The sequence below is a fragment of the Streptomyces sp. RK9 genome, from assembly GCF_045070545.1.
GTDB lineage: Bacteria > Actinomycetota > Actinomycetes > Streptomycetales > Streptomycetaceae > Streptomyces > Streptomyces alboflavus.
In genome coordinates this window covers 172044-229714 of record NZ_CP173703.1, presented here as the reverse complement: position 1 = coordinate 229714, position 57671 = coordinate 172044, and the positions used below count along the sequence as shown (strand labels likewise).

Annotated in this window: 49 protein-coding genes and 1 pseudogene (2 of these 50 cut by a window edge); 29 read left to right on the top strand and 21 right to left on the bottom strand. The window is 73.0% G+C overall.

Annotation, left to right across the window (positions count from 1 at the left end):
- From AB6L24_RS01030 to AB6L24_RS01010, 5 genes are all read left to right on the top strand, one after another.
- On the top strand, positions 1–1113 hold the 3' portion of the coding sequence (locus AB6L24_RS01030) for an acetyl-CoA carboxylase biotin carboxylase subunit family protein (RefSeq protein ID WP_405650906.1). Its footprint begins 48 nt before the window's first position; only the last 1113 of its 1161 coding nucleotides appear in the window; its start codon lies beyond the left edge, outside the window; it ends in the stop codon at positions 1111–1113.
- Positions 1114–1365: 252 nt separating this feature from the next.
- Entirely contained in the window at positions 1366–4170 is a 2805-nt protein-coding gene (locus tag AB6L24_RS01025; RefSeq protein ID WP_405650904.1) for an AMP-binding protein, read from the top strand.
- A gap of 28 nt (positions 4171–4198) precedes the next feature.
- Positions 4199–5155, top strand: a complete 957-nt coding sequence (locus tag AB6L24_RS01020) for an NAD-dependent epimerase/dehydratase family protein (protein ID WP_405650902.1) — start codon at positions 4199–4201, stop codon at positions 5153–5155.
- 1 nt (position 5156) lies between these two features.
- Positions 5157–7223: an aminotransferase class I/II-fold pyridoxal phosphate-dependent enzyme gene (locus tag AB6L24_RS01015; RefSeq protein ID WP_405650900.1), complete on the top strand. Its 2067-nt coding sequence runs from the start codon at positions 5157–5159 to the stop codon at positions 7221–7223.
- A gap of 79 nt (positions 7224–7302) precedes the next feature.
- The gene (locus AB6L24_RS01010; protein WP_405650898.1) at positions 7303–7743 is read left to right on the top strand and encodes a hypothetical protein; all 441 of its coding nucleotides are present in this window, start codon (positions 7303–7305) and stop codon (positions 7741–7743) included.
- A gap of 72 nt (positions 7744–7815) precedes the next feature.
- Here the strand turns inward: AB6L24_RS01010 and AB6L24_RS01005 are convergent, their stop codons facing one another.
- Together AB6L24_RS01005 and AB6L24_RS01000 are read right to left on the bottom strand one after the other, a co-directional pair.
- Positions 7816–8289, bottom strand: coding sequence for an ATP-binding protein (locus AB6L24_RS01005; RefSeq protein WP_405650896.1), 474 nt, complete (start codon positions 8287–8289; stop codon positions 7816–7818).
- Between the two features lie 148 nt (positions 8290–8437).
- Positions 8438–9367, bottom strand: a complete 930-nt coding sequence (locus AB6L24_RS01000; protein ID WP_405650894.1) for a LysR family transcriptional regulator — start codon at positions 9365–9367, stop codon at positions 8438–8440.
- Positions 9368–9437: 70 nt separating this feature from the next.
- Here AB6L24_RS01000 and AB6L24_RS00995 point away from each other — a divergent pair, with 70 nt between their 5' ends.
- Positions 9438–10037: a short chain dehydrogenase gene (locus AB6L24_RS00995; RefSeq protein ID WP_405650892.1), complete on the top strand. Its 600-nt coding sequence runs from the start codon at positions 9438–9440 to the stop codon at positions 10035–10037.
- A gap of 6 nt (positions 10038–10043) precedes the next feature.
- Here the strand turns inward: AB6L24_RS00995 and AB6L24_RS00990 are convergent, their stop codons facing one another.
- The gene (locus tag AB6L24_RS00990) at positions 10044–10886 is read right to left on the bottom strand and encodes an aminoglycoside phosphotransferase (protein WP_405650890.1); all 843 of its coding nucleotides are present in this window, start codon (positions 10884–10886) and stop codon (positions 10044–10046) included.
- Positions 10887–11099: 213 nt separating this feature from the next.
- Between AB6L24_RS00990 and AB6L24_RS00985 the strand changes: the two genes are divergently transcribed.
- A complete protein-coding gene (locus tag AB6L24_RS00985) occupies positions 11100–12314 on the top strand; it encodes a cytochrome P450 (protein ID WP_405656990.1) in 1215 nt (404 codons plus the stop codon).
- A gap of 28 nt (positions 12315–12342) precedes the next feature.
- Here the strand turns inward: AB6L24_RS00985 and AB6L24_RS00980 are convergent, their stop codons facing one another.
- Positions 12343–13521 (bottom strand): sensor histidine kinase, encoded by a 1179-nt coding sequence (locus AB6L24_RS00980; protein ID WP_405650887.1) that lies wholly within the window; start codon positions 13519–13521, stop codon positions 12343–12345.
- A complete protein-coding gene (locus tag AB6L24_RS00975) occupies positions 13502–14155 on the bottom strand; it encodes a response regulator transcription factor (protein WP_405650884.1) in 654 nt (217 codons plus the stop codon). Before AB6L24_RS00975 ends, AB6L24_RS00980 begins: the two co-directional genes overlap by 20 nt.
- An 88-nt stretch (positions 14156–14243) precedes the next feature.
- On the opposite strand from AB6L24_RS00975, the gene AB6L24_RS00970 reads away from it, so the two are divergent.
- The 8 genes from AB6L24_RS00970 to AB6L24_RS00935 all read left to right on the top strand — a co-directional run bounded on the left by AB6L24_RS00970 (position 14244) and on the right by AB6L24_RS00935 (position 22352).
- Entirely contained in the window at positions 14244–14837 is a 594-nt protein-coding gene (locus AB6L24_RS00970) for a hypothetical protein (protein WP_405650882.1), read from the top strand.
- Entirely contained in the window at positions 14834–16126 is a 1293-nt protein-coding gene (locus AB6L24_RS00965; protein WP_405650880.1) for a peptidoglycan-binding protein, read from the top strand. Before AB6L24_RS00970 ends, AB6L24_RS00965 begins: the two co-directional genes overlap by 4 nt.
- 41 nt (positions 16127–16167) lie before the next feature.
- Entirely contained in the window at positions 16168–16977 is an 810-nt protein-coding gene (locus AB6L24_RS00960; protein ID WP_405656989.1) for an ABC transporter ATP-binding protein, read from the top strand.
- Complete coding sequence (locus tag AB6L24_RS00955; RefSeq protein WP_405650878.1) at positions 16974–18191, top strand: ABC transporter permease; 1218 nt, start codon at positions 16974–16976, stop codon at positions 18189–18191. Before AB6L24_RS00960 ends, AB6L24_RS00955 begins: the two co-directional genes overlap by 4 nt.
- Positions 18192–18324: 133 nt before the next feature.
- Positions 18325–18882, top strand: coding sequence for an HXXEE domain-containing protein (locus AB6L24_RS00950; RefSeq protein WP_405650876.1), 558 nt, complete (start codon positions 18325–18327; stop codon positions 18880–18882).
- 214 nt (positions 18883–19096) lie between these two features.
- Positions 19097–20665, top strand: a complete 1569-nt coding sequence (locus AB6L24_RS00945) for a glycerophosphodiester phosphodiesterase family protein (RefSeq protein WP_405650874.1) — start codon at positions 19097–19099, stop codon at positions 20663–20665.
- 190 nt (positions 20666–20855) lie between these two features.
- Positions 20856–21926: a hypothetical protein gene (locus tag AB6L24_RS00940; RefSeq protein WP_405650871.1), complete on the top strand. Its 1071-nt coding sequence runs from the start codon at positions 20856–20858 to the stop codon at positions 21924–21926.
- Positions 21927–22070: 144 nt separating this feature from the next.
- Positions 22071–22352 carry a peptidylprolyl isomerase gene (locus AB6L24_RS00935; protein WP_030363129.1) on the top strand — a complete coding sequence of 94 codons (282 nt, stop codon included), beginning with the start codon at positions 22071–22073 and terminating at the stop codon, positions 22350–22352.
- Between the two features lie 8 nt (positions 22353–22360).
- Here the strand turns inward: AB6L24_RS00935 and AB6L24_RS00930 are convergent, their stop codons facing one another.
- Positions 22361–24154 carry a carbamoyltransferase gene (locus tag AB6L24_RS00930; RefSeq protein WP_405650867.1) on the bottom strand — a complete coding sequence of 598 codons (1794 nt, stop codon included), beginning with the start codon at positions 24152–24154 and terminating at the stop codon, positions 22361–22363.
- A gap of 175 nt (positions 24155–24329) precedes the next feature.
- On the bottom strand, positions 24330–25280 hold the full coding sequence (locus AB6L24_RS00925) for a helix-turn-helix domain-containing protein (RefSeq protein WP_405656988.1): 951 nt from the start codon (positions 25278–25280) through the stop codon (positions 24330–24332).
- Between the two features lie 112 nt (positions 25281–25392).
- On the opposite strand from AB6L24_RS00925, the gene AB6L24_RS00920 reads away from it, so the two are divergent.
- Positions 25393–26358: an oxidoreductase gene (locus AB6L24_RS00920; protein ID WP_405650865.1), complete on the top strand. Its 966-nt coding sequence runs from the start codon at positions 25393–25395 to the stop codon at positions 26356–26358.
- A 31-nt stretch (positions 26359–26389) separates the two neighbouring features.
- Here the strand turns inward: AB6L24_RS00920 and AB6L24_RS00915 are convergent, their stop codons facing one another.
- The 12 genes from AB6L24_RS00915 to AB6L24_RS00860 all read right to left on the bottom strand — a co-directional run bounded on the left by AB6L24_RS00915 (position 26390) and on the right by AB6L24_RS00860 (position 40869).
- Positions 26390–26743: a hypothetical protein gene (locus tag AB6L24_RS00915; RefSeq protein ID WP_341949031.1), complete on the bottom strand. Its 354-nt coding sequence runs from the start codon at positions 26741–26743 to the stop codon at positions 26390–26392.
- Between the two features lie 41 nt (positions 26744–26784).
- Complete coding sequence (locus AB6L24_RS00910; RefSeq protein ID WP_405650863.1) at positions 26785–27945, bottom strand: serine hydrolase domain-containing protein; 1161 nt, start codon at positions 27943–27945, stop codon at positions 26785–26787.
- Between the two features lie 119 nt (positions 27946–28064).
- Entirely contained in the window at positions 28065–28535 is a 471-nt protein-coding gene (locus tag AB6L24_RS00905) for a GNAT family N-acetyltransferase (protein ID WP_405650861.1), read from the bottom strand.
- Positions 28532–29050 carry a hypothetical protein gene (locus AB6L24_RS00900; RefSeq protein WP_405650858.1) on the bottom strand — a complete coding sequence of 173 codons (519 nt, stop codon included), beginning with the start codon at positions 29048–29050 and terminating at the stop codon, positions 28532–28534. The genes AB6L24_RS00905 and AB6L24_RS00900 overlap by 4 nt, the downstream gene beginning before the upstream one ends.
- A 67-nt stretch (positions 29051–29117) precedes the next feature.
- Positions 29118–29729 carry a hypothetical protein gene (locus tag AB6L24_RS00895; protein ID WP_405650855.1) on the bottom strand — a complete coding sequence of 204 codons (612 nt, stop codon included), beginning with the start codon at positions 29727–29729 and terminating at the stop codon, positions 29118–29120.
- Positions 29730–29916: 187 nt separating this feature from the next.
- Positions 29917–30396 carry a carboxymuconolactone decarboxylase family protein gene (locus AB6L24_RS00890; RefSeq protein WP_380850476.1) on the bottom strand — a complete coding sequence of 160 codons (480 nt, stop codon included), beginning with the start codon at positions 30394–30396 and terminating at the stop codon, positions 29917–29919.
- Positions 30393–31472 carry a dihydrodipicolinate reductase gene (locus tag AB6L24_RS00885; RefSeq protein WP_405650853.1) on the bottom strand — a complete coding sequence of 360 codons (1080 nt, stop codon included), beginning with the start codon at positions 31470–31472 and terminating at the stop codon, positions 30393–30395. The genes AB6L24_RS00890 and AB6L24_RS00885 overlap by 4 nt, the downstream gene beginning before the upstream one ends.
- Before the next feature lie 89 nt (positions 31473–31561).
- Positions 31562–32509 (bottom strand): GDSL-type esterase/lipase family protein, encoded by a 948-nt coding sequence (locus AB6L24_RS00880; RefSeq protein ID WP_405650852.1) that lies wholly within the window; start codon positions 32507–32509, stop codon positions 31562–31564.
- Positions 32510–32535: 26 nt separating this feature from the next.
- Positions 32536–33879: an MFS transporter gene (locus tag AB6L24_RS00875; RefSeq protein ID WP_405650850.1), complete on the bottom strand. Its 1344-nt coding sequence runs from the start codon at positions 33877–33879 to the stop codon at positions 32536–32538.
- The gene (lanKC, locus tag AB6L24_RS00870; RefSeq protein ID WP_405650848.1) at positions 33876–36449 is read right to left on the bottom strand and encodes a class III lanthionine synthetase LanKC; all 2574 of its coding nucleotides are present in this window, start codon (positions 36447–36449) and stop codon (positions 33876–33878) included. Before lanKC (AB6L24_RS00870) ends, AB6L24_RS00875 begins: the two co-directional genes overlap by 4 nt.
- 451 nt (positions 36450–36900) lie before the next feature.
- Positions 36901–39513, bottom strand: coding sequence for a class III lanthionine synthetase LanKC (gene lanKC / locus AB6L24_RS00865; RefSeq protein WP_405650846.1), 2613 nt, complete (start codon positions 39511–39513; stop codon positions 36901–36903).
- Positions 39514–39771: 258 nt separating this feature from the next.
- Complete coding sequence (locus tag AB6L24_RS00860; protein ID WP_405650844.1) at positions 39772–40869, bottom strand: radical SAM protein; 1098 nt, start codon at positions 40867–40869, stop codon at positions 39772–39774.
- A gap of 353 nt (positions 40870–41222) precedes the next feature.
- Between AB6L24_RS00860 and AB6L24_RS00855 the strand changes: the two genes are divergently transcribed.
- The 9 genes and pseudogenes from AB6L24_RS00855 to AB6L24_RS00815 all read left to right on the top strand — a co-directional run bounded on the left by AB6L24_RS00855 (position 41223) and on the right by AB6L24_RS00815 (position 49960).
- Complete coding sequence (locus AB6L24_RS00855) at positions 41223–43094, top strand: sensor histidine kinase (protein WP_405650842.1); 1872 nt, start codon at positions 41223–41225, stop codon at positions 43092–43094.
- Positions 43087–43797, top strand: coding sequence for a response regulator (locus AB6L24_RS00850; protein WP_405650840.1), 711 nt, complete (start codon positions 43087–43089; stop codon positions 43795–43797). Before AB6L24_RS00855 ends, AB6L24_RS00850 begins: the two co-directional genes overlap by 8 nt.
- Before the next feature lie 556 nt (positions 43798–44353).
- Positions 44354–44758, top strand: a complete 405-nt coding sequence (locus AB6L24_RS00845) for a 6-pyruvoyl trahydropterin synthase family protein (RefSeq protein WP_405650837.1) — start codon at positions 44354–44356, stop codon at positions 44756–44758.
- Positions 44759–44951: 193 nt separating this feature from the next.
- Positions 44952–45563 (top strand): annotated as a pseudogene (locus tag AB6L24_RS00840) (radical SAM protein); the annotation flags it as partial.
- Positions 45563–46183, top strand: a complete 621-nt coding sequence (folE, locus tag AB6L24_RS00835; protein WP_405650835.1) for a GTP cyclohydrolase I — start codon at positions 45563–45565, stop codon at positions 46181–46183. The pseudogene AB6L24_RS00840 and the gene folE, both read left to right, overlap by 1 nt.
- A 157-nt stretch (positions 46184–46340) precedes the next feature.
- The gene (locus AB6L24_RS00830) at positions 46341–47498 is read left to right on the top strand and encodes an IMP dehydrogenase (RefSeq protein ID WP_405650833.1); all 1158 of its coding nucleotides are present in this window, start codon (positions 46341–46343) and stop codon (positions 47496–47498) included.
- Complete coding sequence (locus AB6L24_RS00825) at positions 47495–48079, top strand: phosphoribosyltransferase (RefSeq protein WP_405650830.1); 585 nt, start codon at positions 47495–47497, stop codon at positions 48077–48079. Before AB6L24_RS00830 ends, AB6L24_RS00825 begins: the two co-directional genes overlap by 4 nt.
- Entirely contained in the window at positions 48076–49383 is a 1308-nt protein-coding gene (locus AB6L24_RS00820) for a UbiD family decarboxylase (protein ID WP_405650828.1), read from the top strand. Before AB6L24_RS00825 ends, AB6L24_RS00820 begins: the two co-directional genes overlap by 4 nt.
- Positions 49384–49453: 70 nt before the next feature.
- Positions 49454–49960: an NUDIX domain-containing protein gene (locus AB6L24_RS00815; protein WP_030356706.1), complete on the top strand. Its 507-nt coding sequence runs from the start codon at positions 49454–49456 to the stop codon at positions 49958–49960.
- On the opposite strand, the gene AB6L24_RS00810 is transcribed toward AB6L24_RS00815, so the two are convergent.
- A complete protein-coding gene (locus tag AB6L24_RS00810) occupies positions 49947–50882 on the bottom strand; it encodes a carbohydrate kinase family protein (RefSeq protein WP_405650826.1) in 936 nt (311 codons plus the stop codon). The two genes, AB6L24_RS00815 and AB6L24_RS00810, sit on opposite strands and share 14 nt — an antisense overlap.
- A 91-nt stretch (positions 50883–50973) precedes the next feature.
- Between AB6L24_RS00810 and AB6L24_RS00805 the strand changes: the two genes are divergently transcribed.
- Positions 50974–52266, top strand: coding sequence for a CynX/NimT family MFS transporter (locus AB6L24_RS00805; protein WP_405650824.1), 1293 nt, complete (start codon positions 50974–50976; stop codon positions 52264–52266).
- Positions 52267–52372: 106 nt separating this feature from the next.
- Positions 52373–53473 (top strand): hypothetical protein, encoded by a 1101-nt coding sequence (locus AB6L24_RS00800; RefSeq protein WP_405650822.1) that lies wholly within the window; start codon positions 52373–52375, stop codon positions 53471–53473.
- A 7-nt stretch (positions 53474–53480) separates the two neighbouring features.
- Here the strand turns inward: AB6L24_RS00800 and AB6L24_RS00795 are convergent, their stop codons facing one another.
- Positions 53481–53888, bottom strand: a complete 408-nt coding sequence (locus AB6L24_RS00795) for a RidA family protein (protein ID WP_405650820.1) — start codon at positions 53886–53888, stop codon at positions 53481–53483.
- 319 nt (positions 53889–54207) lie between these two features.
- On the opposite strand from AB6L24_RS00795, the gene AB6L24_RS00790 reads away from it, so the two are divergent.
- Together AB6L24_RS00790 and AB6L24_RS00785 are read left to right on the top strand one after the other, a co-directional pair.
- Positions 54208–55458 (top strand): hypothetical protein, encoded by a 1251-nt coding sequence (locus AB6L24_RS00790; RefSeq protein WP_405650817.1) that lies wholly within the window; start codon positions 54208–54210, stop codon positions 55456–55458.
- Positions 55459–55637: 179 nt separating this feature from the next.
- A protein-coding gene (locus AB6L24_RS00785) for a WD40 repeat domain-containing protein (RefSeq protein WP_405650815.1) crosses the window boundary here: on the top strand, positions 55638–57671 show its beginning. 3639 nt of this gene lie beyond the right edge of the window; 2034 of the gene's 5673 nt are visible here — the first part of the coding sequence; the start codon lies at positions 55638–55640; the stop codon falls past the right edge of the window.

Here is a 57671-nt window from a genome sequence, read left to right as displayed (position 1 = left end):
CTGCGGCGCCGGGGCCTGGATCCCCACTACATCGTGCAGGCGCCGGCGAGCCCGCCACCGGGACGCAGGTACACGCGCGTCGCCGACATGGAGAACGTCCAGGAGGTGCTGCGGGCCGTGCTCGCCGCGCGCCTCGACGACGTGGCGGGTGCGCTGAGCGTGCACGAGATGGGTGTGTTCGGGGCTGCTTGTCTGCGGCAGCAGCTGGACCTTCCCGGGAACAAGGACTCCAGGACGGCCCTTTACTTCCGGGACAAATACCTGCAGAAGAGCAAACTGCCGGCGCAGATCAAGCGTGCCCGCTGCCGCTATGTCACCCAGGACACCTCCCACGCCGACCTCGTCGGCGAACTGGGAGACGTCTTCGTCGTCAAACCGGCGACCGGCGCCGGATCCGTGCGGACGAATGTCGTGCGTTCCCCCGAAGAATTCACGCGAGCCGTCGGCGTGCTTCCGGGCGAGTCGGACGTACAGATCGTCGCCGAGTCCTTCATCGACGCGCCGGAAGTCTATATGGACGGCATCTGGAGCGGCGGCGATCTCCTGTGGTCGTCGATGACCCGCTATCACCACTCACCGCTGAGCGCGGCACACGGCGCCGTGCTCGCCGCGCACATCCTCGACAAGAGACGGCACACGGCGCTCTTCCAGCAGACGGAGGACATCACCAGACAGACGCTCTCCCGCTTGGGCGCGCCCGACTGCGTCTTCCACCTGGAAGTGTTCGTGGAGGAATCCGGGCTGACCTTCGGTGAATGCGCGATCCGACTGCCCGGGGCACTGTCCCCGGACGTCAACAAATTGACGTTCGGCGTCGACCTCTTCGACGTCGAGATCAGCCTCGCGCTCGGAGAGCGGATACAACAGCCCTCGGGTGACAGCGCGCCGGAGCGTTTCCACGGCTACCTCCTGCTGCGCCGCCCCGACGGAAACACCTTGACCCAAGAGGACTTCGAGCGGCGATTCGTCTTCGACGAGATCCAGTACTCGTCGTCACCCGACACTCCACTCGGTCCCTACGGCCGCGTCGGACAGGCAATCGTGTCCGACCCGGACGAGCTGAAGCTGCGGCAGAAGATCGAGGACATCGTGCGATTCAACGAGCTCGGCTGACCCATGAGCTTCGCCATCCGCCCTCGATTACCCGAGTACGTCACGAAGCCATCCGGCCGTGACGGATAACAAGCCGTAATCCGGGCACCACACACGCCCTCCCGAAACACCGAAACACCGAAACACGGGGACGCCCGGGCGCGCATCAGCGGCCCCGCCTCTCCCCGTACGGCTTCGCCATCCCCAAAACACCCCATCGTGATGGAACTCAGGGCCGTTTTCCGACCCTTCTGATCGGAGGTCTTCGCCCCTATGCCGGACCACATATCCGCCTCGACGCTTCCGCACTTGCTGGAGAGCGCCGCACGGGACACCACCCGAGGCATCACCTTCATCGGCGGCTCGTTCCTGTCCTACGCCGAACTGCGGGACAGCGCCCGCCGGATCACCCGAGGACTGCGCGGCCGGGGCGCCGCCCCGGGAGACCGCGTACTGATCGCCGCGGGCGACCCCGAGTCCTTCTTCCGCGCCTTCTGGGGCTGTGTACTCGGCGGCCTCGTCCCGTGCCCCGTCGCGCCGCCCGCCGACCCCTCCCGGTGGCAGCCGCAACTGGAGCACCTGCGCGCCCTGTTGGACGACCCGCTGGTCGTCGCCTCCAAGGCCACCCACGGAGACCTGCCCGACATCGGCCTGCGCACCGTGACGGTGGAGGAACTGAGCCACGCCGAGCCCGACCCCGCCGACACCCACACCCCCGACCCCGGCGACCTCACCCTCCTCATGCTCACCTCCGGGTCCACCGGAGCCGGCAAGGCCGTCCGGCTCACCCACGCCAACCTGATCGCCGCCCAGGCGGGCAAGGCCGGGGCCCTCGAACTCGGCCCCACCGACACCTCGTTGAACTGGATCTCCACCGATCACATCGCCGCGATCGAGGCGCACCTGCTGCCCATGTTCAACGGCGCAGACCAGGTCATGGCCACCCCCGCGACGGTCCTCGCCGACCCGGTGGAGTTCCTCAGGCTGCTCACGGCGCACCGGGTGCGCGTGACCTTCACGCCGAACTTCCTCTTCGGGCAGATCAACCAGGCGCTCGCCGGGCGGCCCCCCGCCCGCGACGACGTGGACCTGTCGCACGTGCGGCACATCATCTCCGGCGGCGAGGCCACCGTCACCGCGACCGTGCGGGACTTCCTGGCCGCGCTGGCTCCGTACGGGCTGCGCCAGGACGTCGTCGTGCCCGCGTTCGGGATGACCGAGACGTGCGCGGGTAGCGTGTTCAACCGCGACTTCGCCGCGCGCGACCTGAAGACCGAGTTCCCTCCACTGGGGCAGCCGGTACGCGGCCTGCGCATCCGGATCACCGACGGTGAGGGACGGGTGGTCGCCGCCACCGACGAGCCGGGGCCTGCCGACGCGGGCGAGGTGCAGTTGCGCGGCCCGATGGTCACCGCCGGGTACTTCGGCAACGAGGAGGCCACGGCGGCGGCTTTCACGGCCGACGGCTGGTTCCGCACCGGCGACCTGGGGTCCCTCGACGCCGACGGCCGTCTGACGCTGGTCGGACGGACCAAGGACTCCATCATCGTCAACGGCGTCAACTACTACAGCCACGACCTGGAAGCGGCCCTCGACGAGCTGGACGACGTACGGCGGGGGCAGGTCGCGGCCTTCCCGACCCGGCCCGACGGCGCCGACTCCGAGCAGCTCGCCGTCGCGTTCGTCCCGGCGGGCGACCCCGCCGACGACACGGCGGTGTACCGGGCGATCGTCGCCGTCCGCAGCTCCACGGTGATGCACTGGGGATTCAGGCCCCAGCTGATCCTCCCCGTCACCGAGGAGCAGATACCCCGCAGCAACCTCGGGAAGATCCAACGCACCCGGCTGCGCACGGCCGTCGAAGCGGGCGGCCTGGACGCGGCGGCCCACCGGGCGAGCGAGGTGAGCACCCGCTTCCTCGGCGCCCACGTGCCGCCCGAGGGAGCCGCCGAGACCGCGCTCGCCGACATCTACGCCCGCGTCCTGAACGTCGAGGCGGTGCCGGTCACCGCGAGCTTCTTCGACCTGGGCGGCACCTCCCTGGACGTGCTGCGGCTCAAGCTGGAGATCCAGACCGGGTTCGGCATCGACGACGTACCGATGGCGACACTCCTGCAGGCCCCGACCGTACGGGCCCTCGCCGGGCGTCTCACCGGCGGGCGGAGCGCCCACGGCGACGCCGCCTACGACCCGCTGGTGCCCCTCCAGGTCACCGGCGACGGAACGCCGTTGTTCTGCGTGCACCCCGGCCTGGGGGAGGTGCTCGTGTTCGTGAACCTCGCCAAGTACTTCACCGGCGAGCGGCCGTTCTACGCGCTGCGGGCCCGGGGCTTCGGGCAGGGCGAGAGCCACTTCGCGTCGTTCGACGAGATGGTGTCCACGTACGTCGACGCGATGCGGCGGACCCAGCCCAGCGGGCCCTACGCCGTCGCGGGTTACTCGTACGGCGCGGCGGTCGCCTTCGAGATGGCCAAGCGACTCGAAGCGGACGGCGACGAGGTGAAGTTCGTCGGCGTCTTCAACCTGCCGCCGAGCATCTCCGGCCGCATGAACGAGATCACCTTCACCGACGGCGCCATCAACCTCGCCCTGTTCCTCGAACTCGTCGCCGCCGCCGACGTCGAAGGGCTCTCCACCAGGCTCCGCGGTCTGCCCGACGCCGACCAGCTCGCGTATCTGATCGACCAGGCACCACAGCGCCGTCTCACCGAACTCGACCTCACCGTCGAGCGGTTCACCGCCTGGGTGAACCTCGCCCAGAGCATGGTGCACCTGGGCCGCACCTACGAACCCTCCGGCTCTGTCGCGCGCACACAGGTCTTCTACTGCACCCCGCTGCGCGGCACCAAGGAGGAGTGGCTGAACGACCAGCTCCGCCACTGGGACGACTTCACCCGCGCCACCAACCGGTACATCGAGGTCGACGGCGAGCACTACACCCTCATGAGCCCGCAGCACGTACAGACCTTCCAGGCGACCCTGCGCCGCGAACTGGGCCGCGCACTCGCGGGACAGACCGCAGACAGCGCAGACAGCGGAGACACCGCTGCCAGCGCCGACACGGCCACGAGCCACTGACCACGCACACCACCAGGAGCCACTGACCATGCAAGGCAAGAAGATCCTGATCACCGGCGGCACCGGCCAGGTCGCGCGGCCCGTCGCCGAGGCGCTCGCCGCCGACAACGAAGTGTGGTGCCTGGGCCGCTTCGGCGACCTCACCGCCCGCAAGGCCCTGGAGGAACAGGGCGCCCGCACCTTCACCTGGGACATGGCGGACGGCGACCTGGAGGACCTGCCGCGCGACTTCACCCACGTCCTGCACTCGGCGGTGCACCGTGGTGACAAGACGGACTTCGACGCGACCGCGCGCGTCAACGCGGTCGGCACGGCGCGGCTCATGACGCACTGCGCCACCGCGGAGGCATTCCTGTACGTGTCGTCGGGCGTCGTCTACCACCGCGCCGACGGCACCCACCGCTACCGGGAGGGCGACCCCCTCGGCGGCACCGCGCCCTGGCTGCCGACCTACCCCGTCGCCAAGCTCTCCGCCGAAGGCGTCGTGCGGGGCCTGGCCGAGGCGCTCGGGCTGCCCTCGGTGATCGCCCGGCTCAACATCGCCTACGGCCCGTACGGCCACGGCGGTGTCCCCATGATCCTCTTCAACGAGATGCGCCGGGGCGAGCCGTGCGCGGTGCCGCGCGAGGGCCAGAACTACTGCAACCTCCTGCACACCGACGACGTCGTCCGGCAGGTGCCGCTGCTGTGGGAGGCGGCGCGCACGCCCGCGCAGGTCGTGAACTGGGGCGGTGACGAGGAGGTCGGCATCACCGACCTGCTGGAGTACATGTCCGCGCTCACCGGAGTGCCCGTCCTTCTGGAGCGGGGCGACTTCAGCCGCGAGACCGCGATCTTCGACCACAGCGTCCGCCGCGGCCTGATCGGCGACTGCTCGGTCGCCTGGAAGACCGGCATCGCCCGCACCCTGGCGGAGCTGTTCGAGGAGTACCAGGAACGCATCGGGGAGTACTTCGACACCCGGCTCGACAGCGGACGGAGCTAGCATGCGCAGGCCCTCAGATCTCGACGCGCTCCAGCAGATGCTGTGCGCCGCCCTCGGCTCCGCCGAACCCGTGGCCCCACTGGCCCGACTCGACCAGGACACCCCGGCGTTCGCCACGCTCGACCCCGCGGTCCTCCAACGCCCCACCCTCATCGGCGGCGGTTCCCTGTACAGCCCGACGAGCCCCGTCCCCGCCCCGCACGCCCTGGCGGAGCTGGCCCGCCGCGCCGACGCGTTGGACGTGCGCCAGATCCTCGTGCCCGGGGTGCGCCGCGGCGACGACACCGGCGCACTGCGGTCGGCGGGCCTCGCGCCGGTCCCCGCCGACCCCGAGTGCGTCGTGCGGCTGACCGGGGAGGTGGACGACGTGCTGCGGACCCGCGTCGGCGCCGACCGGCTCCGTGACGTCCGGCGCCGCCACCACGCCGTGTCCCAGGAAGCCACGTGGGAGCGGATACGGCTGCGCGACCTCGACGGGAAGCCGTGGGCGCGGGAGGCCTTCGCGGACCTCCACCGGCGCCAGGCGGAGCGGAGGCGTGCGGCGGAGCACGGGCGTGAGGCCGGGAGCGGGCGTGTGGCGGAGCACGGGCACGAGGCCGACGGCCGGTGTGAGCGCGACGGCAGGCGCGAGGGCGACGGCCGCCACCACCCGTACAGCGCCGACGCCCTCGACGCCCTCGCCCGCGGCGCGCTGGCCGACCGCAGCGAGATGTTCGTGCGCCGGCGCGGCGACACCGTCGTCCAGGCCGGGCTGACGATCACGTCCCACAACGGCCGGGGCGTCTACTGCCTCACGCAGGCCATCGACCACGAGGACGCCGCCGTGCGCGACGACCTGTACGTGGCCACCCTCCACCAGCTCTACGTCGACGCCCGGACGTCCGGCCTGGAGTGGGTGCACCTCGGCCGCGGTGACGCCGAGCGCATGCGGTGCCTCGGGGCCGACCTCTTCGTCCCCGTCGACCACTGGCTGCGCGCACCGGAGGCCACGGCCGCGGAGGACGGGCGGCGGGAACCGGAGCTGTCGCGGTTCACGGCCCCGCCCGTGACGACGGTGCCGGTGCCGGGCCCGGCCCGCTTCCGCCACCAGCCGCGGTTCGACACGGTCGACCTGACGAGCAACACCAACCCGTTCCTCGGACCCGAGAGCCAGTACCCCCACCTCGACACGGCCGAGCTCGCCCACACCTATCTGCGCACCATCTCGGCGCTGCCCGGCCACGCGGGCGTCGACGCCCTGACCACCGACCATGTGCTGTTCACCAGCGGGGCGGTGGACGGTGTCATGCTGCTCCTCGCGGCGCTGGCCTCGCCCGGCGAGAGCGTCTGCGTCACGCCCCCGACGTTCCCGCTGTACACCCACTTCGCGCGCGTCCTGCGGCTTCCGCTCGTGGAGGTGCCGCTGCGCGGGGAGGACCTCTCCGAGCTGGACACCGAGCGCATCCTGGCGGCGGACCCGCGGGTCACCATCCTGTGCGACCCGAACAACCCCGTCGGCACCAGGCTCGACCCGGAGGAGGTGCACGCCCTCGTCACGGGCACCAGTGGGGTCGTGGTCATCGACGAGGCGTACGTGGAGTTCAGCGAGAACCCCTCGTACGCGGCCCTGGTCGCCCGGCACGACAACCTCATCGTGCTCCGCACCCTCTCCAAGGCCTGGGGCCTCGCCGGGGCACGGTGCGGGGTCGCCCTCGCGCAGCCCGGCGTCATCGAGGCCCTGCGCCGCCTCCAGGTGCCCTTCGGGTTCACCGACGCCTCGCAGCGCGCCGTGCGGGCCCGGCTGACCGACGCGGGCCCGGCGCTCGCGAGCATCAAGCTCATCCGCGCCGAGCGGAAGCGGCTTGCCGCGGCACTGGCCGAACACCCCGCGGTGGACCGGGTGTTCCCCTCGCAGACCAACTTCCTGCTGGTCCGCCTCCACAAGCACGACCTGGTGATGGGGCGGCTCCGGGACGCGGGGATCGCCGTCGCCGACACGGGTCATGTCATCCCCGCCACGTGCCGTATCTCCGTCGGCAACCAGCGCGCGAACGACGCCCTCCTGGAGGCCCTGTCCTTCGCCCTGTGAGCCGACCGGCTCACGCGGCTTTCGACAGGCGCCGCCACCCCGCAGACCACCCCGACATCCCTCGGAAAGGACCCGTTTCGTGGGCACCGAGTCACACCCCGCCCCTGCGAGCCCGCCTCTGACCAGCACGGTCGTGGCCAAGGACTTCGACCGCTGGAGCCCGCCGCTGTTCAAGGACTTCGACGACAACGACCACAACGGCCGCGTCGGCCAGACCCTGCTCAAGGAGACCGAGACGCTGCGGGTCTGGGAGACCACGCTCCAGCCGGGCGAGCGCGTCCCGGTCCACCGCCACGTCCTCGACTACACGTGGATCGCTCTCACGGACGGCCGCGCCCGCCAGCACGCGGGCGACGGAGCCTCACGCGAGATCACGTACGTACGCGGGCAGACGCTCCACTTTCAGTTCGAGGCGGGGCAGCACCATCTGCACGACCTGAGGAACATCGGGGAGGAGGTCCTGTCCTTCCTGGTCGTGGAGACGAAGGACGGGGTGAACGAGCCCATCGAGCTTCGGTAGCCGGACAGGGGCGTGGGCGGCGGTTCGTGGCCGGTGGCCGGTGGCTGGTGGCGGGTGGAGGGTGGCCGGTGGTCACAGACCGCGGCCGGCCACGTCCCCGCCGGGGTCGTCGGCGAGCGCGATCGCCGTGGTGATCCGCTTGCCGACGGGCTCCCGGCGCACGTGCAGGCTCTGGCACACGGCCATGACGATCTCCAGGCCGTGCTGACCGATCCGGTCCGGATCGGCGGGCAGGACCGCGGGCAGCGCGGGTTCGCTGTCCCACACCGTGACGTTGACGGACCCGCCCTGCGCCTCCAGCGTCAGCAGGCACGGCCCCGGCGCGTACTTGCGGGCGTTGGTGACCAGCTCGCTGACCACCAGTTGCACGGTGCTCAGGACGCGCACGGAGACGGGCAGCCCGTGCACGGCTTGAATGTCGGTGAGGAACGACCGCGCCAGGTCCCGGGCGGCGCCGATCTCCTCGCTGCCCTCGAAGGCACGGGACACCGACAGGTCGACGCCGACCAGCGACGACACGTCGCTCTCCGTCGCAACCTGATCCATCCGGTCCGTCCCGCCCGCCATGAAGCCTTGTCTCACAGAAACGCCTCTACCCCGAAAACGTGCCGGAACGCGGCTGGATTTCGCCGCTCCTTCGCCGCCCGCCACGGCGTCCCCGTGACCGACGTCCGCGACGGCTGGGGCCCGCCGCTCAGGGTCGCCCCGCGCGTGTGGCCTCGGCGAGCAGCAGCCTGATGTGGTCCAGGAACTCCGCGGTCGCGGGGTGGCGCGGTACGCGCGGGTGGACGAGGTGGACGGTCACCGACGGCGCGTCCGTGAGCGGGACGTAGCGGACGGCGGGGTGCGGGTGGCTGTGGCCCGCGCTCTCCGCGGTGACGCCGACGGCCTCCCCGGTGGCGATGGTGGTGAGCCACTCGTCCACGCCCGGCACCTCGAAGGTGTGCGGGCGCCGCCCGGTCGGCCACAGATGCGCGGCCGTGGTCGCGGCCGTGGAGCAGATCACCACCGGCTCCTGCGACAGCTCCTCCAGGCGGACGGCCTCCCGGTCCGCGAGCACGTGGTCCACGGCCAGGGCGGCGACGCGGCGCTCGCGCAGCAGCGGTACGCACACCAGGTCGCTGTCGGGCACGGGCTCCGTGCGGACGAGCGCCACGTCGACCTCGCCGCGCCGCAGCGCCGCCTCCGGGTCGTCGCGGCGCAGGACCTGGGCCGCCGTGTCGGGCCGGTTCTCGCGCCAGGCGCGCAGCAGCGGCACCGTGTACCGGCCGAGGGCGGACCAGGCGAAGCCGATGCGCAGGGGGCGCCCGTCGGCGGCTGTCTCGGCCAGCGCGTCGTCGACCAGACGCAGGATGCGGTGGGCGTGGTCGACGAGGCGCCGTCCGGCGTCCGTGAGGGCCACGTGCCGGGTCGTGCGGTCGACGAGGCGGGTGCTCAGCCGGCTCTCCATCTGGCGCAGGGTGCGCGACAGGGCGGGCTGGCTGACACCGAGCGCGATCGCCGCATCGGTGAGGGTGCCTTCGGCGTCGATCGCCACGAGAGCGCGCAGATGCCGCAGTTCGACGTCGGCGGCGTCCCCGCGTCCGGCCCGGACGGCTGCCGCGGCCCCGCTCCCAGCATTCATAACCAGGAAGCATAAGCACTGCGTGTCGGACATTTCCCGGTGGACCCCGGGCGGCTCTAGGGTCCGCACCATGAAGATTCTTCTGATCGGTGCCGCCGGGAAGCTCGGCGCCGCCGTCCACCGGACGCTCACCGCACGCGGCCACAAGATCGTCACCGTCGGCCGCACCAGCGGCGACCTGCGCCACGACATCGCCGACCCGGCGGAGATCGCCGCCCTGTACGCGGCGGCCGGTCCCGTGGACGCGGTCGTCAGCGCCGCCGGGGACACCCCCTTCAAGCCCGTCGCCGAGATCGCGCCCGAGGACTACGAAGCGGCCTTCCGCGGCAAGGTGCTCAGCCAGATCGAACTCGTCCGCCAGGGCGTCGGACACGTCGCCGCCCGCGGGTCCTTCACGCTGATCTCCGGCGTACTCGCCGACGCGCCGATCCCCACCGGGAGCGCCGCGTCCATGGCGAACGGAGCGATCGAGGCCTTCGTCCGCGCGGCCGCCATCGAGATCGCCCCGCAGCGCGTCAACACGGTGAGCCCGACCGTCTTCACCGAGAGCCTCGACGACTACGGCTCCTTCTTCCCCGGCATGCCCTCCGTCGACCTCGCCCGCGTCACCGAGGCGTACGTCCGCTCCGTCGAGGGCGCGCAGACGGGGCAGGTCTACGCGGTGCGCTGACCCACCTCAGCCGCATGCGGCAAGGAGCCCCACGGCACGCCGACAGCGCCGGATCTCGGCGGCCGTGGCGCTCCCGCCGACCGGCTCGTCCGCCTCGGCACGCAGTTGCTCGCTCGCGGTGACGAGGCGGAAGGCCACCGCGCGGGCCACAAGGCCGACGAAGCGGGGACCGAACGCGGGCGCGGCCGCCCGCAGCAGCCAGGACCCGGCGCCGTGCCAGAGCAGGGCATCGCCCACCACGACCGCCTCGGCGAACCCCGGCGGCCGCCAGTACGGCGAGAAGTCGATGACCGCCGGGGCGAGCCCCGGCGCGAACAGGACGTTGCCCGTCAGATCACCGTGGACGAGCTGCGCCCGCTCCCGCGGAGGCGGGCCGTACAGCGCGACCAACTCCGCGTAGGGACCCCGCAGACCGGGCACCAGATCGGCCTCGCACTCCTGCCACGCGACCCGGTCACCCAGCGCCCACCGGTCCCGGCGCCGGTCCAGGAAAGCGGGGCGCGGCGCGTCGGCCAGCGCCCGGTGGAAGGCACGGCCCGCGGCGACGACGTCCAGCCAGCGGGGCGCGAGGGCGTGATCGGGCTCGGTGCCGGGGACGAAGCGGGACGCGCTCCACCCGTCGTACGTCCACGCGCCGGTGCGGGCGCGCAGGGGCCGTGCGACGCGGAAGCCGTCCTCGGGCAGGCCGTCCAGCAGATCGGCGAGCCAGTCCGCGAACTCGGCGTCGGGGCCGGTGGGCTTGAGCACCGCGTCGGCCACCCGGACACTGCGGCCTTCCCCGCCCGCCAGGCGAACGGGGCTTCCGGTCAGGCCGTAGGCGTCGAGCACCTCTCGTCCAGGGACAGTCATGAGCACCCTTCGGCGGGGAGCAGGCCGTCGGGGGTCGGCGGCCGGTCGGCAGGAGGGGAGTCGGTGGGCCCCGCCTGTCCGACGCCACGTCAGCGAGCACGTGCACGCCTGTAGCCCCAGGGCCACGACAGGGGGAAGCTCACCGCAGACAAGGCGCGTCACCCCCGGCCCTGGGAGGATCACGTGAACACGTCACGCCGTACGCCGTACCGGATGGACCCGGCCGGAGGCTGTCCGCACGCGGACAACGCCCGGCTGCTCGCGGAGGGCGCCGTGGCCGACGTGGTGCTCCCCGGGGAGGTGCCGGGGGCTGCGGTCCTGGGGTACGAGGCGCTGAAGGAGTTCCTCGGGCATCCCGAAGTCGCCAAGGGGGCCGCGCACTTCACCGCGCTGCGGGAGGGCGCGATACCCGACGGCTGGCCGCTGCGGACCTTCGCCACCGTCCCGGGCATGACCACCGCCGACGGGGACGACCACCGGCGCCTTCGCACCCTGGTCAGCAAGGCGTTCTCCGCGCGCCGCGTAGAGGCGCTGCGGCCGCGGATCGAGACGCTGACCGCCGAACTCCTGGACCGGCTGGCCGAGGCAGCCGACGGCGGCGACGGGATCGCCGACCTGCGCGCCTCCTTCGCGCTTCCGCTGCCGATGGGCGTGATCTGCGAACTGCTCGGCGTCGACACCGAACACCGGGACCTCCTGCACCACTTGTCGAACCAGGTGGTGAGCACGGCCATCGGGCCGCAGGAGGCGATCGCCGCCAACCGCGCGATGACGGCAGCGCTCGCTGCCGTCGTCGACGCCCGGACCGAGCACCCCGGCGACGACCTGACCAGCGCGCTGATCGCGGCCCGAGACGAGGACGGCGACCGGCTCAGCCCCCAGGAGCTGATCGGCACCCTCCTCCTGATGGTCGTCGCCGGACACGAGACGACGCTGAACCTGATCACCAACGCCGTCCGCGCCCTGTGCGCCCACCGCGACCAGCTCCAGCTCGTGCGCTCGGGCGAGGCCGACTGGCCGGACGTCGTCGAGGAGACCCTCCGCTGGGACAGCCCGGTCAGCTACTTCCCGTTCCGCTACCCGACCCGCGACCTCACCCTGCACGGCACTCTCATCCCCCAGGGCACGCCCGTCCTCGCCGGTTACTCCGCCGCCGGACGCGACACCGCGGCGTACGGTCCGGACGCCTCGCTCTTCGACGTCACCAGGCCCGCCCGGACCACCGGGACCGCACGCCACCTCTCCCTCGGGCACGGCGCGCACTACTGCCTCGGCGCGCCCCTCGCCAGGATGGAGGCGACGATCGCCCTGGAGCGCCTGTTCACCCGCTTCCCCGACCTGGACCTGGCCGTCCCCGCGGCCGGACTCGCCCGGCACGAGGGCTTCGTGGGCAACAGCGTGCGGGAGCTGCCGGTGCGCCTGTCCTGAGCGGTGCCGAAGGCGTGCGCGTCCGCCGTCACTCGCTTCCCGCCCCCTCCAGGGCCCGTGCCGCGGGGCCGAACGTCACCGTGATGTCGAGGCCGCCCTCGGACCCGGGCCGAGCGGTCACCGGCGCGCTGTGGGCCTCGGCGACGGCGGCGACGATCGACATGCCGAGGCCGTGGCCGTCCGGGGTTCCCGCGCGCGTCTCGAAGCGCTGGAAGGGCTGGAAGAGCGCCTCGACGCGCTCGTGCGGGATGACAGGACCGCTGTTGGTCACCCGCAGCACGGGGCGGCCGTCCCGCACGCCGGTGCGCACCCGCGCCCAGCCACCGGGGACGTTGTGGCGCACCGCGTTGCTGACGAGGTTCGTCACGAGGCTCTCCAGGAGCCGCGGGTCGCCGACCGTGGGCGCCGGGGCGAGCGACAGGTCGATCCGCACCTCAGCGGCCTGCTCCGCGAGGACCGTCTCCGCGATCGCCGCCAGGTCCGTGTCCTCGCGCCGCTGGAGGCCGCGCTGACTGCGGGCCAGGGTGAGGAGCGCCGCGATCAGGTGCTCCTGGCGCTCGCCCGTCGCCAGCAGGCGTTCGCACACGGTGCGCAGCGACTCCTCGTTCGCCGCGGGGTTGGCGAGCGCCACCTCGATCATCGCCCGTTGCAGGGTCAGCGGGGTGCGCAGCTCGTGCGAGGCGTTGGCGACGAAGCGCCGCTGCGTGGTGAAGGCGGTGTCGAGACGCCCGAGCAGGCCGTCGAAGGTGTCACCGAGGTCCTTGAGCTCGTCGTCCGGACCACCGACCGCGAGCCGCTCGTGCAGATTGCGCTCGGAGATGCGGCGCGCCTTGTCGGCCATCGTACGGACCGGGCGCAGCGCGCGACCCGCCATCAGCCACCCCAGGGCCACCGACACGGCCGACATCAGGGCGAGCGCGATCCCGGACTGCGTGAGCAGCTGCTTCAGCATCGCCTTGCGCTGCTCGCCGCCCACGTCGGGCAGTTGGTCCGCGTCGTGGGGCAGCCAGGGCGCCGGGCCCGGTGCGGTCTTGCGGATGATCTGGGGATCGCGGGTGGCGACGAGGACGTACGTGATGATGAGCAGCGCGGCCCCGGACACCAGGAACAGGGCGCCGTACAGGAGCGTCAGACGCAGCCGCACGGTCCAGCGGAAACGGCGCGGCGCGGGGGAGGGGGCCGCCGGGTCAGATGCGGTAACCGGCATGGGGGACAGTCTCGATCACCGGCGGGTGGCCCAGCTTGCGGCGGAGCCGGCTGATGGTGACCTTCACGGTGTTGGTGAACGGGTCGGTGGCCTGGTCCCAGGCGCGCTCCAGCAACTGCTCCGCGGACACGACCCCGCCCTGCGCGCTGAGCAGCAGCTCCAGGACGGCCAGTTCCTTCGGGGACAGTTCGAGGCGCCGACCGTCCCTGCGGGCGACGCGCTGCGCCGAGTCCAGGGTGAGGTCGCCGCGGCTGAGCACCGGCGGCACGGCCGGGTGGGCGCGGCGGGCCAGGGCTCGCACCCGGGCGATGAGTTCGGCGAAGGCGAACGGCTTCGGCAGATAGTCGTCCGCGCCGAGGGAGAGCCCGTCGACCCGGTCCTCGATGGTGGTGGCGGCCGTGAGCATCAGCACCCGGCAGCGGCCGCCGCTCTCGACCAGGGTCCGGCACACCTCGTCGCCGTGGAGACGGGGCAGGTCACGGTCCAGGACGACGACGTCGTAGTCGTACACGGCGGCGAGGTCCAGGGCCTCTTGGCCGTCGAACGCGAGGTCGACGGCCATGCCGTCCTGGCGCAGGCCGGTGGCCACGGTGACGGCCAGCTCCTGATGGTCCTCGACGATGAGCACGCGCATAGCCGTCAGGATGCCGGAGGCGGGGTTACACCGGCATAACAACCAGCGTTCCTGCGGTGTAACCCCCCACTACGTAGACCTGGATCGCATGACAAGGACGAACAAGCGCACCAGCGCACACATACGCGTCGCCACCCCGCTGCTCGTGCCGCTCCTGCTGACCGGGGCGCTCCTGACGGCCTGTTCGGACGGGTCGTCGAAGGCGGCGGCCGACGAGGACGCGGGGAAGAAGGCGGGCGAGGGGGCGCAGGCGTCGCCGACGAGCCCGCAGGAACGCGGCCTCGCGTACGCCAAGTGCATGCGGGAGAACGGCGTGGCGAAGTTCCCCGACCCGGAGGGCGGCGGCATCAGGCTCGGGCCCGACTCCGGGGTCGACATGGGGTCTCCGGAGTTCAAGAAGGCCCAGGAGGCCTGCAAGGACCTCTCGCCGCAGGGGGAGGGCGGCCCGAACGGCGGCAAGCCGCTCGACTCCGCCAAGGTCGCCGCGTGGGCGAAGTGCATGCGCGAGAACGGCGTGCCCAAGTTCCCCGACCCGGAGATCGACGGCGGCTCCATGGTCATCGACATGTCGGCAGTCGGGATGGCGGGCGACGACCCCAAGTTCGAGAAGGCCATGGAGGCCTGCCGGGACAAGCGGCCGAGCGGCGGCGTCATGATGCGGGGCGGCGGTGGCGGCCGGTGAGCGGGGCGGAGACCGAGGACAGGGCGCACGTCGGCGGCGACCCGGCCGACGGCAGGGCTGAGGGCACCGTGCTCGACAGCACCGCCGTCCATGCGGATGCCGACGTCGAAGCCGGCCCCGATGAGCCTGCCGCCGAGCCCGCACGGCGCCGACGGCGCCCGATGCGCACCTCCCTCGTCGTGCTGGCCGCGACAGCCGTCGCCGGAGCGGGCGGACTCGCCGCGACGGGCACCATCGGAGGCGACGGCACGGGCACGTCCGAGGCCGCCCCGGCGGGCCCGGCGAGGACCGCCGCAGTCGAGAAGAGGACGCTGACCCGGGGCGAGACCGTCGAGGGCACCCTCGGGTACGGCGAGGCGACCCCGGTGCGCGCCGGGGCAGGCGGCGGAGGCGAGCCCGAGGCCGGGGCCGACGCGAAGGGCGGCGGGAGTCCCACCGGCTCCGAGGGAACGCTGACCTGGCTCCCCGACGAGGGGAAGGTGCTCGAACGCGGCGACGCGGTGTACGCCGTGGACGAGAAGAAGGTGCCCCTCCTGTACGGCTCCACACCGCTCTACCGCACGCTCGACGCGGGCGCCGAAGGCAACGACGTACGCCTCCTGGAGAAGAACCTGGCGGCACTCGGCCACACCGGCTTCACCGTCGACGACACGTACACCGCGGGCACCGCGCGGGCCGTCGAGGACTGGCAGCGGGACCTGGGCCGGGAGGAGACCGGCGAGGTCGCGCCGGGCGACGCGGTGGTGGCGAGCGGGGCCAGGCGGGTCGACCGGGTCGAGTCCGCCCGCGGCGACTCGGCCTCCGGCGACGTGCTCACCTGGACCGGTACGCGGCGGACGGTCACCGTCGACCTGGAGGCGCGGTACGAGGACCTGGTCGAGGAGGGGACGAAGGCCGCCGTCGCCCTGCCCGACGGCACCGAGGCCGAGGCCCGGGTGACCGACGTCGGCAACGCCGCCACCGCCGAGCCCGCCGAGGGCGGCGACTCCGAGGGCGGCGCGGACGAGGCCACCCTGCCGGTCGAACTCACCGTCGAGGACCAGAAGAAGCTCGGCCGCTACCAGGCCGCCCCCGTGGACGTGACGCTGGCCGCGGAGACCCGCGAGGACGCCCTCGCCGTGCCCGTCGACGCCCTCGTCGCCCGCAAGGGCGGCGGCTACGCGGTCCAGGCCGTCACCGGCTCGGCCGTGGAGTACCGGCCGGTGGAGCTCGGCCTGTTCGCGGGCGGCATGGTCGAGGTGTCCGGCGACGGCATCACCGAGGGCCTGAAGGTGGCGGTGCCGAAGTGAGGCCGCAGGCAGAGAAGGCGCGGCCCGTCGTGGGGGCGCCGGTGGGGGAGCCGGGGCAGGAAACGCCGCCGCCCGTCGTCGAGTTGGAGGGCGTGTCGAAGACGTACGGGGACGTCGTCGCGCTCGCCGGGGCCGGGATCGTCGTGCGGCGCGGGGAGATGCTCGCGATCGTCGGCCCCTCCGGCTCCGGCAAGTCCACGATGCTCAACATCATGGGGACCCTGGACCGCCCCTCGGCGGGCACGGTCCGCGTCGACGGCCACACCGTCGACGCCCTGTCGGACCGTCAGCTCTCCGCGCTGCGCGCCCGCACCATCGGCTTCGTGTTCCAGGCCTTCCACCTGGCGGCGGGCGTACCGGCCCTGGACGCGGTCGCGGACGGCCTGCTCTACAGCGGACTGCCGAGGGGCGAGCGGCGCGATCTCGCGGAGCGCGCGCTGCGCGGAGTCGGGCTCGGCAGGCGCCTCCACAACGAACCGCACCAGCTGTCCGGCGGCGAGAAACAGCGCGTCGCCATCGCCCGGGCCGTGCTCGGAGATCCGCCGCTGCTGCTCGCCGACGAGCCGACGGGCGCACTCGACTCACGATCCGGCGAGGTGGTGATGGAGCTCCTGCACACCCTGCACCGGGCGGGCACGACGGTCGTCGTCATCACGCACGACCGGGACATCGCGGCGTCGCTGCCCCGGGAGGTGCGCATCAAGGACGGCAGGATCGAGCACGACTCCGCGGCCGGGAGCGCGGCTGGGGGCGGGGCTGGAGGCGCGGCTGGGAACGTAGCTGGGACAGCCACCGGGACCGCTGCTGAGACAGCCGTCGGGGAAGCCGTCACGGAACGGGTGGGCGCATGAGCACGGTCACTCCCACGCCGCCACGGCTGACTCCGGCGCGGCTGAGCCCCGCGGACGTCGTGCGGACCGGCGGCTCCGGCCTGCGCTCGCGCCCGATGCGCGTCTTCCTCTCGGCCCTCGGCATCGCGATCGGCATCGCCGCGATGATCGGCGTCGTCGGCATCTCCACCTCCAGCCAGGAGGATCTTGACCGCACACTCGCGGCGCTCGGCACCAACCTCCTGACGGCGGCACCCGGCCAGTCCTTCAGCGGCGGCGCCGCCCACCTGCCGGACGAGGCCGTCGCCATGGTCGGCGCGATCGACGGAGTGGAGTCGGTCTCGGCGATCGGCAAGACCGACGCGAAGGTGTACCGCAACGACCACGTCCCGGAGGAGGTGACCGGCGGCATCGGTGTCTACGCGGCCCGCACCGACCTGCCGGACACGATCGGCGTGGACGTCACCGACGGCCGCTGGCTGACCGCGGCCACGCACCGCTACCCGGCCGTCGTCCTCGGAGCGAAGGCCGCCGCCCAGCTCGGCGTGTACGGCTCCGGGCCGGACGCCCAAGTGTGGCTCGGCGACCGGTGGTTCACCGTCGTCGGCCTCCTCGCGCCGAACGAACTCGCCCCCGAGCTGGACTCGGCCGCACTCGTCGGCTGGCCCGCGGCCGAGAAGGAGCTGGACTTCGACGGGTTCGCCACGACGGTGTACGCGCGCGCCGAAGGCACGGCCGTGAGCGACGTGCAGCAGGTCATGGGCGCGACGGCCAACCCGGAGAACCCCAACGAGGTCAATGTCTCCCGCCCCTCCGACGCGCTCGCGGCGAAGCAGGCCACGGACGACACCCTGTCCGGGCTCCTCCTCGGCCTCGGAGCCGTGGCGCTCCTGGTGGGCGGGGTCGGCGTGGCCAACACCATGGTCATCTCCGTCCTGGAGCGCCGGGCGGAGATCGGCCTGCGCCGCTCCCTGGGCGCGACCCGGGGCCAGGTCCGGACCCAGTTCCTGTGCGAGTCCCAGCTGTTGTCGGCCCTCGGCGGCCTCGGCGGCGTGGCCCTCGGCATCGCGGTGACGGCGGGCTACGCCGGATATCAGGGATGGCCGACGGTGGTTCCGTTGTGGGCCATGGTCGGCGGGGTGGCCGCGACGCTCCTGATCGGCGGCCTGGCCGGCTTCTACCCGGCGGTCCGCGCGGCGCGGCTCCCGCCGACGGAGGCGCTGGCGGCGGCGTGAGGTGTGCGAGGTGCCCCTCGGCGCCGGATCGACGGACCGGGCTTGCCGTGTGAGCTGGGCCCGTTGTCGGCGATGTTCCGGTGGCCAGGGGCTCTCCGGGAGTACGTGATGCGTGCTGGCAGACTTCTTGGCCATGAGCGGACATGGGGTGGGCGAGGGTGACGGAGGGGTCGGAGCCGGCGTGACGTTCGGGCTGCTGGCCGCGTGGGCGGTGCATGACCTGGAGGAGGTGGCCACGGTGCCTGGCTGGGCCCGCGAGCGGGTGCCCGAGCTGCGGCAGCGCTTCCCGGAGGTGCCGGAACGGATGTGGCGGCGCCTGGAGTCCGTGGACGGGCGCGAGTTCGCGACGGCCGTGGCCGGGATGGCCGTGGTGATGGCCGCCGCTGCCGCCGCCGGACACCGCACTGGTGGCCGCTCCGGCTTCTACCAAGGGGCTCTCAACGGTTTCGGACTGCACGCCCTGGTGCATCTGGCCCAGGCCGCCGCCGTACGCGGATACACACCCGGCGCGGTCACCTCGCCGTTGGTGGTCATCCCCTTCACGCTGTGGGCTCGCGGTCGGCTGCGGCGCGCAGGTGTCCTGCGTCCCGCACGGCCGCGCGACGCGGTGCAGGGGGTGGCGTTGGCCGCGGTGGCCACGGCCGGGACGCACATGGTGGCGCGACGGATCGTGGGCCGGGGCGGACGCTGAGGTGGGCCGCTGTCGTGCCGGGGTGGATGCTGAGGTGGGCCGCTGTCGTGCCGGGGTGGATGCTGAGGTGGGCCGCTGTCGCGCCGGGCGGGTTGCGTCACGCCGGTGTCTTCGAGCCTGGCAAGGGTCAGCCGCGTCGGCGAGGGGCTGACCCCGGCGACAGGCCGGGGCGCGGTCGTGGACGGACGGCACACGCGGCCCGATGCTCTCACCCATGCCCCCGCTCACGATCTTGCGCCGCGTCGACAAGTCCCATCCGGGCAGCACTTCTCCGACCTCGGACAGCAACACCTCGCCGACTCCGGGCAGCACGGCCACGACCCCGAACAGCGCCTCTCGCACCCCGAGTCGCACCACCCCCACCCGTAGCCGCAGCCTCGCCCTCCTCGCCACGAGCACCGTCTGCGCGACGGCACTCGCCGCCACCCCGGCCACCGGCGCGACCGAGCGCCGGGCCCCCACCGACACCCCCGCCGACACCCCCGCAGACCGCGCCCACCGCGACTTCCTCGACCACGGCCCCGGCATCGCCGTCATGACCGCCGCCCACCGCGGCCAGTGGCGGAAGGCCCCCGAGAACAGCCTCGCCGCACTCCGCGCCGCCTTCGCCGACGGCGCCGAGATCGTCGAGGCGGACGTCCGGCTGACCAAGGACGGCGTCCCCGTCCTGATGCACGACGCGACCGTGGACCGCACCACCGACGGCACCGGCCGTGTCGCCGACCTCAGCTACGCCCACCTGCGCACCCTGCGCCTGCGCGCGGGCCTCGGCGGCCGGCAGGCGGCGCTCACCGGCCACCGCGTCCCCACCCTCGCCGAGGCCATGCGCGCCGCCAGGACCAGCGGACTCGTCAACCTCGACCAGGCCTGGAAGGACCGCGAGGCCGTCTGGCGCGTCCTGACGGAGACCGGCACCGTGCGCAACGGCCTCTTCAAGTCCGCCGCGCCCGTGCCCGAGGTACGGGCGTTCCGCACCCGTCATCCCGACGCGCTCTACATGCACCTCGTCGACGACACCAACGCCGCCTCCGTCACGGAGTTCGGCACGGACCGGCCACCCGCGTTCGAGGTCGTCTTCGACGACGTCGGCGACGCCGTGGCCGACGCCGCGTTCCTGCGAGGGCTGCGGTCGACGGGCCGCGTGTGGATCAACAGCATGCGGGACGCCCTCGCCGCCCGGTACACCGACGAGGCCTCGCTGATCGCGCCCGCGCGCGGCTGGGCCACGCTCATCGGCGTCTACGGCGCGTCGGTCCTGCAGACGGACAACGTCGAGGCGTTGGAGTCCTACCTCGCCACGGGGGTGGCGGGCGCGGTGCCGTCCGGCGCGGTACGCGTGCAGGCGGAGGACTACGCCCCGGGCGGCGAGGGCGTGGGCTACCACGACGTCGACGCGGGCAACCGGGGCGACGGGCCCGGCCGGTCCGGCGAGGGCGTCGACGTGTGCGACCTCGACGGCGCCGTGGCCGTGTGCTGGATGCGCGGCTCGGAGTGGCTCGCCTACGAGGTGGACGTGCCGCAGTCCGGCCGCTACACGCTCAAGGCCCGTGTGTCGTCCCCGTACACACCCGCGGGGACCTACCGCGTCGCCGTCGACGGCGGCACCCCCGGCGCGCCCGTGGCCGTCACCAGCACGACGTCCCACCAGGCCTTCGCCCTCCAGGACAGCCGCCAGACCCGGGAGTTGACGAAGGGACGGCACACCCTGCGGCTGTCCCTGGACACGGCCGCGTACCAGAACTGGAACCTCGACCACCTCCAGCTGGAGCCGGTCGGCGACTGAGCGCCCGCCATGGCACCACGCACGCCTCCGAGGAGGGGGCGATCGCGTACCGGGAGGACCGGGTGGAGTCCGACTCGGCGGAGTGGCCCGGGCCCTGGGACGAACCTGTGAAACGCAGGTCGCGAGGCGTACACACACCGCGTGCGAAAATTCGTTCTTCATGACGTCCGAGACATGACGGGGGAGACGCGTGAATCAGGTGATCTATGCCGAGCGGTCCCGGAACCCCTTCGCCCAGCTCGTGCAGTTGACCGAGCAGGGGCTGAAGGCCAACTACCGCACGACACCGCTCGGTGAACTGCACCTCGCCGCGATGGCGGACGCGTACCGGCGGGGGCGCTGGCTCGGCGCCGGGGGCACGGAACGCGGCCTCGAGGAACTGGCGGAGGGGCCGGGTGTCGTGCCGGTCACCCGCGTCACCGGCACCACCAGGCCGATCAAGGTCCGCAGGGCGGCCGAGTTCGCGCACCGCCTGGGGGAGCTGGCGCTGCGGGAGAGCGGCGGCGCCGCGCGGGTGGCGGCGCTGGCGACGCAGGCCGACGTGGAGGGCGTGCCCCTGTGGCTGGCCCGGCGGACCGCCCCGGGCCCCGCGGGTCCGGTGACCGTCGTGGTCGACCGCCGCCTGATCCGGGTGGACGTGTGGGGGCCCTACGCTCCGGCCGTCCGGATCCGGGCGCCGCACGGCCTCGTCACCACCGACAGGTCACCGGGCCGCGGACTCGTCCTCACCGTGGGCGAGGCCGCCGTCCCGCTCACCCTGACCAAGGTGTGGCGCAAGTCCCGGAGCTTCGTCAGCGCGCAGGGCCCGCAGGGCTTCTGGGAGCTGCGCCGCGTGGACTCCCTCTCCTCGGAGCTGCTGCGCGACGGGCGCAGGGTCGCCCTGATCAGGCGCCCCGAGCGGCGCCGCCGCCCCGTGCCGGACACGGTCCTGCTGCCGCTCACGGAGATACACCACGACACCCCCGACCCGCTCGACGCCGTCATGGCGCACACCTTCGCCGTCGCCTTCGGCCTCGGCGACACCACCGGCGCCTATCGCTTCCGCGCCGAGAAGCCCCGCAACGCCCGCGGCGACGAGCCCGTGGCGATCGAGTGGGACGCCTCCTGGTTCAGCAACCTCGGCTGGGGCGGCGACGACAACGACTCCGGTGGCGGGGACGGCTGGGGCTCGGACGGCGGGGACGGCGGCGACGGAGGAGGCGGCGGCGGGGACGGCGGCGGTGGCGGGGACGGTGGTGGCGGTGGTGGTGGCGGGGACTGACCGCGGCGGGACCGACCGCGGCTCGGTCGGCGGCCGAGGGTCGGCCGACATCGCCGCGTTCGAGGGACGTCGCGCCGCCCCCAGCCGTGATCAGTAACATTCCGGGTAGCTCGTTCGATGAACCTCTACTCGAAAGGCAACACCATGCCCCGTGCCACCGCCCGCCACATCCTGGTCAAGACCGAGACCGAGGCGTCGCAGCTGAAGGAGCAGATCGAGGGCGGCGCGGACTTCGCCGAGCTCGCCAAGAAGCACTCCTCGTGCCCCTCCTCCCGCAACGGCGGCGACCTCGGCTCGTTCGGACCGGGTCAGATGGTCGCCGAGTTCGACCAGGTGGTCTTCAGCGCCCCGGTCAACACGGTCCAGGGCCCGGTGAAGACGCAGTTCGGCCTGCACCTCATCGAGGTCACCAGCCGCGAGGACTGAGGCCTGCCCTAGCGGCCGCCCGCCGGGTGCTTCTTCGTCACCACGAACCGGTCGATGACCAAGAAATCGATCTCCGTGGCGAGGAAGCACTCCAGCGCGTCCCGCGGTGAGCACACGATGGGCTCCCCGGCCACGTTGAAGGACGTGTTCAGCAGACACGGCACGTCGGTGCGCGCGGTGAAGGCGCGCAGCAGCCCCGCCAGGACGGGGTTCTGCCGCTCGTCGACCGTCTGCACGCGTGCCGTGCCGTCCACGTGACACGCGCCGGGGATGCGCTCCTGGTACTCCTCGCGCACCGGGAAGACGAACGTCATGTACGGCGACGCCTTCTTCTTGCCCATCTCGAAGACCCGGGGAGCCTCCGACGCGAGGACGACGGGTGCGAACGGACGGAACGGCTCCCGGTGCTTCACCCGGACGTTGATGATGTCCTTGATGTCGGGGAAGGCCGGGTTGGCGAGGATGCTGCGGCTGCCCAGGGCGCGCGGCCCGAACTCCGTACGCCCCTGGAACCAGCCCACCACGTTCTTCTCGGCAAGGAGTTCCGCCGTCCGCTCGGTCACCGCGGCGACGTCGGCCTCCTCCTGCCACTGGACCCGGTCCGTGTACGCGGCCAGCGCGTCGAGGACCTGCCGCTCGTCGAACGCCGGGCCCAGGTAGGGCGTGGTGACGGCATCGGCGGGCCGGTTCCTGAGCCCCGCGGTGTACACGGCCGCGCCGATGGCGACACCCGGGTCGCTGGCCCCGAAGCTGACCTCCATGCCCGTGAACGACGACCGCTCCAGCATCTTGGAGTTGGCGACGCAGTTGAGCGCGAGACCCCCCTCGAAAAGCAGCGTGTCCAGGCTGGACGCCGCGGTCAGCGCCCGCAGCTGATGCGCGGTGATCGCCTCCACCATGTGCTGGGCGAGGCCGGCGACCTTGACGCGGAAGTCGAACTCCTCGCGCTTCACGCTGTCACCGTCGAAGATCTCGTCGAACAGCGCGTAGTACGCCTGCTGGTCGCGCGGGACGGAGATCGTGTACGAGCCGTTCTCGTGCAGCCGCACCACGCGGTCAAGGAGGGGGTTGTGGAGCGGCGGCGGGCCGTACGCGGCCAGGCCCATCACCTTGTACTCGTCGTTGTTGGGCACGAACCCCAGATAGCGGGTGATCCTCCCGTAGGCCACGCCCAGCGAGCTGGTCATCTCCACGGAGCTGTCGTCGAAGACCCGGACCACGCCGTCGCGCAGCTCGCCCATCACGGCCGACAGGGTCTCCGCGCGGCCGTCGCTCACCAGGAACGCGGCGTCGCCCCCTCCGGCCAGATAGGCGCCGCACATCAGATGCGCCAGGTGGTGGGGGACGAGGGCGAGCTTGTTCGGGTCGAGTTCGTGGCCCGTGCGCCGCACGAAGTCGCCGTGCACGGCATCGCGGCTGAGCATGTCCGTGTACAGCTCGCCCGTACGGCGCAGCGAGTCGAACTTCGCCGCCACCGACAGGTCGGCGCCACATATCTGAGCGATCATCTGCTCGGCCACCGCCGGTGAGAAACGCCAGGGGAAGGCGACCATGTCGACCTCGTCGAGACCCACCCCGGCGGAGTCGAGGCACCACCGGATCGCCCGCTCGGGGAAGTCGGCCGTCTTCTTGACCCGGCTCAGCCGCTCCTCCTCGACCGCGGCGACCACCTCGCCGTCGATCACCAGCGCCGCCGCGGCGTCATGACCCACCAGAAGGTTGCGGTCGATCCCCGTCGCCCCGTACAGCCGCCCGAAGAGTTCCGCACCCCTGGTGAATCCGTTGTAACCGAGCACGATCACTGGCCCTCAGCCTCCCCAGCACGACAACAGCGGCGGGACGGCACGCTACTCGGCCGTAAACGGGAGGGATAGATGTGACGCATGAGCAGCATGGGTTCCGCTTTTGCGAAGGTCAGGGCTCCGGTTCCGTGCAGGTGGAGGCTCCGTTCTCGTGCGGGTCCGAGCCCCGGGGGGCTCAGGCGGGCCGCGCGCGGAGCACGGCCTCGGCGGCGGAGGTCCGGGCGTACAGCACCGACCGCCCGGCCCGGTGCGCGCTGACGAGACCCGCGTCGCGCAGCGCGGTCAGGTTCTGGGAGACGCCCGCCCGGGAGAGCCCGGTGCGGTGGGCGAGTTCGGTGGTGGAGGCCGGGGTCTCCAGCTCGGTGAGGAGCAGGGCGCGGGTGCGGCCGAGGACGGCGGCGAGGGCGGCGGTCCCGGTGCTGGGGCGGTGGCGTTCCCACAGGGCGCCGGTGCCGCGGGCCGGATAGGCGAGCTGCGGGGGCTCGGGCGGCGCCAGGAGGGTGAAGGGGACGGGGCCGGTGAAGACCGAGGGGATGAGGAGCAGGCCCGCGCCCGCCACCTCGCGCGGCAGGGGGCGGCTGCGACGCTCCAGGCGCAGCGCGTCCTCGTCCCAACTGACCGACGGGTGCAGATCGTTGAAGAGGTGGCCCGCGCCGTGCTCGGCGGCCTGTCGCGCCCGGTGGAAGACGTCGGCGTCGAGCACGGCCCGTATCCGCGCCCAGTAGGGGGCGAGAGCCAGCTCCCAGTAGGTCTCGATCTCCTCGGTGACCCGGGCGAGCCGGGCCTGCGGCTCGGCGTACAGGGTCTGCGCCCGTGGCCCGAGCCCTCCCCGCTCCCGCCCGAGGCGGTCGAGGTCCCGCCGCACCCGGTCCGGGGGCGTCGCCCGCACCCTGGCCAACTCCTCGGCCAGCGTGGGCGCGGGCCCTGCGGGTGCCGGGTTGAGGAAGTCGGGGACGTACCCCGAAGGCGGGACAAGGTCGGCGAGCCAGCCCCGGTCGAGCCCCGGCCCCGCGAGGCGCGGCCGGACCTGCTCGGCCCACCGCCGGTGCACCGGATGGGCGGCCCCCGACCGCAGCAGCCGGAGGCTCGGCCCGACCTCCCACATCGGCGACACGGCGAACCGCATCCGCGCGAGATCGCTCACCGACAAAGCCAGCTCCGCCTGCACCGCCACCCCAAGGATTCACGCATGCCCGAAACAATGGCCGGGACTCTACAGCGCGGAGATCATCCACGGCATGACCACAGAGACGACGACCACGGCCGGGGCCAGTGCCACGGCCGGGACCGCAGCGGCCACCTCGGGAGAGACCGGCGCCGCCGCGGCGGGCACCTGGACACTCGGCGACCTGGAGATCAACCGGATCGGCTTCGGCGCGATGCGCCTGCCGCAGACCGGGGAGGCGTTCGCGCCGGACGCCGTGCCCCGCGACCGGAACGACGCGATCGCCGTGCTGCGCCGCGCCGTCGACCTCGGCGTGAACCACATCGACACCGCCGCGTTCTACTTCTCCCGGCTCCGTTCCGCCAACGAGCTGATCAACCAGGCCCTCGCCCCCTACCCCGACGACCTCGTCCTCACCACCAAGGTCGGACCGGGCCGCGGCCCCTCGGGCGACTGGCTGCCCCACGCCACCCCCGGCCTGCTGCGCGGCCAGGTCGAGGAGAACCTGCGCCAGCTCGGCCGGGACCACCTCGACGTGGTGAACCTCCGCGTCGTCGGCACCGATTCGATCGCCGAACGCTTCGGGGCGCTCGCCGACCTGCGCGCCGCCGGGCTCATCCGGCACCTCGGCGTCTCCAACGTCACCCCGGAACACCTCGAAGAGGCCCGGGCCATCGCGCCGGTGGTGTGTGTCCAGAACCAGTACGGCATCGGCGTACGGCCCGAGCACGACGCGTTCGTGCGCGCCTGCGGCGAACAGGGCGTCGCGTTCGTGCCGTTCTACGCGATCGCGGGCACCGGACGCACCGCCGGAGCAGGCGCCACCGAGCACGAGGAGGTGCGCGCAGTGGCCCGCGCCCACGGCACCGGCGCGGCCGCCGTCCGGCTGGCCTGGACCCTGCATCAGGGGCCGCACGTCCTGGCGATCCCCGGCACCGGCGACCTCCGGCACCTGACGGAGAACGTGGCCGCGGGCGCGCTGCGGCTCTCGCCGGACGAGCTGACCGCCCTCGACTCCCTGCACCGGCGCACCGCGTGAACCCACGAGCACCGAGGGCCGGTCGGGCCGCTCAGCGCCCCAGGCGCTTGATCCGCTCGAACGGATACCCGGCGACCGCCACCACGACCAGACCGTAGGCCGCGACGACCAGCAGTCCCGCCGTGCCGATCGCCCGGTCGCCGTCGGAAAGGAGCACGCTGCCGAGCGGCACCAGCGGGGCGACGCTGAGGATCGCCGCGCCGGTGCACCAGTGCGCGACCAGGTGGTTGGCCCGGGCGCGCAGCTCGGGGTCGCGCTTGACCTCGTCCGGGACGTCGTAGCCGACCCCGCGGTCCCCGACCTCACCCCGGCGCCCGACGCGGGCGGCGAGGAGCGACACCCCCGTCATGAGGAGGAAGCAGCAGAGGATGAAGACGTACGCCATGAGAGTGCGGGCCCCGGAGGTCTGGTGAGGTTACGTGATGATCAACAGTACTCGGCTTCCATGATCTTGAGCATGGAGTCCGACTCCCAGTCGCCGTTGTAGTTGAAGGCGAGCTGATGGCGGCCGTCCTCGCTGGAGACGGCCAGGGAGAGCCAGCCCACCATGCCCCCGCCGTGACCCCAGACGGAGCCGCCGCAGCTCGTCCTGAACCGCTGCAGGCCGAGTCCGTAGCCCGTGTCCGGGCTTTCGGGGGTGCTGACGGTGGTCTTCATCGCCTTCAGCTGGCGCGGCGGAAGCAGCTTGCCGCGCAGCAGCGCGCTGTAGAACCGGGTCAGGTCGCCGGCCGAGGAGATGATGTCGCCGTCGCCCCAGCCCTGGGAACCGTTCATCTCGGTGATGTCGTCGATCCGGTCGGGCTGGTCCCTGAACAGCTTGGAGTAGCCGCGGCTGCTCGGCCGGGGCAGGTGAACGCTGTTGCCCGGGTTGGTGGTCGCCTTCAGGCCCAGGGGCTTGATGATGCGGTCGCGGACCTCGTCCTCGTACGTCCGCTTGCCGACCTGCTCCACGATCAGCCCGGCGAGGACGTAGTTGGTGTTGGAGTACGAGTGCTTGGTGCCGGGCTCGAACAGCGGCCGGTGGGAGAGGGCCACCCTGACGTGCTTTTCGGGCGGCAGGGTGTCGTAGCGGTGCTTGAGGTAGCCCTCGCCCTCCATGTACGTCTCGCTGTACTTCTTGTCGGAGAGGTAGTCGAAGAGGCCACTGGTGTGGTTGAGGAGCCGGCGCACGGTGATCTTGCGGCCGTCGTTGCCGTTGCCGCGCACCAGGCCGGGCAGATGGTCGTCCACGGTGTCGTCGAGGCTGAGCCTGCCCTCCGCCTCCATCTGGAGGAGCACCGTCGCCATGAACGTCTTGGTGATGCTGCCGACGCGGAACCGGTCGTCCTTGCCGCGCGGCTCGCCCGTCCTGAGGTTGCCGACGCCCGACGCCGCCTTCCACACGCCGCGGCCGTCCCGCGCCTGGGCCGTGACGCCGGGGATGCCCGCCCGCACGGCCGCGTCCATCGCGCGCTGCGTCGCCCCGTGGCCGGGCGCCGTGGCCGCGGGGTCCGGCGAAGCGTGGGCGGGGGCCGTGAAGGCGGTGGCGGCCACCGCCGCCACCACGAGACCCACCCCACCGATCCTGGACCTCTTGCGTAATGCCATCCCGTTCTCCTCATCGTCGTCTCCGTAACAAGACCGAGCAGGGTGACGAACGGGTTGAGAAGGGCCAGAATTCTCTGTTCCTCTACAGCGAGTGGGTCTGGGCCATGCGGCCCGGAGCGTCAGTCCTGAACCGGCAGGGAGTAGCGGAGCTTCTCCTTCGCCCGGGCGCCCAGACGGTCGTAGAAGCGGATCGCGCCCTCGTTCCACGCGGGCGTCTGCCACTGCACCTCGTCGGCACCGAGGGTGCGTGCCTCGGCCACGACGGCGTCCATCAGCGCCGCGCCGAGGCCCGAGCCGCGGCTGTCGGAGCGCAGGAAGAGGCAGTCCATGTGGAGGTACTCGCGGCCGTCCCACGTCGAGATCTCCGGCGCGCAGGTGGCGTAGCCGACGACCTCGCCGTCGGCCGCCTCCGCCACGAGGCAGCGCAGACGCGGCGCGGGGGTCTCGAAGAGGAGGACGCCGAGCCGCTCCGCGAGGTCGGGCACGGGCGGCGCCGCCTTCTCGTACACGGCGTGCTCCGCGGCCAGTTGCGCCACCCGGGTCAGGTCGGCGGGGCGCGCGTGCCGCACCGCAGGCCGGGCGGGCGTCATCGGACCTCTCCCGACAGGACGTCCTTGCTCCACGCCACCACCCGGTCCGCGACCCGGCCGCCCCCGTCCAGGACGTGCCGCGTGAACGCCTCGCGCTCATGGGCGAGCAGCGCCGCCTCCCACACGCACGGCGCGAGCCCCACCCGCCCCGGCCGCAACTGGTCGGGCTGTCCGGCCGGGCCGACGAACACCGCCAGGTCGGACATGTGGCCCTCGATCCAGGTGGAGACGAGGACGTAGTCACCGTCGCCGCCCGCGTGCACGATCAGCACCGCGAGGCCCAGCGAACCGCGGGCGCGCCCCAGTTCCAGATGGGCCCCCGCGAGCCGCAGCGCGGCCGCCTCGTCCTGCGGCGTGACCGTACGGCCCGGCGCCTGAAGCGCGTACACCTTCACCACGTGACCACCGGCCTCGCGGACGGGGCGGGCGCGGACGGTCCGGGCGTGGTGCCCGTCGGCCAGGGCCAGCAGCGCCTCGGTGTCGAGGCCGGGCGGCATCTCTCGGAGATCACTCATCCGGACATGATGCCCTGGCCCGGCCGACAGGAGACCGGGGACCAGGGCAACTGCGCGAAGCCGTCCGTCAGTACAGCTTCTTCACCGCCGTGGCCGTCGTGGTCTTGAACGCGGACACCGGGGCGTCGGAGAAGTCGCCCATCTGCCCCCAGTGCACGAGCGTCACCGTCCTGCCGTCCCGGCCGACCGCGTACATGTTGATGTCGGACGCACCCCAACTCGCCTCGGTGTGGACGCCGTAGACGTGCGCGCCCTCCTCGACGTTCACCTTGCCGTAGTACTTCTGCGCCGCGGTGACGTCGGGGTACTGCGCCATCACCTTCTTCGCGCAGCCCGCGAGGTCCTTGCGGAGCAGTTCGGCGAAGGCCTTGGCGCGCTGCACGTCGCGCTCGACCACCGTCACCTGCAGGGCGCCGGTGTCCAGGTCCGTGCGGAAGGCACGGTGCACGGACGTCGACGGCAGCGCGTCGCCGCCGCACATCGGCAGCGGGTCCGGCTGGCCGGAGGTGACCGGACCGGCGTGCCAGGCCGACGACGCGTGCGGCGGCAGCTCGGACGCGGACAGAAAGCGGGGCGTGCCCTCGGCGGCGGCGGCCGGAACGGTCCCCACCGCCACGCCCGACGCGGCCACCACGGCGGCCATCGCCAGCAGCTTCACGTTCACACGCACACTCATCATCGACATCTCCCCACGTCGGATGCGCCGGCCCGCCTCTCCGGGCCGACAGGACCGCCCCACGGCGACCTACGCCCCGTACGACCCGCGGGCCCCGGCACCCGTTGCCCCCGCGCATGTCACGGCTCTGTCCGTCATGTCACCGAACGGCAACAGCCGTACGCGGCAGGGGAGTCGGCGTGCGAAGCCGTCAGTGCGTGGGCAGGACGCACACGCTGTCGATGCCGAGCACATGGTTGAGTCTGCCGAACGCGAGCCACGAGCCGATGCTCATGCTCAGCTCCACGATCTCCACCTGGCTGTAGTGCGCCCGCATCCGCTCCCAGAACGCCTCGTCGAGACCGTGGTGGTCCAGGGCGTACCGCTCGGCGTACTCGGCGGCGAGCCGGGTGCGGTCGTCGAAGGCGTCGGTCGTGCGCCACGCGGTGACCGCGTCCGCGAAGCCGTCCTCGACCTTCTTCCCGTCGCGCTCGGTGCGCCAGTCCAGGCAGAAGACGCACCCGTTGATCTGCGCGGTCCGCAGCCGCGCGGCCTCGAACTCGCGCAGTCCGAGGGTCGTGTGCTCGTAGACCGCCATCGAGAAGTTCGCGGCGGCGGCACCGATGCCGGGGACCATCTCGCCCCACACGTACCCGATCGGTTCCTTGCCCTCGGGAATGTCGATGATCATGGCAGCTTCCTTCCCAGGCTGCCCACCGCGGGCCGCAGCGGGACGTCGAGGGCGTCGTAGAGTCCGGGCTCCGCCGCCGCGAGCCAGTCGACGGCGCCCACCAGGCGACCCACCGCGGTGGCGTTGCCGCCCGCCGACCGGTTCTCGCCCTCGTCGCTCGCCTCGACGGTGACCGCGATGCGCGGACGGCCCTCGATGAGGACGCGGTGCGCGCCGTCGCCGTCCGGGGGAGTCGGCCAGTCCGGGGCGCAGGAGGGGTGGATGCGCGTGACGTGCTCGATGACGATCCGGGGCTCGCCCGCGACGATGCCCTGCACCTCGAACCGCACCGCGCCCTGCGTGCCCGCCTCGAACCGCCCCATCGTCCGGGTGGTCACGGCCGCGTCGAGCGGGCGGCGCTCCACCGTCTCGCGGATCTCGTCGAGTTCGACGCCGAGGGCGCGGCACATCAGCCGTATCTGCCCGCCCCACACCATGGTCGGCACCGACTCCGCGAGCATCAGCGGCTCGTACGCCATCGGGTGCCCCATGCCGATGAGATCGCGGACCGAGGTCTCCTGGTCGTACGTCGAGTAGTCGAAGATCTCCTGACAGCGGATCACGTCCATGGTGGTGCCGAGCCCGCTGACCAGGAGCGGCAGCACGTCGTTGGCCCAGCCCGGGTCGACGCCGGACACGAACAGCGAGCCGCCCCCGGCCGCGACCGCGGCGAGGACCGGATCCCGCAGTTCGGGCGGGGCACCCACCTTGTCGTAGAGCGCGTACAGCGACGGCGTCACGACGACGGCCCCGGCGCCGATCGCCCTGATGACGTCGGCCATCGCCTCGTCCGGGCGGATGTCACCGGACGCCGCGTACACCACGGCCCGCGGCCGGGCGGCGAGCACCGCGTCGACGTCCTCGGTGGCCGCGACCCCGAGCCCCCGGCCGAGCCCGGCGAGCTCCCCGGCGTCGCGGCCGACCTTGGCGGGGTCGTGCACCACCACGGCCGCCAACTCCAGCGCCGGATGGGCGTCGACAGCGCGGATCGCCGCGCGCCCCACATTGCCCGTGCCCCAGACCACCGTGGAAATCATGCGGCGGAGGGTAACGACAGGGCCTCGCACTTCCTAGAGGCACGACCGCACCTTGTGCGCGCGACGCGGGGCGGGGGAGCGCCCGGACGTCAGCGGCTGAGGGCGTACAGGTGCCGGTGCAGCGCCTGATGGCCCTCGGCGGTGGGGTGCAGGCCGTCCACGAGGAGCCCGGCGTTGTCGCGCAGCGGCTCCCACACGTCGAGGTGGTCGACGTGGTGGTCCGCGCACCAGTCCCGCAGGAACGCGCGCAGCGCCAGGGCCCGGGCCTGGGTGAAGCGCAGGCCTTCGTAGTCGTGGGTCCGGGACTCGTCGACCCACGTCGGTCCCGCGACGACGAGGCGCGCGTTGTGGCTCAGGGCTGTGGCGGCCAGTGCGCGCAGACTGGCGGCGAGGTCCGTCAGCCAGTCGTCGGGCGCCGGTCCGGTGAGCGGGAGCGCGGAGTCGTTGATGCCGGCGGCGACGAGGAGCGTGTCGGGCAGGCGCGGGGCGAGCAGGGCGGGCGTCTGCGCGCTGACGTCGCGCAGGGTGCTGCCGGGGACGGCGAGGTTGAACACCCGGTGCTCGGTCTCGTTCGCGGCGATGTGGGTGGCCGCGAGGCGGGCCGCCCAGCCGCCGTCGGGATCGCAGCGGCCGTACGCGATGCTGTCGCCGACGATCACGATGCGGGCGGCCGGGCGCAGCGGCTTCGCGTCCAGGTAGGCCCAGGCACTCTCCCCGGACGACAGCAGGACCCGGCGGCGGACGTAGTCGTCGACCTCGTAGGCGTCGGCCGCGGCGAGGTCGTCGTCGGTGAGGTGCAGAACGGCGCCCTCGACCGCGGAGCCGTGCCTGCGGGCCAGGGTGAGGTGGACGTCGAGGCCGCTGGTGGCGATGACGGCGGGGTCGGTGATCGGCAGCGGCCTGGTGGTGTGGCCCGCGAGGGAGGCGGGGGTGCTGGGGACGGCCCGGCCGAACAGGGACGTCTGGACCCGCTCGTCAAGGAGCGTGCCGAAGGAGAACAGGGTGTGCGGGCGGAGCGGGTTCACCTCGGGCGCCAAGGCCTTTCTTCCGGGAAAGCGGAAGATCATCCTATGTGCGCGTCACCGGCCTCGTCCGGCCGGGGGACCTGCGGCGTCGCAGGTGGGGGCGGTGAAGGGCGGCTCTCGTCCGCCGCGTTCTCCGGGATCTCCGGCTCGCCCCCGGGCGACCGGAACGTCCCCTCGCCCGGCGACACCGCGGCCAGCACCGCGAGCAGCCCCCCGAAGACCAGGAACACCGCGGGCGTCGGCATCCCCTCCAGCATCACCCCGGCCAGTGCCGCCCCCAGCGGCGGCGTGGCCATGAACAGCAGCCCGATCGTGCTGTTCGCCCGGCCCTGGAGGTGGCCCGGGGTGTGGCGAAGCCGGGCGAGGGTCATCACCGAACCGGAGACGGCCACCGCGAGGGCACACCCCGCGAGCAGCGCGGCGAGCGCCGTCGCCGCCGAGGTCAGGGCCATCGCGCCGACCAGGACCGCGCACACGACACCGGTGGAGAGCAGGAGCGTGGCCGGCCGCAGGCGCCGGCCCGCGAGCGGCGCCAGCATCACCCCGGCCATCGCCCCGACCGCCGAAGTGGCCGTGACCATCCCGACGGACAGCGCCGACACCCCCTGCCGGGCCGTGGTCACCACGATCGCCAGATACACCCCGTCGAACACGAAGTTCTGCGCCGACGCCACCAACGTCAGGCGCCGCAGCAGACGTTGGCGCCACAGGAAGCGCAGCCCCGTCGTGAACGACGGCCACCAGCCCTCCCGCGCCCCCGGCGGCGCGCCAGGACGCACCCGGAGGGCGAGGACGCAAGCCACCGAGACCGTGTACGAGGCGCAGTCCAGCCAGAACGGCCAGCTCGCCCCCACGCTGAACAGGGCGCCGCCGACCACGGGACCCAGCAGGTAGGCGGCCTGTCCGCGCACCTGGTTGACGGCGAGGGCCGTGGGCAGCTTGGACTCGGGCACGACCTCCCGCACCAGCGGCAGCACCGCCGCGTTGAACGGGGCGGTGAGGAATCCGAGCACCGCCCCCGCGACCAGCAGCACCGGCAGCGACGCGAGTCCGGCGAGGACCGCCGCCGCGAGCGCCGCGCTCGCCACCGCACGGCCCGCCTCGCAGAGCAGCAGCACCGTGCGGCGGTCGAACCGGTCGGCGATCGGCCCCGCGGGCAGGCACGCGAGCGCGAGCGAACCCGTCCACACCGCCTCCACCAGGCCGACGTGCAACGGCGATCCGGTGGAGCGCAGCACGAGCAGCGGCAGCGCGATGGCGGACGCGCCCGAGCCGAGCAGGGACAACCCCTGCCCGGCGCACAGGAGTTGGAAGTCCCGGTTGCGGCGGAGGCTGTCGGACGCGAGGGCCCCCCGCCGCACGGCGACACCCCCCTGCCTCACCTCGGCACCCCGACCGGCGTCCGCGCGTCCAGGAACGGCAGCGCCGTGTGGCGCGGATCCCGCGGACCGCCCCGCAGCGCGGTGTGCACGGCGAGCAGCACCCCCGCCGTACCGGTGGCGAGGTCCATGGAGAGGCGGAGCAGGCCGTCGAGCGCGAAGGCCCGACGCCCCCGGAAGCGCACGCTGTGGAGGCCCAGGCCGCGCAGGTGCGGAGCCAGTGCGGGGCCTGGGCCGGTCAGATGGGCGGTGGCGTGCAGGAGCCCCGCCTGACCGTCCAGGAGGCCGGGGGAGAGCAGGAGTTCCGTGCCCAGGCCGTCGCGGATGCGGTCGCGTACGCGTGCGAAGCAGGGGTCGTCGGTGCGCCGGACGTACGCGTCGAGGACCAAGCCGATCCCGGCGCTGCCGCGGTCGAGGGTCGAGAGCCACCGCTGCCCGTCCCTGACCTGGACCCGGCCCTCGCGCGGCGCACCGCAGCGGCCGAGGTCGCGGGCGAGGGCGGTCTCCGCGAGGCGCAGCCACCGGTCGTCGTCCGTCGCCGCGTGCAGATGGACGAAGAGCAGGGCCGGGCCCGACCAGCCGTGGGCGAGCCCCACGGCGTCGGTCGGGCCCGGCAACCGCCCCCCGCCGGTGACGGTCCGCGCGAGACGCTCCCCCAGAGCCCGCGCGGCGTCCACGTCACCGAAGCGCAGCCGCGCCAGACCGATCCCCGCGAGGCCGCCGAACAGCCCCGCGCCGCACCGGTCGAGCCCGATGCCGTCGATCCGGTCGAGGGCCGCGCGCCCCTGGTCGGTCCGGCCCAGCTCGTCCAGGACGTACGCGACGCCCGCGAGCCCGTCGTACAGCCCCGGGCGCGGCCAGCGGGTGCGCTCGGCCGCCCCCGCCAGCCAGTCCACGTACTCCTCGAAGGCCCCCTCGAACGCGGGGGCCTCGCCGTACCCGCAGACGAGCAGCGCGTGCAGGACCCCCGCCGCGCCGAACGCGAGCGAGGCGCCCTGGTTGTCGAACTGCCGCACGTCGCCAGGGAAGAGACGGTCCTCGCGCTCCGGCGTGGCGCTGAGCCGGATCGCCTCGGCCAGCGAGTCCAGGGCGGGGCCGACGTCGGCGCCGGGCGCCTGCGGCCAGGGCGAGCCGTCCGGCGGGAGGTCGTCGTCGGCGCGCGGCCAGTGCGGCGGCGGGGCGAGCCGTTCGCGCAGCGCGGCGGTGAACTCGGGCCGCACCGGGAAGCGCTCCCGCGTCCAGTCCGTCAACTGGACGTACTTGTCCCGGTCGAAGCGCAGCAGCGGTGTCAGCGGACAGAACAGCGCGAGGCTCACCGCGGCGAGCCCGTACTCGTCCACGGACCGCCCCGATCGCGCCCAGCGGGCGGTGAACCCGGGCGTGCCGAGGGCGGGCCGGTGGTCGTCGGCCTCCTCGAACGCCGTCTCGAAGTCGACCAGGCACACGCTGTCGTCCGGGCGCACCATGATGTTGCCGGGCTGGAGGTCCCCGAAGACGACGCCCCGCGCGTGCAGTTCGGCCACCGCCTCCTCGACGCGGCCGATGAGGCCCAGGGCCCAGAGCGTGTACGCGGCGACGTCCGACTCGTCCGTGCCGTCCCGGAACAGCGGATGCCGACGGCCCACCGCCTCCTGCAGGGTCTCGCCCTCGATCAGCTCCTCCACCAGGAAGTGGTGCTCCCAGTGCCGGACGCGGCCGTGCAGCGCGGGCACGCAGCCGAGCCCCGCGAGGTGCTCCAGCATCTTCTGCTCGTGCGCGAGCCGGGCCACGGCGTCCGCGCCCCGGTCGTCGAGGCCGGCGTGCGGGCGCGCCTCGCGGAGCACCACGCGGTGGCCGGTGCTCTTGTCCACGGCGCGGTAGACCCCGCCGCCGTTGGAGAAGTGCAGCGCCTTCTCCACCCGGTACGGGAAGCCGCCCGGCGCGGCCGCCCGGGACGCCTCGATGCGCGCCGCGAGGAAGCCGGGCGGCTCCACCCACGGCGGCACCCGGAACGACGTGCCCCGCACATCGGGCAGCAGGACGCCGTCGGGGCCCTCGATCGCCGGGACGTACTCGCCGTCCGGCGCGAAGCAGTAGGCCAGGTGGAACCCGCCGTAGCGCACGTACAGCGGGCCGTCCTGCCAGCGCAGGTCGCTCAGGACGTACGCGCCCTCGATCCCGCCGAGGAGTGCGGTGAGCCCGGTCAGGGTCCGTTCCAGCTCCCGCTCGTCGGCCGGGTAGACGGTGACGAGCTTGCCGCTGGCCGAGCGGGGCGCCTGCTTGCTGTTCATGTGGTGGAGGAGCACGGGGCTGCGCAGGAACTTGAAGCTGACGGAGTGCCTGGTGCAGTGGTCCCAGACGGTGTTGACGACGTGCTCGGCGCGGTCCGCCGTGGCCGAGGCGTGGATCTTCCAGCCCTGCCGGGGCAGCGGGACGCCGTCGCGGTGCAGGCTGATCCAGCCGCCGCGCTCCGTTCGCACCCACCCCGAGGGAGCCGGACTGCCGGTGCGCGCGAAGCGCTGCCCGGTGTCGTCGATGCGGTCGAGCGCGTCCACGAAGCAGTCGTCGGCGACGAGGTGGCCCTGAGCGAGCATGGTGCGTGCTCCTTTCCGGAGTCGTGCGGAGTGCGGAGTCAGGGGTGCGGAGTCAGGGGTGCGGGGTCAGGGGCGCACGGGGCTCCTGGACCGGGAGAGGTCCAGGAGCCCCGGCTGCCACCGGTGGCACCGGTCGCCCGCCGGCCGAGAGGGGCCACGGCCGGAGGGCTATCGGGGTGGCAAGCTGTGCGTCAGGCGACGCCGCGGGCGCTCTCGAAGCTGTTGGCGCAGGGCCACAGGGAGGGGGCCTCCTCCTCGAGCTCCTGCAGTTCCAGGATCTCCGCCATGTGTGTCACCTCCTTGGGACGGTCGCTGTGGGTGGCGGGCGGACGCGTGGTGCGGCGCGCGTCAGCCCATGCCGATGCTGCTGTGCGAGCTGTTGGCGCAGGGCCACAGGGAGGGGGTCTCCTCCTCGAGCTCCTGCAGGTCCAAGATCTCCGACATCCGAGAATCACCTCCTCCCGTCTGCTGGTGCGGACGGGGACCGCGGGTCGAGGTAGGGCAGGACGGACCCGCCCCCCTCGAACGCGGAGTCGAGGGCGAGCAGGACCCCCGCCGCGCCGGTCGCGAGGTCCGCGGACAGGCGCAGCATCCGGAAGCCGGGGAACGCGAGCTGCCCGCGGTAGGAGTGCGCGTACCAGGCCATGCGGCGCACCTGGGCGCGCGCGGCCTCCCGGTCGCCGGGTCCTTCCATGGCGGCGAGCACGGCGACGGCGCCCGCCCGGCCGCGCAGCAGCCCGGCGTTGCGCACGTACAGGGCGCGGCAGGTGTGCCGCACGGCGTCGAGCGTGGCGGCGAGGCCCGGGTCGGGGCGGCGGCGCAGCAGCGCCCGCAGCGGGAAGGCGAGCCCGCCGCTGCCGCCGTGCAGGTACGGCAGGTGGTGGGTGCCGTCGAAGAGCGTGAGGGCGCCGTCGGGTCCGGTCGCGCACCGGGCGGTGTCGAACCCGAGCGCGCGGTCGGCGAGTTCGAGGAAGCGGGCCCCGCCGCCGTCCTCGTACAGGTGCAGGAAGAGCAGGGCGATCCCGGCCGGGCCGTGCAGCAGGCCGTAGGGCGGGGGAGTGCCGGTCCGGGGCGCGGGCGGGCCGTCCACGACGAGCGCGGCGAGGTCGTCGGCGATGCGCAGGGCCGCGTCGTGCAGCGCGGTGTCGTGGGTGACGCGGGCGAACCGCAGCAGGTTCAGGGCGATCCCGGCCTGGCCGCCCGCGAGGTCGGGACGGACCACGCGGGCGTCGAGCGGACGGGAGCGTTCGAGGACGGCGAGGGCGCGGTCGCGGTGGCCGAGCAGGTCCAGGGTGAGGGCCACGCCGTGCAGGCCGTCGAGGAGGCCGGGCCGGGGGTCGGGGTCGCGGGTCGCCGCGTCAGCGAGCCAGTCGGCGTACGCGCCCGGGACGGGCGCCCCCACCCGGTGCAGCGCGTACAGCACACCGGCCGCGCCATGGCCGAACGACGTCCCGCCGAGCGACGCCGGGCCGAACGGCGTGCCGGGGAACAGCCGGTCGGTGCGCTCGGGCGTGGCCATGGCGTGCAGTCCGGCCACAAGGCGCTCGCGGAGGGCGGGCCAGTCGGGCTGCTCCGCGGCGAGTGCCCGGGCGTCGTCCGCGGCGTCGGCGCGGTCGGTGTCGCCCGGCCGCGCGCCCCGGCGCAGGCGTGACAGGAGGGTGGCGCCGAAGTCCGGGGGCAGCGGGTAGAGCTCGTCGACCGTCTCCGTGAGGACGCGCAGCGTCGCGGGGTCGCGATGCGGCACGGGAAGGAGGAGCCACAGCCGCAGCGCGTCGAGGAGGTGGCTGTGGGCGGCGGCGCCGCGCAGGCCGACCGGCGCGGTGAAGCCTTCCTCGCCGACCGTCGGGGGCCGGTCGTCCGTGAGGTCGGTGGCCGTGCGCAGCCGGGTGAGGACGACGCGGCCGTCGGGGCGCAGGACGATGTGCTCCGGGTCGAGCTCGCCGAGGCGTACGCCGCGCCGCTGGAGGGCGGTCAGGGCGTCGGCGACGCGGTCGGCGACGTCGAGGGCCCATTTCGCGTAGTCCGCGGCCTCGCTCCGCGCCCGGGCCTCGGTGGTCAGCGGGAAGGCGGCGGCAGCGGCCTCGGCGAGGGTGCGGCCCTCGGGGGCCTCGACGGCGAGGAAGTGGTGCCCCGCCCGGACGTGCCGGCCGACGACGTCGGGCACGCAGTCCAGGTCCGCGAGGCGTTCCAGGAGGGCGCGTTCGCGGGTGAGGCGGGTGACGGCGTCGTCGCCGCGCACGTCGAGGCCGGCGTGCGGGCGTGCCTCGTGCAGGAGGACGGGCCGGTCGGTGTCGGACGCGGTGGCGCGGTACGTGCCCTCGCCGGTGGTCAGGGACACGGCCCGGACACCGAGGTAGGGGAACGGGGACCGCGGCGGGGCGAGCAGGGCCTCCAGGTCGGCGTGCAGGACCTCGGGCAGGGCGACCCAGTCCGGGAGGCGGAAGACCGGGCGCCGGTCCTCGGGCACGAGGGTGCCGTCGGGCCGTTCGAGCGCGGGCACCAGGTCGTGCTCGTCGCCGGGGGCGGTCGGGTGGCCGCCGGCGGGACATCGCCGGTCCTCCGCGGCGGCGTAGCGCACGTACAGCGGGCCCGGGCCGTGCCGCAGCGCGCCCGGGACGTACGGTCCCGGCAGCGGTTCGAGGAGCGCGGTCAGGTCCCCGAGGGCGGTGGCGAGCCCGGCCTCGTCGTCCGGGTGCAGGACCAACAGGTCGGCGCTGGTGAGGCGGTCGGCGCGGACGTCGGCGAGGGCGCGGGCCGCGGTCACGCCGCGGACCAGGTCGCAGGCGAGGCCCCGGTGCACGCAGTACTCCCGGACGATCTCCGCCGTGCGCTCCAGCTGCGGCAGCGTCACCGAGACGTGGATCCGCCAGCCCTGGCCGGCCGTGCGCGCGCCGGGCGGCCGCAGCCGCACCCACCAGCCGGCCTCCGTGCGCTCCCAGCCGCGCGGCGGTTCGCGCAGGACGGCGGACAGCCGGTCCGCGGCGTCGTCGGCCAGTCGCTCCGGGAATTCGAAGAAGTCCGGGTCCGCGCGGTAGAAGCGGTCGTAGTCCTGAAGTTTCATCATGGCGCGGTCCTTTCGGCCGGAATGAGGAGCCGGACCCGCTGCGGGCGGCGGCTCGGGGACTGGGTGACGCGGGGAATCCGGGGGAGAACTGGGGCGGAATACGGGCGAGTTCCGGACAGAAGTCGGCTGCTTTCTGGACAGCGGGAGGAAGGGGTGGCGGGCCGGAAGCGGAGGGGTGACGGCGGGGCAATGGCCGACCGGTGTCCTGCGCGGAATGCTGTTGCGCGAAGGCGATATGACGATGGAATATCCGCGACGTCAGGCGGAGTGCCGCCCCGCCGCCCCCTGGGCGGTCACCGCGGCCGGAGTGATGAATTCAGGCGGATTCGTGCGGACCGAACGCCGGTCGAAGCGGGCGAGGTCCTCGGCGCTCCCGAAGCGGCGGTCCATGAGCCGGACGGCCTCCGCCCAGGTCCCCATGGAGCGCACGGAGGACAGGGTCTCCACGACGAACGGATCCTCGAGTCGCGCGAGCGTGCGCTCCCACAGCACCGACCCCGGCTCCTCCAGGAGGCTGCCGACCGTGCCCTCGTACACGGGGATCCCCCGCACCAGGCCGTCCGGCTCCACCTGCATCACCAGGGTGTCGACGCGCCGGGCCACGCGCTCGGGGTTCATCACCAGGTTCATGTTGTCCGTGGTGTCGACGGACACCGACGGCGGCGCCAGGTCGCGCAGCCGGGAGCGGAGCGTCGCACTGGTCAGACGGGCGACCTGGTCGTCGTCGAGGAGCTCGTGCGCGCAGAACTCCGGGCGGCTGGCGAGGCCTTCGGGCACGGCGGCGTTGAACCCCAGGGTGGTCAGGTGCGGGAACCGGTGGGCGATGTCGGCGGCGAAGGCCTCCAACTGCGGGAAGTTGCTGCGGATCACCACACAGTCGATGCCGAAGCGCAGCCGCCCCCGTGCGGCCGCGCTCCGTTCCCCCGCCACCTCGTCGAGGAGTGCCAACGTCGCAAGGACCCGGTCGAAGGAACCCTTGCGGCCCCGGATGCGGTCGTGCACCTCGGGCGTCGCCCCGTCGAGGCTGACGATCACCTCGTCGAACCGGTCCGCGAGCCGTTCGGCGAGCGCCCGGTTCATCACCCAGCCGCTGGTGTTGATCGACAGCTTCACCCCGCCGGCCCGCAGCCGCTCCGCGACGTCGAACACGCCCCGGACGACGAGCGGTTCGCCTCCGGACAGCGCCACGACCCGAGGCCCGAGCGCGACGAGCGCGTCCGCGACCCGCAGCATGTCCTCAGGACCGAGCTGCCGCGACGGCCGCCGCCCCGATTCCGAATAGCAGTGCGAGCACCGCAGCGGGCAGGCGTACGTGGTGTCCCACACGACCACTTCCGGACCGGAACTACGACTCATGACAGCCACCCGTTCTCGAGGAATCCGCGCCGGCGATTGAGTTCCGAGTCTTCTCGCCGGCGCCATTCCGCGGCACCCGGGCACCCCCCAAACCGTATGGCGGTTTTCCTCCATACGCGGTGGATTATTTCCGTGGACGACCGTCGTGACGACGGCCGATAATGACGCCCGTGGCAGGCAGAAGCAGGGGGATGTGCCTTGTCGCGGTAAGTGGCGGAGTGTTCATGCTCTGGGCAACGCTTATCGGGACAACGCAGTTGGAGAACCGGTATGTTCTGCCCTGGGTCCTCGGATCCGTACTACCGTGCTATTTCGCCGGGCTTTTCACCTGGTGGCACGCCCCGTCGAGCCCCGTGGCCCGCCGCCTCCTGCTGCTCGGCACCTGGCTGTCCGTCGCCATCGCCGTGCGCCACACCACGAACCTGATGATCCGTGAGCTCGGCTGGCACCTGCGCCCGAAGGTCGTCGGCCCGGTCCTTCCGCTCGACCTCGGCCTGCAGATCACCCACGAGATGTGCAACCTCGCGGTGAGCATCATCATCCTGCGCCTGCTCGCCCTGCTGCCCGACGGACGCTACGCCTTCCGCTACGAACGCCGCGTCCTGCGCGCCCTGTGGGGCCTGCTCGCCCTGCCGATCCTGCTGCCGCTGGCCGGAGTCCCGCAGCACATCGTCTACTACATCGTCTTCTACTACCCCGAGGCCTGGCTTCCCGGCATCGGCGCCGCCCTCCTCACCGTGCGCTGCCTGCGCGCCCGGGCCGCGGGCCGCGCCGACATCGCCGCCCTGCTGCCCTGGGCCGCGCTCGGCGCCACCGTCCTGCTGGCCCGGGCCGCCACCCGGCTCTTCCGCTCCTGGCAGGGCGAAGAGGGCATGTTCTTCTTCATCGGTGCGCTGCTCGGCGCCCTGCCCTACATCTCGATCTCCGTCACCCTCGTCTACGCCGCCTTCCGGCACCGGCTGCTCGGCGTCGACATCGTGCTGCGGCCCTCCGCCGTCTACGGCTCGCTGTGGTTCATCATCAACAGCTGGTACCTCGGCATGGCCCTCACCCTCGGGCTCACCGCCGGGCTGTTCTTCCCCGTCGGCCTGTCCCTGCTGGTCGCCGTCGTCGCCACCGCCCTGTTCCGGCCCCTGCGCGACCGGCTCAACACGCTCGTCGAGCGGCGCGTCTTCGGCAAGCGCCTGAGCAGGTTCGAACTCCTCGTCCAGTTCAGCACCACCCTGGAACACGCCTACGACCTCGACCGCCTCGCCCCCCAGCTCGCCACCGGCCTGCGCGAGGGCCTCGGCCTCAGATGGGTGCGCGTCCGCCTCGGCGGGAACGGGCTGCCCGTGTCCACCGCCGAGTCCGGCGAACGGCCCGCCGCGGCACGGCCCGTCAAGCAGTTCCCGCTCTTCTACGGCGACGACACCCTCGGCCTCATCGAGTACGGCCCGAGGACCGAGGGCCGCTCCACCCCCGAGGACCACGCCATCGGCGGCACCCTCGCCCGCTCCGCCGCCCTCGCCGTGCACAACGTCCGGCTCGCCGCCGAACTGTGCGCCCACGCCGACGAGATGCAGCGCCAGGCCGCCGAACTCGCCGCGTCCCGCGCCCGCATCGTGCACGCCCAGGACACCGAGCGCCGCCGCATCGAACGCCGCCTCCACGACGGCATCCAGCAGGACCTCGTCGCCCTCGTCGCCAAGCTCGCCCTCGCCCGCAACCGGCTCCACCGCGGCGGCGGCATCGACAGCGCCCTCACCGAGATGCAGGACGACGCCTACCGCGTCATCGACGAACTCCGCGAACTCGCCCACGGCATCCACCCGCCGATCCTCACCGACCAGGGCCTCGTCGCCGCCGTCACCTCCTGCGCCCGCCGCATGCCCATCCCCGTCACCGTCCAGAGCGGGCAGTCCCTGGCCGGCGTGCGCTTCGCCCTCGACATCGAGGAGTCCGCCTTCTACCTGGTCTCCGAAGCACTCACCAACGTCCTCAAGCACGCCTGCGCCGGACACGTCACCGTCCGCATCACCCGCTCCGACGGCCGCCTCCAGGTCGAGGTGACCGACGACGGCACCGGCTTTCCCACCGCCACCACCCACGGCTCCGGCCTGACCGGCATGCGGGACCGCACCGAGGCCGTGGGCGGCGAACTCACCATCACCAGCCGCGCGGGCACCGGCACCGTCATCCGCGCCCGGCTCCCGGAACACGTCAGGGAGGACACCCGTGCCTGAACCCAGGCCCGCGCCCGGCCCCCAGGGCCCGCTGCGCGTCGTCATCGCCGAGGACCACTACCTGGTGCGCGAGGGCACCCGCCGCCTCCTGGAGGACACCGGCGAGGCCGACGTCCTCGCCGCCGTCGGCACCGCCGCCGAACTCCTCGACGCCGTCGCCCGCCTGCGCCCCGACGTCGTCGTCGCCGACATCCGGATGCCGCCGAGCCACCACACCGAGGGCATCACCGCCGCCCACGCCATCCGCGAGGCCCACCCCGGCATCGGCGTCGTCGTGCTCTCCCAGCACGCCAACGAGAACTACGCCTTCGAGCTGTTCCGGCGCGGCACCGACGGCCTCGCCTACCTCCTCAAGGAGCGCATCGGCGAGGTCGACGAACTCCTGCGCGCCCTGCACGAGGTCGCCGCCGGACGTTCCGTCGTCGACCCGCGCATCGTGGAGGTCCTCATGGGCAGCCACGCCCGCGGCGCCGACGCGCCCCTGTCCCGCCTCACCCGCAGGGAGCTCGACGTCCTGCGGCACATGGCGGAGGGCAAGACCAACCGCGCGATCGCCGACTCCCTGCGCCTGTCCGAGTCGACCATCGAGAAGCACGTGAACTCCACCTTCGCCAAGCTCGGCCTCGCCGAGATACCGCAACTGCACCGCAGGGTCAGCGCGGTCCTCGCCTACCTGCGGCACGCGCCACCGGGCCCGCGGTGAGCCCGGCCGCCGTCCGCCGCCGGCGCACTCGTGCCGCACGGCGGGGTGTGCGCGAGAGCGCCCCCGCGAAGCGCACTGCGCCGTTCTGCGCCGCTCGGCACCCGCGGGTTCGCGCCGTCCACGCGCCCAATACCCTCCTGTGCTGACCGCGTCGGTTGTACGACGATGGTGTGCGCACACCGGCCTGTGCCGGACTGTGCCTGAGGCGGCGCGCGTTCCCTCCCGTACGCGGGAGGACCCGCCTCGCGCCAGTCGTGCCAGTACGGGGCCAGGGGCGGCCCCGAGGGCTCGGGGCGCTGACCGTGTCGGCGCCCTTTCCGCGGTGGTGAAACCCAAGGGGGAGGGTCAGCACCAGCCATCATCCGCGTCGCCCCGCATCCGGCAGCGAGCCGTGGTGGGGCCTTTCCTCGCGGAGGCGAACCGCGCTGTCGCCTCCGCTCCCCTTCTTCTTCCGACGCGGCAGACAGACGCCGCGGGACGTGCAGTGCAGCAGTGGTGAAAAAGTCCGCCCGGTCACCGCGGTGCGGTGTGCCCGGACGAGAAAAGGAGTGAGGGCTTGTTCTCCATCACGAAGGAATTCCACTTCTCGGCCAGTCACCAATTGGCCCACCTGCCTCCGGACCATCCTTGCGGGAGGCTGCACGGACACAATTACATCGTGGTGCTCGAACTCTCCGCCGGGGCCGACGATCTGACCGAGCCCGGATTCGTACGCGACTACGGAGAACTCGGGCAGTTCAAGAAATGGCTCGACGAGACGCTGGACCACCGGCACCTGAACGACGCCATCGGTGGTGACCGGAATCCCTCGGCGGAGAACATCGCCCTGTGGATCTACCAGACCTGGACCGGCGACTATCCGGAACTCACCGCCGTGCGGGTCTCGGAGACACCGAAGACCTGGGCGACCTACCGGCCCGCGACGGCCGTCGCCGCGCGCACGGCTCATGCGGACGACTGACCGCCGACGCGCCGGGCACGGCGGACGGCTCCGGCACGCGATGCGAGGCGCCCCCGCGCGGGCGCGAAGGGGGTGATGCCAATGTCGGTTCCGAGCCTCGTGGTCAACGAGATCTTCGGACCCACCTAGCGCCGTCCAGGGCGAGGGGCCTTCCACAGGAAGGTCGTGCGCGTTCCTCAGGCTCGGCGGCTGCAATCTGACGTGCCGGTGGTGCGACACGCCGTACACCTGGGACTGGAAGGGCGAGTCGGACACCGGGATCGCCTACCGGGCGGCCGACGAGCTGCACGCGCTTCCCGCCGACGAGGTGACGGAGCGGCTCCTCGGATTCGGCGTCGAGTTGATCGTCATCTCCGGCGGTGAGCCGCTCAGCCAGCAGGACCGGGTGCTGCCGACGGTCCGCGCGCTGCGGGCGCACGGCGTCGCCGTGGAATTCGAGACGAACGGCACCGTCCTTCCCGCCACCGACCTGGTGGCCACCGGAGCGCGCTTCAACGTGTCGCCGAAGCTCGCCCACTCCGGAGTGGCCGAACACCGCCGCAAGGTCCCCGAGGCACTCAAGTGCTTCGCGCATCTTCCGAACGCGGCGTTCAAGTTCGTCTGCGGCGACACAAGCGATCTCGACGAAGTCGACGCGTTCGTGACGGAATTCGGACTGCGCAATGTCTGGATCATGCCGAGGGGGCAGTCGCCCGAGGAAATCGACCTCGGTATCCGCACGTTGGCGGACGCGGTGATCGCACGGAAATGGAATCTGTCCGGAAGGCTGCACGTGAACATCTGGGGAAACAAACGGGGGGTCTGATGACCAGCAGCATCGAGGTACTTGCCGAGGAAGAGGTCCTGGCCGAGGAGGCGGCGCTGAGCGGCGAGGCGCACGGGCCGGATCCGTTGGAGGACATCGCCCGCCGACTGCTCGTGGAGATCGGGGAGGACCCGCAGCGCGACGGACTGCGCGACACACCCAGGCGATTCGCGCGCTGGTGGCGCGAGTTCACCCAGCACGACCCGGGCTCCGTCGACACGGTCTTCGAGACCACGGCGAGCGGCAGCCTGGTCGCCGTGTCCGGGATCGACGTGTGGTCGCTGTGCGAGCATCACCTGCTTCCGTTCTCCTGCCGCGTCACCATCGGCTATCTGCCGCGCGAGCACATCCTCGGGTTGAGCAAGTTCGCCCGGGTCGCGCACCAGCACGCCCACCGGCTCCAGTCCCAGGAGCAGTTGACGCAGGACATCGCCGACGACATCGAGAAGCTGACGGGCTCGCCCGACGTCGCCGTCATCGGCCGCGGCGAGCACCTGTGCATGGCCATGCGCGGCGTCCGCACCCCCGCCACGATGACCACGGCGGTGTGGCGCGGCGCCCTCAAGGACACCGGCCTGCGCCAGGAGCTCACGGCCCTCACCGGCGACAACCGGCACTGACCCGGTCCGGCGGGCCCGGCGGGCGGCGGGGCCGACCCGCCCCCGCCGGGCCCGCCGGAACCGCAGCGGCCGCCGAGCCCAGTCGACGAGCGGCAATTCCCAAGGATCCGAAGAGACCAGAAGGATCCGAAGAGACCAGCGAGAGGGGACCGCACCCATGCGCATCACCGACCCGCCACGGACGGGCCTGAGCTTCGACGACGTCCTGCTCGTGCCCCAGCGCACGGCGCTCACCAGCAGACGCCGGGCCGACCCGGCGACGGAACTCCTCCCGGGCCTGCGACTGCGGCTGCCCGTGATCTCCGCCAACACCCAGTGGTGCACGGGCGACCGGATGGCACGCGCCATGGCCCTGCAGGGCGGCGTCGGCATACTGCACCGCATGCAGACCGTGGCCCAGCAGGCGCAGCAGCTCGACGCCGTGAAGTCCGTACAGCCCGGCGCCGAGGACAAGGACCGGGCGACGCTGGACACCGACGGGCGCCTCGTGGTGGGCGCCGCGGTCGGTGTCACGGGGGACTGGCGGGAGCGTGCCCGCGCGCTCGCCGCGCTCGGCGTCGACCTCCTCCTGGTCGACGTGGCGCACGGCCACAGCGACCAGGTCATCGACACCGTGCGGGAACTGACCGCGGCCTACCCCCGGATCCCGCTCGTCGCGGGCAACGTGGCGACCGCCGCGGGTGTGCGCGACCTCGCGGCGGCGGGCGCCCAGGCGGTGAAGGTCGGCATCGGCCCCGGTGGCGTCTGTACGACGCGGCTCGTCGCCGGGACCGGTGTGCCACAGCTGACCGCGGTGCTCGACTGCGCCGCCGCGGCGGCAGGCGCGGGCGTGCGGATCATCGCCGACGGCGGCATCCGGCAGGCAGGCGACCTGGCGAAGGCCCTGGCCGCGGGGGCGCACGCCGTGATGCTCGGCTCCGCGCTCGCGGGCGCCGACGAGAGCGCCGCCACGCCCGTGGAGCGCGACGGGCGGGCGTACCGCGTCAGCAACGGCTTCGTGTCGCTCGGCATGGAGCTGACGCTGCGCCGGGCGAACGGCGGCAAGGTGACCCAGGAGGAGGTCGACGACTACGTCCCCGAGGGCGTGGAGGCGACCTTCCCCGCGTCCGGCCCGCTGGCCACGACGCTGCGTCAGCTCGTCGGCGGCGTGCAGTCGGCGATGAGCTACTCCGGGGCGCCCGACCTGGCGACCTTCCGGGAGAAGGCCGAGTTCATCCGCGTCACCGGCGCGGGCCGCGCGGAGAACGGCCCGCACGCCCGGGAGCGTTCGGTGCAGATCGATGTCGACCACGTCGCGGAGGCGGTACGGACATGACGGACACCCCCCTCGCCCAGGAGTCACGCGCCCAGGACGCGGCGCCCGCCATGTGGTCGCGGCAGGGGCCCTACCTCCTGGACTGGGCCTCCTTCGGCATGCTCGTCGACGACCTCGCGGACCAGGTGCGCGCCGACGGCTTCGTGCCCGACGCGGTGCTCGCGCTCGCCCGCGGCGGACTCACCCCCGCCGGGCATCTGACGTGCGCCCTCGACGTCCCCGTGACGCATGTCGTACGCGTCCGGCGCACCGCCGACGACAGCCGGTACGCCACGAAGAACCCGCCCGTCATCGACAGCGCGACCCCGCTGCCGCTCGGCGCTGGCCGGCGGGTCCTGGTCGTCGACGACATCGTCGGCACCGGCGAGACGGCAGCGGTGGTCCTCGACCATCTCGCGGCCGCGGGTGTCGCGGCGGACGACGTCAGGTTCGCCGCGGTCGTCCGCAACCACCGGAGCTCCTACGTGCCCGAGTACTGCGCCGCCGTCATCGACGACTGGATCGTCTTCCCCTGGGAGACGGCCCGCGAGTCCACCGCCGACTGCCGCCCGTTCCCGGCCGCACTGCGGGTGCGGACATGAGCACGGACCTGAGCGCGGACACGGCCGGAGGAAGCGGACAGCGGCACACCGGGGGCGACTTCCCCGGCAGCGGCCTCACGCGCGTCCTCTGCGCCGCCGAGATCGGCCTGCCCGGCTGCTACGACGCCGTCGACCTGTACACGTACGACGCCCCGGTCAGCACCCGCGTCGAGGCGGCCCGCACCGTCGCCGACATCGAGCGGACGCACGGCTCCCGGCCCACGGTGGTGTTCACGCACCTCACCGAACGGCCGGGGGCGCGCGTCCTGTGCCACCCCTATCCGCGGGCCGTCCTGCTGGCGGCGCTCACCACGTCCGAGGAGAAGCACCTGCCGGAGATGGCCGACCGGCTGGCCCGTCCCGTCCCCACCGAGCCCGTGCCCGGCCAGGGCGTCGTGGTCCGGCGGGACGTGCCGGGCCTGCTCGCCGAACTGCCGCTGCTCCAGCACCGACCCGGCGACGCGGGGCCCTACCTCACCGCGGGGGTCGGCGTGACGACCCGCCCGGACGGCGGCGGCGTCAACATGGGGTTCTACCGCGCCCAGGTGGTGGGCCCCGACCGGGCCCGGATCTTCCTCGACCCGCGCACCGACGGACACCGCAACCTGCGGGAGTGGCTGGCGACCGGCCGCCCCATGCCGATCTCGGTCTTCCTCGGCGCGGACCCGGCGGTCACCGTCGTCGCGGCGTCCCGCCTCCCCGCCGAGGGCGACGACTACGACATCGCCTCGCGGCTGCTCGGCCACCGCATCGGCGTGTCGGGCAGCCCGCCGGTGCCGGACGACGCGACCCACGTCATCACCGGCCTCATCCACGAGGAGGACGAAGTCGAGGGCCCCTTCGGGGAGTTCAAGGGCTACTACGCGGAGGCCCGGCGCAGCAACGTCCTCACGGTGACCGGTGTCTTCGCCACGCCGGGGGCGCCGATGCCGACGATCGTGGCGGGCGCCGAGTCGGGGCTCACCCTGATGAGCTTCCAGAACGAGTACCTGATGTACGCGCACCTGCGCGGCGCCGGTCACCCGATCAGGTCGGTCCGCTACTCCCTGAAGGCCCGGGGCGAGTTCGTCGCGTACATCGAGTGCGACGAACCGAGCGCGGACCTGGTGCGGGAGGCGATGGCCTTCGACGTCCGCTCGAAGGTGGTCGTCTGCGGCCCGGACCTGTCCAACCCCGGCCAGGCGCTTGCGACCTATGGTTTCACCACACGCACCGAGCCCTACTACCGCAAGGGCAGGGTGGAGGGGCAACGTATAGGCCTGGCCCTGGTCATCCCGCCCGAGGGCCGGCCGACCGAGTACTGACCGAGCACGTACGGCACGACCGATGACCGACCGAGCGCTCGACGACGACGGAACGAGGACGCAGAGCACGATGAGCCGATTCGCAGAGGCGCTGCCCGCGGCGCTGTTGGTGGTTCCCGGCCCCGGTGGGACCGTGACGTTCATCCACCAGCTGAAGGGCCCGTACGCCGGGAGCTGGCTGCTGCCCGGCGGTGGCATCGAGCGCGGGGAGGCCGCCGAGGCCGCCGCGCTGCGGGAGGCCCGTGAGGAGACCGGCATCGCGGTGGAGTCCTGCTCCCTCTTCGCCGTCTACGAGTTCACCGGCAAGTGGGAGCAGGGCGACTACCACCTGCTGATGTTCGCCTGCCTCGCCGACCGCGCGTACGAGCTGCCCGCGGGCTACGAGGGCCACAACGTCGGGGAGATCAGGCAGGCGCGGCTGGGAGAGATCGCCATGCACTCGACGGACTACCAGATCCTCACCGACGCCGGAGTCGCCGCGTACGACGACGAGACCATCGCGCGGGGGCTCGCGGAGGACGGCATCACGATGCGCGCCCACCGGGTGGGCTCCACCAAGCGGTTCATCGCGCCTTGAGACCCGAGGCCGCCGACACGGCACGGCAGGTGCTCTGCCGGCACCCGATGGTCACCCGGGCCGCCCGCAGCCCCTGGGCGAGGGCGGCCCGGGGGCTCGCGCCGGTGCTGAGCCCCAGCACGAAGGCGGCCGCGAGCGCGTCGCCCGCGCCCGTGTCGTCCGCGCAGGCGCCGGGCTCGGCGGGCAGGAACAGGACCTCGTCGCGCTCCGCCGAGGCCACGGCGGCCCCGTCCGCGCCCGAGGTGACCACGACCACGCGGGGGCCCAGATGACGCAGCCGCGCGGCCTGCTCGGCGGGCGCCCCGGCCCGGCACAGGAGGTGCCGGGCCTCGCGCGCGTTCAGGAGCAGGACGTCGTACAGCGGCAGGAGGTGGGGGCGCGGCCCGAAGTCGGCCTGGCGTGTGGGCATGCAGCACATGAGCGCGCCGTGCCGTCGGGCCTGGTGGGACGTCCAGGTCAGCAGGTCCTCGTCGAGGCCGCCCTCGGCGACGACGGCCCGGGCGCGGGCCACACGGGTGTCGAGGGCGGGGCCGCGCAGGGCGTGTGCCGCCGCCGGGTCGGGCAGGGCGATGCGCGAGGTGATCTGCCGGCGCAGGCCGTCCAGGGTGACGTCGAAGCGGCCGACGCCGCCGTCGGTGCGCAGCACCTGGAGCCGGACGCCGAGGCGCGTCAGCTCGTCCTCGAGGGCCTCGGCGTCCGGGCCGAACCCGGACAGGCCCACGAAGGTCGGCCGGGCTCCCAGCCTGGCCAGATTGACCGCGACATTGCGGCCCACGCCGCCGTGATGCCGCTCCACGCTCCAGACCGCCTGCGTCCGGCGGCCCGCGGCCGCGGTGTGGGTGCCCGCGCTGAAGTACTTGCGGTCCATCACGAGCGAGCCCATGACGACGATGTCGCCGAGGTCGTCGCGTCGTTCACGCATCGGATCGTCCCCCCGAACCAAGTCGTGCCCCCGGAACAAGCAGTGCCGCCCAGTCAATCCGTGTCCCCGGACCCAGAGGAAACCCCACGTCGTGGAAGAGAAGGCTGAGAAAGCCGCACAGAGCCACGGAGCCGACGCGCCTTCGGACACCGCGGAGGCGTCCGGTTTTTGGTGGAAGTTCTGGCTGATCTATCTCGCGGGCGTCACCGCGGCCACCAGTATGGGGAAGATTACGCCGGTTTCCGTAGAAATGCGAGAGGAGTTGTCGCTCTCTCTCAGCCAAGTGGCGCTCATCGCCTCCTTGGTGACGGCCGTCGCCGCCGTGCTTGGCCTGCTCGTCAGCTATCTGCTGCGTCCCTACGACCCGCGCCGGATGCTGGTGGGCGGCCTGGTCGTCATGGGCGTCGCGGGCCTCTTCTGCGCCCACACGGCGAGCTTCGGCGCGCTGTTCGGCGGACGGCTCCTGGAGAGCGTCGGCTACGTGATCGTGGTGATCGTCGCGCCGGTCCTGCTGTTCGGCCTGGGCAGCGGGAGCCGGCTGACGTCGGCGCTCGCCATCTGGGGCACGTTCATGCCCGTGGGTCTCGCGGTCGGGTCGTTCGCGGGCGGTGTCCTGTCCACGTGGTTCGACTGGCAGGCCTGGCTGACGATCGCGGGCGCCGTGACGCTGGTGGTCGCGGTCGCGACGACGCGGCTGCCCGCGGACATCGCCCGCCACCGCCCGGCACCCGCGCGCACCGCACGCCTCGCCCGCGGGGACCGCCCGCCGGGGCGCTCCCGGGACCTGCGCGGGCGGGCCCGCAGGCTGGCGCGCCCCATCGCCCTGGGCGCGGGCTTCGCCACGATCAGCGGCGCGATCGTCACCCTCGTCACCCTCTACCCAACCTATCTGCACGAGGAGTTCGACGTCCCCACCGAGACCGCGGGAACCCTCACCGGCATCGTGTCGTTCGTCGGCGTCGCCGGTGGCTTCCTGGCCAGCGCCCTGTTGCGCCGGGGCAAGGACGTGAAGCACCTGTTCCTGGTGGCGCTCCTGATGCCGGCCGGAGCGTTCGTCGCCTTCGGTGGGGTGGGCGGCACCTGGGGCTCCGTGAGCAGCGCCCTGGTGGTCGCGCTCAGCAACGAACTGGTCGTGGCGTCGGTCTTCGCCGCCATTCCCCTCGCCGTCCGCGCCACCTCCGACATGGACGCCGCGAACGGCCTGGTCGCCCAGCTCGGCAGCATCGGCGCGCTCGCCGCCCCGCCCCTGGTCGGCCTCGCCGTCACCGCGGCGGACGGCTGGTGGGCGGTCGGGCCCTGCCTGCTGGTGGGGACCGGCGCGGGGACGGTGCTGCTGCGCCTCGCGACGCGCAAGGCGGCGGCGCCGGATTTGTCACACGCGTAGCTAGTGGTTCACGCGTCCCTCGTCGACGGTGGTCCCTCCTGTGCGCGTGGAAGGACTCGGCCGTGAGAGGGGTTCAACCGTGAGACGTAGGCGTTTTGTGGCAGGGATGACCGGGGCGCTGTCGGGGATCGCACTCGGCGCGGACCCGGTCCGGGCCGCCACGTCGGCAACGCGCGCGCCGGGCTGGCAGCCCGTACCGGCGCCCGGCAGCACCCCCGCCGCCCAACTGCGCCGCATCGCCGCCGCGAGCGCTCGACTGGCGTGGTCCGTGGGCGAGGAGAACCTGGCCGGACCCTCGCGCGGCCGTGCCCTCGCCATGGTGTGGAACGGCACCGCCTGGACCAAGACCGACCTGTCGCACCTGGAGCACAGCCGGTTGAGCGACGTCTCCGGTACGTGCGCGACCTCGGCGTGGAGCGTCGGCATGCCCACCGGGACGGCGAGCCCGCTGCTGCGGTGGGACGGCACGACGTGGCGCACGGCCACGTTCCCGGGGCAGGGCGAGTCGGGTGTCCGCCTGGAGGGGGTCGCGGTCGGCGCCGACCGGCAGGTGTGGATCTGCGGCACCCGGGGCGGGGCCGCCCGGCTGCTGCACGGGGACGGGCGGCAGTGGCGGTGGCTGGACCCGCTGCCGGTCGCGAGCGCCAACCTGTACCGGGTCGTCCTGGCCGCGTCGGGCGAGGTGTGGGTGAGCGGTGACCAGGCGTCAGGCGGCGGCTGGGCGGGCCTCGTCGCCCGCTGGGACGGGGCGTGGACGGTGCTGCCCCCGGTCACGGGTGCCCGGCTCAGCATCAGCGACGTGCACCCGGCCGCCCCCGACGACGTCTGGGCGGTCGGCACCGACGCGGGCGTCGGCGGCCCGCCGGGACGCCCCGGCAACCCGGCCCTGAGCCACTGGGACGGCACGGCCTGGACCCGCGTGCCACCGGGCTTCACCGTCGGCGCGCTGTCCGGCATCGCCGCCGACGGTGAGGGCCGCGCCGCATGGATCTCGGGCTGGAACTACCAGGACCAGAGCCGCACCACCTACCTGCGCAGGGACGGCGACACCTGGACCGTGGCGCGCGGCCCCGCAGGACCGGCGTCGGCGCCCTACCTCAACGACGTCGTCCCCGTCCCGGGCACCACGGGCTACTGGTCGGCGGGGATGACCAGGCCCGTCCCGGCCCCGCCGACCGAGGCCTACACGGAGCGGTTCGAAGCCTGAGCCGCGCTCAGTCCACGACGGCGGTGGCCTCCAGCTCGACCAGATGATCGGGTACGTCCAGTGCCGCGACGCCCAACAGCGTGGCCGGCGGCACGGGCGTGCTCCCCAGCTTCGCGCCCGCGCGGGAGATCCCCTCCAGGAGCTCCGGCATCTTCTCGGGGCTCCAGTCGACGACGTACACGGTCATCTTCGCCACGTCGGCGAAGGACGCGCCGACCTCGGCGAGGGCGGTGGCGACGTTGAGGTAGCACTGCGCGACCTGGGCGGCGAGGTCACCCGCCCCGACGGTGTTTCCCTCGGCGTTCCAGGAGACCTGCCCGGCGAGGAACACGAGCTTCGACCCGGTCGCGATCGACACCTGCCGGTACGCGTCGATCTCGGGCAATCCGCTGGGGTTGACCAGGGTGATGGCCATGCTGTCCGCCTCCTTGCCGTGAGCGCTTGCGAGGCCGCACACCGCCGCCCGTACCAGAGCACTCTGGGGTTCCTGTGGTTACTCGTCAACGCTAAGAGAGTCCGTGCTGACCTGGAAGAACGCACTTTTCGGTGACTGGGGAACCCGAAGGTGACCCCGCAGCTCAGCGGCACGCTCGCGCCAGGAGCGACGCGCACCGTAGGGCCAACCCCCGTACCGCGCACGGGCGCACCCCCGGGCCTCGCAGTGGCAAACCCCCTCGCCGATGCGGTGGATCACCCCAGTGCACCCGGGGCACCGGAGACGGCAGAGTCCAGTCATGACCTTGACTCGCTTACGCGGAAGACTCTCGACGTCCGGCGTGCTCGCCCTGGTGTGCGCCGCGACCGTACTGGCAGGCACCGGGCACGCGGACGGCCGCGACGCCTCCGCACCCGGCACCCCGGCCGCCCACCCGCAGCAAGCCGCCGCGCGCGGCTCGGTCGTCTCCGTGACGCCCGTCCTCGACCTGGACGCCCAGGAGGTCGAGGCCCGCATGAAGAAGGCCGGGATCGACGAACGGCAGGTGCGCCACGGAGTGCGGGCGTACCGGATCGTGTACCGCACGGTCGACACCCAGGGCCGTCCCACCACGGCCAGCCAACTGGTCGCGGTGCCGAGGAACGGCGACCGCCGGCTGCGGGTCGTGTCCTGGCTGCACGGCACCGAGGTGTTCCGGGGCGAAGTGGCCTCGGTCAACGACGAGTCGACGGACCGGGCCACGGCGCTGCTGTTCGCCTCGACCGGCCTCGCCGTGTCCGCGCCCGACTACCTCGGCCTGGGGGAGGGCCCCGGATCCCACCCCTACGGCCATCCCAAGGCGACCGTCACCGCGCCCGTCGACGGGCTGCGGGCCGCGCGCTCCTTCGTCCGGCGCGACGGGCGCGACCTGGACCGGCGTGTCCTCATCAGCGGCTTCTCGCAGGGCGGGCCCGCCACGATGATGCTGGGCCGCGCCCTGCAACAGGGCACCGACCCGTACTTCCGCCTCGGCGCGCTCGCTCCGATCGCGGGCCCGTTCGACCTGACCGGGTTCGAGGCCGCCGCCGCGGACGACGGCATCGCCCGTTCCTCGCTCTACCTCGCCTACTTCGCGACGGCGTGGAACCGCATGTACGGCCTCTACGCCACGCCGAAGGACGCCTTCCGCGCCCCGTACGACAAGACGGTGGAGTCGCTCTTCGACGGCAACCACACCGGGGAGGAGATCGGGGCCGCGCTGCCGGGGACGTCGAAGGAGCTGTTCACCGCCGACTTCCTGGACAAGATCCGCAACCCCACGGGCGAACTCCGGCGCAACCTGCGGGTCCTGGACGCCACCTGCGACTGGCGCCCGCAGGTCCCCGTCCACGTCTTCCACTCCAAGGCCGACGAGGACGTCCCCTTCAAGAACGCCGAGCACTGCGCGCGCCAACTCGCCGTCAACGGCGCCGCGCACCGGCTCACCGAGGTCGACGAGGCCACCAGCCACAGCACGACGGTCGTGAAGGCGCTGCCGGAGGTGGTACGCGACTTCCACGCCGTCCGCTGATCCACGCCCGCGGCAAGACCGGCCCGCCACGGACCGTCGGGCCCGGCCGCGCAGCCGTACAAGAGTTTGTCCGTTCGCTCGTCGTGGCGATTTCCCTCCTCGTGTTCATGGCGAGAAGCTGATCGATGGCATCGCCATCGGCGCCCGGTCGGGGCACGGCTTCCTGAGGGAGAGTCACCGTGAGGACCATCGAACACGTCGTGTCCAGGCACCATCCCGCGTTCGTCGTCCCGGCCCTGCACCTCGGGCTCGGCCGGGACGACAAGGTCTATCTGGTGCTCGGCGGTCGCACGGACGGGCAGGCGCTGCGGCTCGCGTCGGACGGCTCGGAGCAGCGGTTCGGGCGGGTCGGGTACGGGGCGCTGGCGATCACGGCGAACGGCGACGGCGTGATCGCGACCGCGGAGGCCCACCTGCCGCACCGAATCGACTTCTGGGACGAGGACTTCAACTCCCTCGGCAGCATCGACGACTTCACCGCGAACGACACGGACGGCTTCTTCGCGCCCTCGGCCGTCGAGGCGGCGCCGTCCGGCTGGTTCTACGCCATCGACCAGCACCGCAGACAGGTGGTCCGGCTGAAGCCCGGCACCGTGGACCGGCGCGTGACCCTCACCGGCCTCGACCAGGACGCCACCTCCAAGAAGGTCGCGGTGGGGTTGCGGGTGGCCGAGGGCCTCGGCCTGCTCCACACCGCCTGGCCCACGGCCGGGCCAGGGCTCATCTGCGTCTCGAGGCTCGACGGGACGTACGTGCGGACCATCAAGGCGAAGCCCGCGGGCTTCACCCTCGGCGGCTACGACGTGGACGACGAAGGCCGGGTGCACGTCTCCACCGGCCTGGAGACCGAGCCGCAACGGCGGCAGGTGACCGTCTACAACGCGCAGGGCGTGTGCGAGGGCACGGTCACCCTGGCCCTGCCCGAGGACCCGTACAAGATCCAGTACCTCAGGGTCCGCAACAAGCAGTACTACGTGAAGCGCAACGACCCCAAGTACCTGTTCGAGGTGTACGACTTCAGCGGGAAGCTCGTGCGCCAGGTCGCCGCCGACGTGGAGCGGCTCGCCGTGTCGTACGAGGCGGACCAGTGGACCGCGGGACGGGAGATGCCGCTCACGGTCACGCACGAGCGGGGACGGTGGTCCGACGACCCGCGCTTCCGGGTGTGGCTGCGGCCGCTCGGCGTACCGGAGTTCACCGAACTCCCGCTCACCGCCGGGGCGGTCACCCCGCCCGCCGACGCCCGGGGCCTGTACCACCTGCGGGTGTCGCCCGACGTCGCCGGACGGATCGGCGAGTACGTCGTGGACGGCATCGTCGAGGTCCGGACACCCGAGAGCACCAAGGGCTCGCTGTCCCTGATGACCTGCCGCGTCGACACCGGCAGCGGCGGCATCGAGACGTTCACCGCCCTGAACCGCTTCTCCTACGGCCGGGGCGAACCCGTCACCGTGCGCGTCGTGGCCCGCGTCGCCGACGGCACGCCCCTGCCGGGCAGCGCGCGCGTGCGGGTGCTGCGGGACGGGGCGGAGGTCCACGCCGAGAACGTCACCCTGACGGACGGCACGGGCCGCATGGAGATCGGCGCCGAGTGCACGGCCTCGCTGGAGCCCGGCCGGTACGTCATCGACGCCGAGCAGCTGCCCGGCTTCACCGTCGCCCCGCACCACCTCGACCTCGGACCCGGCCTGGTGCGGCGGCCGGGCTTCCACATCACCTGGTACAGCGACATCTACGCCAACAACCATGCGAGCATCCCCTCCGACCCCCGGGACGTCGTCAGGGACCCGTCGACACAGCGCCTGCCGGCCTTCGCGGACCTCCCCGACACCGTCCGGGACCACGTCGCGAGGGCCGAGAAGCTCGGGCTCAACCTCTTCGTCGACCGCCTCGGCTTCCAGTGGCCCAGATCCTTCAAGGACGGTCCCGCCGACGCCACCGTCGTCGACCGGCTGAAGAAGTCGAAGATCGCCGTCCACTGGGACAAGGCGATGTTCGAGGACCCCGCCCGCCGCACCATCGCCGGATACGGCGCCCGCGGCATGGAGGAACAGGCGGTCCTCTACGCCAACGACACCTTCCTGCCGTTGAGCTGGCCGGGCAACCACGAGGATCGCGAGCAGCCGGAGCTGGACGGCGACCTGCTGAGTGCCACCGGCAACCTGCACACCTACGCGGCGTTCCGCGGCTGGACCTGGGGCGCGAACTGGTGG

Excerpts from the sequence above, each read along its gene's own strand:
- AB6L24_RS01025 (WP_405650904.1), top strand. The coding sequence starts at position 1,366 with ATGCCGGACCACATATCCGCCTCGACGCTTCCGCACTTGCTGGAGAGC.
- AB6L24_RS01020 (WP_405650902.1), top strand. The coding sequence starts at position 4,199 with ATGCAAGGCAAGAAGATCCTGATCACCGGCGGCACCGGCCAGGTCGCG.
- AB6L24_RS01015 (WP_405650900.1), top strand. The coding sequence starts at position 5,157 with ATGCGCAGGCCCTCAGATCTCGACGCGCTCCAGCAGATGCTGTGCGCC.
- AB6L24_RS01005 (WP_405650896.1), bottom strand. The coding sequence starts at position 8,289 with ATGGATCAGGTTGCGACGGAGAGCGACGTGTCGTCGCTGGTCGGCGTC.
- AB6L24_RS01000 (WP_405650894.1), bottom strand. The coding sequence starts at position 9,367 with ATGAATGCTGGGAGCGGGGCCGCGGCAGCCGTCCGGGCCGGACGCGGG.
- AB6L24_RS00995 (WP_405650892.1), top strand. The coding sequence starts at position 9,438 with ATGAAGATTCTTCTGATCGGTGCCGCCGGGAAGCTCGGCGCCGCCGTC.
- AB6L24_RS00990 (WP_405650890.1), bottom strand. The coding sequence starts at position 10,886 with ATGACTGTCCCTGGACGAGAGGTGCTCGACGCCTACGGCCTGACCGGA.
- AB6L24_RS00985 (WP_405656990.1), top strand. The coding sequence starts at position 11,100 with ATGGACCCGGCCGGAGGCTGTCCGCACGCGGACAACGCCCGGCTGCTC.
- AB6L24_RS00980 (WP_405650887.1), bottom strand. The coding sequence starts at position 13,521 with ATGCCGGTTACCGCATCTGACCCGGCGGCCCCCTCCCCCGCGCCGCGC.
- AB6L24_RS00975 (WP_405650884.1), bottom strand. The coding sequence starts at position 14,155 with ATGCGCGTGCTCATCGTCGAGGACCATCAGGAGCTGGCCGTCACCGTG.
- AB6L24_RS00970 (WP_405650882.1), top strand. The coding sequence starts at position 14,244 with ATGACAAGGACGAACAAGCGCACCAGCGCACACATACGCGTCGCCACC.
- AB6L24_RS00955 (WP_405650878.1), top strand. The coding sequence starts at position 16,974 with ATGAGCACGGTCACTCCCACGCCGCCACGGCTGACTCCGGCGCGGCTG.
- AB6L24_RS00950 (WP_405650876.1), top strand. The coding sequence starts at position 18,325 with ATGAGCGGACATGGGGTGGGCGAGGGTGACGGAGGGGTCGGAGCCGGC.
- AB6L24_RS00945 (WP_405650874.1), top strand. The coding sequence starts at position 19,097 with ATGCCCCCGCTCACGATCTTGCGCCGCGTCGACAAGTCCCATCCGGGC.
- AB6L24_RS00935 (WP_030363129.1), top strand. The coding sequence starts at position 22,071 with ATGCCCCGTGCCACCGCCCGCCACATCCTGGTCAAGACCGAGACCGAG.
- AB6L24_RS00925 (WP_405656988.1), bottom strand. The coding sequence starts at position 25,280 with ATGCGGTTCGCCGTGTCGCCGATGTGGGAGGTCGGGCCGAGCCTCCGG.
- AB6L24_RS00920 (WP_405650865.1), top strand. The coding sequence starts at position 25,393 with ATGACCACAGAGACGACGACCACGGCCGGGGCCAGTGCCACGGCCGGG.
- AB6L24_RS00915 (WP_341949031.1), bottom strand. The coding sequence starts at position 26,743 with ATGGCGTACGTCTTCATCCTCTGCTGCTTCCTCCTCATGACGGGGGTG.
- AB6L24_RS00910 (WP_405650863.1), bottom strand. The coding sequence starts at position 27,945 with ATGGCATTACGCAAGAGGTCCAGGATCGGTGGGGTGGGTCTCGTGGTG.
- AB6L24_RS00905 (WP_405650861.1), bottom strand. The coding sequence starts at position 28,535 with ATGACGCCCGCCCGGCCTGCGGTGCGGCACGCGCGCCCCGCCGACCTG.
- AB6L24_RS00900 (WP_405650858.1), bottom strand. The coding sequence starts at position 29,050 with ATGAGTGATCTCCGAGAGATGCCGCCCGGCCTCGACACCGAGGCGCTG.
- AB6L24_RS00895 (WP_405650855.1), bottom strand. The coding sequence starts at position 29,729 with ATGATGAGTGTGCGTGTGAACGTGAAGCTGCTGGCGATGGCCGCCGTG.
- AB6L24_RS00890 (WP_380850476.1), bottom strand. The coding sequence starts at position 30,396 with ATGATCATCGACATTCCCGAGGGCAAGGAACCGATCGGGTACGTGTGG.
- AB6L24_RS00885 (WP_405650853.1), bottom strand. The coding sequence starts at position 31,472 with ATGATTTCCACGGTGGTCTGGGGCACGGGCAATGTGGGGCGCGCGGCG.
- lanKC (WP_405650848.1), bottom strand. The coding sequence starts at position 36,449 with ATGCTCGCTCAGGGCCACCTCGTCGCCGACGACTGCTTCGTGGACGCG.
- lanKC (WP_405650846.1), bottom strand. The coding sequence starts at position 39,513 with ATGATGAAACTTCAGGACTACGACCGCTTCTACCGCGCGGACCCGGAC.
- AB6L24_RS00860 (WP_405650844.1), bottom strand. The coding sequence starts at position 40,869 with ATGAGTCGTAGTTCCGGTCCGGAAGTGGTCGTGTGGGACACCACGTAC.
- folE (WP_405650835.1), top strand. The coding sequence starts at position 45,563 with ATGACCAGCAGCATCGAGGTACTTGCCGAGGAAGAGGTCCTGGCCGAG.
- AB6L24_RS00830 (WP_405650833.1), top strand. The coding sequence starts at position 46,341 with ATGCGCATCACCGACCCGCCACGGACGGGCCTGAGCTTCGACGACGTC.
- AB6L24_RS00825 (WP_405650830.1), top strand. The coding sequence starts at position 47,495 with ATGACGGACACCCCCCTCGCCCAGGAGTCACGCGCCCAGGACGCGGCG.
- AB6L24_RS00820 (WP_405650828.1), top strand. The coding sequence starts at position 48,076 with ATGAGCACGGACCTGAGCGCGGACACGGCCGGAGGAAGCGGACAGCGG.
- AB6L24_RS00815 (WP_030356706.1), top strand. The coding sequence starts at position 49,454 with ATGAGCCGATTCGCAGAGGCGCTGCCCGCGGCGCTGTTGGTGGTTCCC.
- AB6L24_RS00810 (WP_405650826.1), bottom strand. The coding sequence starts at position 50,882 with ATGCGTGAACGACGCGACGACCTCGGCGACATCGTCGTCATGGGCTCG.
- AB6L24_RS00800 (WP_405650822.1), top strand. The coding sequence starts at position 52,373 with ATGACCGGGGCGCTGTCGGGGATCGCACTCGGCGCGGACCCGGTCCGG.
- AB6L24_RS00795 (WP_405650820.1), bottom strand. The coding sequence starts at position 53,888 with ATGGCCATCACCCTGGTCAACCCCAGCGGATTGCCCGAGATCGACGCG.
- AB6L24_RS00790 (WP_405650817.1), top strand. The coding sequence starts at position 54,208 with ATGACCTTGACTCGCTTACGCGGAAGACTCTCGACGTCCGGCGTGCTC.